Source organism: Pseudomonas sp. NPDC087358 (assembly GCF_044900785.1).
Lineage (GTDB): Bacteria > Pseudomonadota > Gammaproteobacteria > Pseudomonadales > Pseudomonadaceae > Aquipseudomonas.
Window position 1 is genome coordinate 692,118 of the sequence record NZ_JBJDOA010000001.1, and the last position, 57,671, is coordinate 749,788.

At 61.3% G+C, this 57,671-nt stretch carries 43 protein-coding genes (1 of these 43 only partly in view); 22 read left to right on the forward strand and 21 right to left on the reverse strand.

What is annotated here, in order from left to right:
• Window positions 1–145 precede the first annotated feature (145 nt).
• The 8 genes from tldD to mreB form a co-directional block, all read right to left on the reverse strand.
• Window positions 146–1,588, reverse strand: a complete 1,443-nt coding sequence (tldD, locus tag ACI2KS_RS03110) for a metalloprotease TldD (RefSeq protein ID WP_404617062.1) — start codon at window positions 1,586–1,588, stop codon at window positions 146–148.
• A 2-nt stretch (window positions 1,589–1,590) separates the two neighbouring features.
• Window positions 1,591–2,442, reverse strand: coding sequence for a carbon-nitrogen hydrolase family protein (locus ACI2KS_RS03115; RefSeq protein ID WP_404617064.1), 852 nt, complete (start codon window positions 2,440–2,442; stop codon window positions 1,591–1,593).
• A gap of 253 nt (window positions 2,443–2,695) precedes the next feature.
• Window positions 2,696–6,511 carry a YhdP family protein gene (locus ACI2KS_RS03120; protein WP_404617065.1) on the reverse strand — a complete coding sequence of 1,272 codons (3,816 nt, stop codon included), beginning with the start codon at window positions 6,509–6,511 and terminating at the stop codon, window positions 2,696–2,698.
• 211 nt (window positions 6,512–6,722) lie between these two features.
• A complete protein-coding gene (rng, locus tag ACI2KS_RS03125) occupies window positions 6,723–8,180 on the reverse strand; it encodes a ribonuclease G (protein ID WP_404617067.1) in 1,458 nt (485 codons plus the stop codon).
• Window positions 8,177–8,788, reverse strand: coding sequence for a Maf family protein (locus tag ACI2KS_RS03130; protein WP_404617069.1), 612 nt, complete (start codon window positions 8,786–8,788; stop codon window positions 8,177–8,179). The genes rng and ACI2KS_RS03130 overlap by 4 nt, the downstream gene beginning before the upstream one ends.
• 303 nt (window positions 8,789–9,091) lie before the next feature.
• Window positions 9,092–9,583, reverse strand: a complete 492-nt coding sequence (gene mreD, locus ACI2KS_RS03135) for a rod shape-determining protein MreD (RefSeq protein WP_037012599.1) — start codon at window positions 9,581–9,583, stop codon at window positions 9,092–9,094.
• Entirely contained in the window at window positions 9,583–10,716 is a 1,134-nt protein-coding gene (mreC, locus tag ACI2KS_RS03140) for a rod shape-determining protein MreC (protein WP_404617264.1), read from the reverse strand. The genes mreD and mreC overlap by 1 nt, the downstream gene beginning before the upstream one ends.
• 237 nt (window positions 10,717–10,953) lie before the next feature.
• Window positions 10,954–11,991: a rod shape-determining protein MreB gene (gene mreB / locus ACI2KS_RS03145; protein WP_020292894.1), complete on the reverse strand. Its 1,038-nt coding sequence runs from the start codon at window positions 11,989–11,991 to the stop codon at window positions 10,954–10,956.
• A 206-nt stretch (window positions 11,992–12,197) separates the two neighbouring features.
• Between mreB and gatC the strand changes: the two genes are divergently transcribed.
• The 5 genes from gatC (at window position 12,198) to ACI2KS_RS03170 (ending at window position 17,055) form a co-directional block, all read left to right on the forward strand.
• The gene (gene gatC, locus ACI2KS_RS03150) at window positions 12,198–12,485 is read left to right on the forward strand and encodes an Asp-tRNA(Asn)/Glu-tRNA(Gln) amidotransferase subunit GatC (protein WP_404617071.1); all 288 of its coding nucleotides are present in this window, start codon (window positions 12,198–12,200) and stop codon (window positions 12,483–12,485) included.
• Between the two features lie 15 nt (window positions 12,486–12,500).
• On the forward strand, window positions 12,501–13,952 hold the full coding sequence (gene gatA / locus ACI2KS_RS03155; RefSeq protein WP_404617073.1) for an Asp-tRNA(Asn)/Glu-tRNA(Gln) amidotransferase subunit GatA: 1,452 nt from the start codon (window positions 12,501–12,503) through the stop codon (window positions 13,950–13,952).
• An 11-nt stretch (window positions 13,953–13,963) separates the two neighbouring features.
• Window positions 13,964–15,409 (forward strand): Asp-tRNA(Asn)/Glu-tRNA(Gln) amidotransferase subunit GatB, encoded by a 1,446-nt coding sequence (gene gatB / locus ACI2KS_RS03160; protein WP_404617075.1) that lies wholly within the window; start codon window positions 13,964–13,966, stop codon window positions 15,407–15,409.
• A 165-nt stretch (window positions 15,410–15,574) separates the two neighbouring features.
• Window positions 15,575–15,949, forward strand: a complete 375-nt coding sequence (locus ACI2KS_RS03165; RefSeq protein WP_404617077.1) for a septal ring lytic transglycosylase RlpA family protein — start codon at window positions 15,575–15,577, stop codon at window positions 15,947–15,949.
• Between the two features lie 53 nt (window positions 15,950–16,002).
• Window positions 16,003–17,055, forward strand: a complete 1,053-nt coding sequence (locus ACI2KS_RS03170) for a calcium/sodium antiporter (protein ID WP_404617266.1) — start codon at window positions 16,003–16,005, stop codon at window positions 17,053–17,055.
• Between the two features lie 214 nt (window positions 17,056–17,269).
• Here ACI2KS_RS03170 and ACI2KS_RS03175 read toward each other — a convergent pair whose 3' ends face one another.
• From ACI2KS_RS03175 to ptsP, 5 genes are all read right to left on the reverse strand, one after another.
• Window positions 17,270–18,211 (reverse strand): AEC family transporter, encoded by a 942-nt coding sequence (locus ACI2KS_RS03175; protein ID WP_404617079.1) that lies wholly within the window; start codon window positions 18,209–18,211, stop codon window positions 17,270–17,272.
• Window positions 18,212–18,421: 210 nt separating this feature from the next.
• Window positions 18,422–19,984 (reverse strand): alkaline phosphatase D family protein, encoded by a 1,563-nt coding sequence (locus ACI2KS_RS03180; protein ID WP_404617081.1) that lies wholly within the window; start codon window positions 19,982–19,984, stop codon window positions 18,422–18,424.
• 216 nt (window positions 19,985–20,200) lie between these two features.
• Entirely contained in the window at window positions 20,201–21,943 is a 1,743-nt protein-coding gene (locus tag ACI2KS_RS03185; RefSeq protein WP_404617083.1) for a PTS fructose-like transporter subunit IIB, read from the reverse strand.
• Between the two features lie 13 nt (window positions 21,944–21,956).
• Window positions 21,957–22,898, reverse strand: a complete 942-nt coding sequence (pfkB, locus tag ACI2KS_RS03190; RefSeq protein WP_404617085.1) for a 1-phosphofructokinase — start codon at window positions 22,896–22,898, stop codon at window positions 21,957–21,959.
• Entirely contained in the window at window positions 22,899–25,760 is a 2,862-nt protein-coding gene (gene ptsP, locus ACI2KS_RS03195) for a phosphoenolpyruvate--protein phosphotransferase (RefSeq protein ID WP_404617087.1), read from the reverse strand.
• A gap of 339 nt (window positions 25,761–26,099) precedes the next feature.
• Here ptsP and cra point away from each other — a divergent pair, with 339 nt between their 5' ends.
• From cra to ACI2KS_RS03225, 6 genes are all read left to right on the forward strand, one after another.
• Window positions 26,100–27,095, forward strand: a complete 996-nt coding sequence (gene cra, locus ACI2KS_RS03200) for a catabolite repressor/activator (protein ID WP_404617089.1) — start codon at window positions 26,100–26,102, stop codon at window positions 27,093–27,095.
• Entirely contained in the window at window positions 27,092–27,877 is a 786-nt protein-coding gene (locus ACI2KS_RS03205; protein ID WP_404617267.1) for a TatD family hydrolase, read from the forward strand. Before cra ends, ACI2KS_RS03205 begins: the two co-directional genes overlap by 4 nt.
• Before the next feature lie 94 nt (window positions 27,878–27,971).
• Window positions 27,972–28,400: a low affinity iron permease family protein gene (locus ACI2KS_RS03210; protein ID WP_404617091.1), complete on the forward strand. Its 429-nt coding sequence runs from the start codon at window positions 27,972–27,974 to the stop codon at window positions 28,398–28,400.
• A 93-nt stretch (window positions 28,401–28,493) separates the two neighbouring features.
• Entirely contained in the window at window positions 28,494–28,874 is a 381-nt protein-coding gene (locus ACI2KS_RS03215; RefSeq protein ID WP_404617093.1) for a Rho termination factor N-terminal domain-containing protein, read from the forward strand.
• A 181-nt stretch (window positions 28,875–29,055) separates the two neighbouring features.
• A complete protein-coding gene (locus tag ACI2KS_RS03220; protein ID WP_404617095.1) occupies window positions 29,056–30,177 on the forward strand; it encodes a DUF3182 family protein in 1,122 nt (373 codons plus the stop codon).
• A complete protein-coding gene (locus tag ACI2KS_RS03225) occupies window positions 30,161–30,931 on the forward strand; it encodes an alpha/beta hydrolase family protein (RefSeq protein ID WP_404617097.1) in 771 nt (256 codons plus the stop codon). Before ACI2KS_RS03220 ends, ACI2KS_RS03225 begins: the two co-directional genes overlap by 17 nt.
• Window positions 30,932–31,215: 284 nt before the next feature.
• On the opposite strand, the gene garD is transcribed toward ACI2KS_RS03225, so the two are convergent.
• From garD to ACI2KS_RS03260, 7 genes are all read right to left on the reverse strand, one after another.
• Window positions 31,216–32,769: a galactarate dehydratase gene (gene garD / locus ACI2KS_RS03230; RefSeq protein WP_404617099.1), complete on the reverse strand. Its 1,554-nt coding sequence runs from the start codon at window positions 32,767–32,769 to the stop codon at window positions 31,216–31,218.
• A gap of 29 nt (window positions 32,770–32,798) precedes the next feature.
• Entirely contained in the window at window positions 32,799–34,172 is a 1,374-nt protein-coding gene (locus tag ACI2KS_RS03235; RefSeq protein WP_404617101.1) for an MFS transporter, read from the reverse strand.
• A gap of 261 nt (window positions 34,173–34,433) precedes the next feature.
• Entirely contained in the window at window positions 34,434–35,345 is a 912-nt protein-coding gene (gene kdgD, locus ACI2KS_RS03240; protein ID WP_404617103.1) for a 5-dehydro-4-deoxyglucarate dehydratase, read from the reverse strand.
• 269 nt (window positions 35,346–35,614) lie between these two features.
• Window positions 35,615–36,364 (reverse strand): FadR/GntR family transcriptional regulator, encoded by a 750-nt coding sequence (locus ACI2KS_RS03245; protein WP_404617269.1) that lies wholly within the window; start codon window positions 36,362–36,364, stop codon window positions 35,615–35,617.
• A gap of 108 nt (window positions 36,365–36,472) precedes the next feature.
• Window positions 36,473–38,209: an ABC transporter ATP-binding protein/permease gene (locus tag ACI2KS_RS03250; RefSeq protein ID WP_404617105.1), complete on the reverse strand. Its 1,737-nt coding sequence runs from the start codon at window positions 38,207–38,209 to the stop codon at window positions 36,473–36,475.
• Between the two features lie 99 nt (window positions 38,210–38,308).
• Window positions 38,309–38,869, reverse strand: a complete 561-nt coding sequence (locus ACI2KS_RS03255) for a response regulator transcription factor (RefSeq protein WP_404617107.1) — start codon at window positions 38,867–38,869, stop codon at window positions 38,309–38,311.
• Window positions 38,866–40,125, reverse strand: a complete 1,260-nt coding sequence (locus tag ACI2KS_RS03260; RefSeq protein ID WP_404617109.1) for an ATP-binding protein — start codon at window positions 40,123–40,125, stop codon at window positions 38,866–38,868. The genes ACI2KS_RS03255 and ACI2KS_RS03260 overlap by 4 nt, the downstream gene beginning before the upstream one ends.
• A 405-nt stretch (window positions 40,126–40,530) precedes the next feature.
• Between ACI2KS_RS03260 and ACI2KS_RS03265 the strand changes: the two genes are divergently transcribed.
• From ACI2KS_RS03265 to ACI2KS_RS03315, 11 genes are all read left to right on the forward strand, one after another.
• The gene (locus tag ACI2KS_RS03265) at window positions 40,531–41,247 is read left to right on the forward strand and encodes an SIMPL domain-containing protein (protein WP_404617111.1); all 717 of its coding nucleotides are present in this window, start codon (window positions 40,531–40,533) and stop codon (window positions 41,245–41,247) included.
• Between the two features lie 259 nt (window positions 41,248–41,506).
• Window positions 41,507–43,108 (forward strand): HET-C-related protein, encoded by a 1,602-nt coding sequence (locus ACI2KS_RS03270; RefSeq protein WP_404617113.1) that lies wholly within the window; start codon window positions 41,507–41,509, stop codon window positions 43,106–43,108.
• A gap of 112 nt (window positions 43,109–43,220) precedes the next feature.
• On the forward strand, window positions 43,221–44,819 hold the full coding sequence (locus ACI2KS_RS03275; protein WP_404617115.1) for an ABC transporter substrate-binding protein: 1,599 nt from the start codon (window positions 43,221–43,223) through the stop codon (window positions 44,817–44,819).
• 284 nt (window positions 44,820–45,103) lie between these two features.
• On the forward strand, window positions 45,104–46,732 hold the full coding sequence (locus tag ACI2KS_RS03280; RefSeq protein ID WP_404617117.1) for an ABC transporter substrate-binding protein: 1,629 nt from the start codon (window positions 45,104–45,106) through the stop codon (window positions 46,730–46,732).
• A 342-nt stretch (window positions 46,733–47,074) separates the two neighbouring features.
• Window positions 47,075–48,676, forward strand: a complete 1,602-nt coding sequence (locus ACI2KS_RS03285) for an ABC transporter substrate-binding protein (protein ID WP_404617119.1) — start codon at window positions 47,075–47,077, stop codon at window positions 48,674–48,676.
• Between the two features lie 155 nt (window positions 48,677–48,831).
• Window positions 48,832–50,214, forward strand: coding sequence for an OprD family porin (locus tag ACI2KS_RS03290; RefSeq protein ID WP_404617121.1), 1,383 nt, complete (start codon window positions 48,832–48,834; stop codon window positions 50,212–50,214).
• Window positions 50,215–50,298: 84 nt separating this feature from the next.
• Window positions 50,299–51,906 carry an ABC transporter substrate-binding protein gene (locus ACI2KS_RS03295; RefSeq protein WP_404617123.1) on the forward strand — a complete coding sequence of 536 codons (1,608 nt, stop codon included), beginning with the start codon at window positions 50,299–50,301 and terminating at the stop codon, window positions 51,904–51,906.
• A 73-nt stretch (window positions 51,907–51,979) separates the two neighbouring features.
• A complete protein-coding gene (locus ACI2KS_RS03300; protein ID WP_404617125.1) occupies window positions 51,980–52,990 on the forward strand; it encodes an ABC transporter permease subunit in 1,011 nt (336 codons plus the stop codon).
• An 11-nt stretch (window positions 52,991–53,001) separates the two neighbouring features.
• Window positions 53,002–53,913: an ABC transporter permease subunit gene (locus ACI2KS_RS03305; RefSeq protein ID WP_404617127.1), complete on the forward strand. Its 912-nt coding sequence runs from the start codon at window positions 53,002–53,004 to the stop codon at window positions 53,911–53,913.
• Window positions 53,914–53,923: 10 nt separating this feature from the next.
• On the forward strand, window positions 53,924–54,892 hold the full coding sequence (locus ACI2KS_RS03310; protein ID WP_404617129.1) for an ABC transporter ATP-binding protein: 969 nt from the start codon (window positions 53,924–53,926) through the stop codon (window positions 54,890–54,892).
• Window positions 54,892–55,866: a peptide ABC transporter ATP-binding protein gene (locus ACI2KS_RS03315; RefSeq protein ID WP_404617131.1), complete on the forward strand. Its 975-nt coding sequence runs from the start codon at window positions 54,892–54,894 to the stop codon at window positions 55,864–55,866. The genes ACI2KS_RS03310 and ACI2KS_RS03315 overlap by 1 nt, the downstream gene beginning before the upstream one ends.
• Window positions 55,867–56,061: 195 nt before the next feature.
• Here ACI2KS_RS03315 and ACI2KS_RS03320 read toward each other — a convergent pair whose 3' ends face one another.
• Window positions 56,062–57,671: the 3' portion of a PepSY domain-containing protein gene (locus tag ACI2KS_RS03320; RefSeq protein ID WP_404617271.1), read on the reverse strand. Its footprint extends 952 nt past the window's final position; 1,610 of the gene's 2,562 nt are visible here — the last part of the coding sequence; the start codon falls outside the window, past its right edge; its stop codon occupies window positions 56,062–56,064.

Sequence of the window (57,671 nt, forward strand, 5' to 3'; positions counted from 1 at the left end):
CTCCCGGCCCCCCTCCCGCCTGCCCCCGCCACCCCCCCCACCCCACCCCCCCCCCCCCCGCCCCCCCCCCCCCCCCCCCCCCGCCCCCCCCCCCCCCCCCCCCCCCCCCCCCCCCCCCCCCCCCCCACCCCTCAGCTTTTCAGCATCAGTTGCTGCCTGTACCGCCGACCGTGATCGCATCGATCTTCAGCGTTGGCTGACCCACGCCTACCGGCACCGATTGCCCATCCTTGCCGCACGTCCCCACTCCGCTGTCCAGCGACAGGTCGTTGCCGACCATCGACACCCGGCTCATGCACTCAGGACCGTTGCCGATCAGCGTCGCGCCCTTGACTGGGGTGGTGATCTTGCCGTCTTCGATCAAATAGGCTTCGCTGGTGGAGAACACGAACTTGCCGCTGGTGATATCGACCTGACCGCCGCCCAGGTTGGCGCAGTAGATGCCTTTCTTCACCGAAGCGATGATTTCTGCCGGATCGCTCTGACCGCCGAGCATGTAGGTATTGGTCATGCGCGGCATCGGCAGGTGCGCATAGGATTCGCGACGACCGTTACCGGTGCGCGCCACACCCATCAGGCGGGCGTTGAGTTTGTCCTGCATGTAGCCCTTGAGCACGCCGTTCTCGATCAAGGTGGTGCATTCGGTTTTGGTGCCTTCATCGTCGACACTGAGCGAACCACGACGACCGGCCAGCGTGCCGTCGTCGACGATGGTGCAGAGCTTGGAAGCGACCATTTCGCCCATGCGCCCACTGTAGGCCGAACTGCCCTTGCGGTTGAAGTCGCCCTCCAGACCGTGCCCGACCGCCTCGTGCAACAGCACGCCGGACCAGCCGGAACCGAGCACCACAGGCAGCGTGCCCGCCGGCGCCGGAATCGCTTCAAGGTTGACCAGCGCCTGACGCAACGCTTCACGGGCATAACCCATGGCGCGGTCCTCAGTGAGGAAATAACGGTAGTCGGTACGGCCACCGCCACCATGGCCACCCCGCTCGCGGCGGCCATTTTGCTCGACGATCACGCTGACATTGAAGCGCACCAGAGGTCGCACATCGGCCGCCAGCCCGCCGTCGGTGGAGGCCACCAGAATGCGTTCCCAGACGCCGGCCATGCTTACCGTAACTTGCTGGATGCGTGGGTCCAGGGCACGGGTCGCAGCATCGACACGCTTGAGTAGCTCGACCTTCTCGGCACGAGTCATGACTTCCAGCGGGTTGTCAGGCGCATACAACTGGGCCACGTCCTGGGTGGTGAAGGCCTGCACCCGGCCGTTCTGGCCGGCACGGGAGATCGACCGCGCAGCGCGGGCGGCCTGTGTGAGGGCCTCAGGGGTAATCGCATTGCTGTAGGCGAAACCGGTCTTCTCACCCGATTGCGCGCGCACCCCGACACCTTGGTCGAGGTTGAAGCTGCCTTCCTTGACGATGCCGTCTTCCAGCGCCCAGGACTCGGAAATCTGCCCCTGGAAATACAGGTCGGCGGCGTCGATCCCGGGGCCGGCAAGCTCGCCCAGCACCGATTGCAGGCTGTCGATGCTCAGGCCGCCTGGCGCCAGTAGGTGTTCACTGACAGAGGACAAGTCGCTCATATTCACTCCGGGGTGTTGGCAGGCCGCAAGGCGCCCTGCGAAAAAAATCGCCGGTGATTCGACACCGGCATCCGCGCCCGTATGGACGCTTGCTCTTGACTGTCTCGCTCGGCGAGCAGCACGGCTGCACCCTGTGCCTGCTCGGCCAGCACGCGGCCCCATGGATCTATGATCGCCGCGTGTCCAAATGTTTCCCTGGGCCCTGGGTGCACCCCACCCTGCGCGGCCGCCAGTATGTAGCACTGGGTCTCGATGGCACGTGCGCGCAGCAGGATCTCCCAGTGCGCCGCGCCGGTCACGGCGGTAAAGGCCGAGGGCACGGTAATCAATTGAGCGCCTGCTTCACGCAGCGCGGTGTACAGCTCGGGGAAGCGCAGGTCATAACACACGGTCAGCCCCAGCCGTCCTACAGGTGTATCGGCGACCACCACGTTGCTGCCGTGGGCGTAGTCATCTGATTCACGATAACGTCCGCGGGCGTCGGCAACATCCACATCGAACAGATGCAGCTTGTCGTAACGCGCTACCTGCTCCCCATGATCGTCGACCAACAGCGAACACGCGGTGACTTTGTCCTGCGGCCGGTCTTGAGGCGGCAAAGGCAATGTCCCGGCGACAATCCATAACTTGAGGTCGCGGGCGGCAAGTTTCAACCATGGCAGGATCGGGCCTTGGCCCAACGCTTCGGCACGGCCGATGGCTGCGATGTCGCGGCGGCCCATGGCGGCGAAGTTTTCCGGCAGCACCGCCAGCGCAGCGCCCGACGCCGCAGCCTGCTCTAGCAGGCCACGAGCCTGGGCCAGATTGCCCTCGACATCGCTCTGGCTGACCATCTGAATCACGGCAAAGGACATGGGCGCTCCTTGATTGATAGACCTGCACTGTACTCCAAGACACTGCGACCTGCTTCTGGCCGGAGGCCGTGGGAGGCCAGCTTGCTGCCGATCTGGCGCGAAGCGGTCGCAAAACCTGACGATCCGGTTATGTCTGACACACCGAGCCCGCCGATTTACAACTGCTGCGAAGCCGATCGCGAGCAAGCCTCGCTCCTACGCCCTCCGGGCAGACGCCGGTCCAGGCGGCTCCGCGCCTTATTGGCCAGGCAAATCACTGCGGCTTCTCGAACGGTTTATCAAAGGTGATTTTAGGCTCTTTCCACGGCCCTTCGACCTTGTATTGCACGCTGGCAAAGCGCGCCACACGATCGCCCAGCAGCTTGTCGACCAGAAACAGCGCGCCACCGATTGCCGGCGCGCCGACGATCAGTGCCGCAATCGGCAGGTTATTGGTCACCGGCAGGGTCACCAGCAGTTTGGCGTCGACCCGATCGCGCACCATATCCAGCGTGCCATTGAGCTCCAGGTTGCTCGACGGGCCGATCATGGTGATCGGGTCGCGGGTGACATACACCCCGTCACTGGCCACCAGCAGCCCCTTGACCCGGTCATAACTCAAACCCTTGCTCAGCAGGTCGGAAAAATCCAGACGCAGACGGCGGCCGATGGAATTGAAATTGAGCAGACCGAACACTCGCAACGCCTGCGCCCCGCCCTCCACTTCGACGAACTGGCCGTTCTTGAGGGTGGCATCAAGGCTGCCCGAGTAACGCTTGAGGCCGACCCAGGCCGGTGATCCCGGCCAGCGCCCATCAGCGTTCAATTCGAACGCCTGGCTGGTGACGGTGGGCGCAAAGCCCCAGGCCTGAAGCACATCGGCCAGATTTTTGCCGCTGACCTGGCCCTTGTACCAACTGGTGGTTGCACCGGGAGTGCCTTCCCAGCCGCCAGCGCCCTGCAGCAGCACGCCCTTGAGCCCCATGTTCAGGTCGGCCAACTGAATACCATTGGCGGTGGGACGGACCTTGAGCGACCAGGCGCCGACCAGTTGATCACCCTGGAACAGCTGGGTGATCTTGATGTTCATCGCCGGGATGTTGTGCGGGTCGACATCGGCCAGCGGGTCTGGCGCGTTCTCCACCACGGCTGCGTTCGGATCCGGCGCGGGCAGGCGTACATAAAGCAGGTTGATATCAGCCGGCATGGCCTTGTTGTCCGGCAAGGTGGCGGTGCCTTTTGCTTTCGAACTGTCCAGCGACAGCCCCCAACCGACGTCGCTGCGCTTGAGCTGGACGCTCACCTGATCCAGGGTCGTGCCCATGGCTGTCAGCTTGCCGATCTGCAGATCGACACCGTTGAGCAACTGTTTGGCGCTGCCACCCGGATCGTTGCCTGCATAGCGCTCGACCATCGCCTGCCACGGCGCGATGTCCAGCTCAGGCAACGAACCGCGCACCCGCAAGCCTTTGGCGTCGGGGACGATGGCCCCGCCCTGCCCGAGGAACAGCTCACCGCGCCCGTCTGCGAATTTGCCGGCCGGGGCGGCAAACGCCAGATTGGCGAGATTGCCGTAGCCCACGCCGATACGCCGCTCCGGGCCCTGCAGGTTCATACGAAAATCGGTGTCGCGGGTCTCGTCAGCGGTCTTGCCGAAGGGCGCCGGCAGATCGACTGCCACGCCCTTGAGGTTGGAATTGATCAACAACTGGCTGTCGGCACCGTTGAGCGTGATCTGCAACTGATAAGGCAGATCGCCCGACACCGGCAGCGGTTGAGTGATGCCCTGCCAGTCGGTGAGTCGCTTGGCGGCAATCTGGCTGCTGGCGGTGATGCGGGTGACCGGCGCACCCGGCTTGCCTTCGGCGAAGATCTCGGCAGCCACTGGTTTGTCGAACGCCATCGCCTTGATGTTCTTGCCGCTCAGGCCCTTGGCGTAATCAAAGCGGAAATTACCCTTGAGTTGAGTCAGGTCCAGCACCGGATCCGGCAGCCTGAGCCGGGCGTTGTCGGTGTTGAAGTCCACCGCAACCTTGGGCTCCTGGCCCTTGACCAGCGGAATGTCCAGATTGATGTGGCCCTGCAGCGGCCCCTCGGCCTGCCAGCCTGCGAAGGTCTGCGCGGTGCCAATAGGCGCCTCCTGCAGAATCTTCATGCCGTCCTGCAGGCTGCCATTGAAGTCGCCATCCACCAGCAGATGGCTGGTCTGGCCGGACGCTACGTGCGGTACGTCCACGGCGACGTTGCGCACCTGGGTGCCGAGCAGCTGCCCCTTGGTGGCACGGATGCGCACACCACTGTTCTCGACGAAAACATTGCCGTCCACACCCGTCAGCTGCGGCCAGCCCGGCTGGAAGGCAAGATCGGCGTCGCGCACCTTGAAGAACAGGCTGATCACCCGCGCCACATCCGGCGCGTCGTGGCTGATCGAGCCCTGATACTGGAAGAAGCTCTGATCGACGTGACCGCTGACAATTGCGGTGCGCAACCACTGATCCAGCGCCGGGCTGAGGACTGCCGGCAGATACTTGGAGGTGTAGCGACCATCGGCATCGACCAGTCCGACACGCAGGTCCATGTAGTCTTCCTGAGTGTGGTCCAAATGCAGGCGGATCAGGAAGTCGCTGGCGATCTTGCCTTCATCGCCCACTACCTTGATGTACGGCGCAATGAGGGTGAACACTTGATCGTCCAGCGCCCAGGTCAGACGCGCTTCGGCGTGGCGATAGTTCCACGGGTTCTTGAAGATCGGGTCCAGATGCAGCATGAAATCGTCGGTGTTCAGGCGCAGCTCGCCCTGCCCCAGATCACCGCTGATGGCGCCGCTGACGTTACCGGCGGCAGGCGCGCCGTGATAGGCATCGAAGCCGACCTTGTCCAGATTGGCGGCAAAACTGAGTTTTTTCGCGCCTTCGGCCTGTGGCCGGTAATCGAGCAGCACGTTGCGCAGGCTACCGGTGACCTTCAGATGATCGAGCACGGCCATCAGGTTATCGGGCAGCGGCGCCAGGGAGTCGAGCAGCGGTGTGACGGGCGTCAGGTCCAGCCGGTCAGCCTGAACATGCCACAGCGCCTGGCTGTCGGAGGTGGCAGCGGTCTGCTTGAGCTGAATGCGGCTTTCCCAGCGCTTTTTGGCAATGTCCATCGCCAGTGAGTCCAGGGCCAGGGTGAAGCCGTTGTCGTCACGTTCAAACCAGGCATTGAGCGCCAGATTGTCGATTTTCGACGCTTTGCGGTCGGCGTAGGCGCCTTTGAACTGCGGCGCATTGAGCCGGGCGACGGCGGTTTGCAGAGTGCCTTTGCCCCAAGTCAGCCAGAACTCGCCGCCGGCCTTGAGGTTATTGATTTTCCAGCCGCCGGTCAGGCTTTTCGGCAACCAGTGCGACCAGTCGCTTTGCGGCAGGCTCAGATACGCCTCGGCGGCGGCATCGCGCCAGGCGCTGGCTTGCATTCTGGAACGGATGTTGAGCGACAGCGGCTGACCGTCGGGCAAGGTCACGCGGGCATCCAGACGCTGATGAAAGCGCCCGGTCTGGAGGGTCAGGCTGACGTAGGTCAGGGTCAGCGGCGCCTGTTCGTAAGGCTGCAGGGTGATTTGGCTGTCAAACAGCGACAGCTGCGAGATCATCTGCATCTGGGTCAGTACCTGCTCGGGATCGAACGGCTTGTCCTCCTGCACCGGCAAGCCCTGAATCGCCCAGTGCCCGTCCTTGTCCTCCTTGAGCCCGAACTGCAGGCCGTCAAGTTCAAGCCGGGCGATACGCACCTGTCGTGCCTTGATGCTGGCCCACAGATCAGGCACCGCTCGCACATGATCAAGTCGGACCGAGGCGGTGCCCTGGCCGACCATCACGTCACGCGCTACGAAGACCGGCGCGAAACCGCTCCAGCTGCCCTCAAGACGTCCAATGCTGACCGGCATGCCCACGGCCGCCTGAGCCTTGACCTCGACGTCGGCGCGGTACTCGGCGACCATCGGCACCAATTGACGGCCCACGCTGACGTATAAGGCCACCAGCACCACGACCAGCGCGCACAGACTCAAGCCCCAACGGGTCAGGGCCGCCAGCAAACGCGTCAGAGGCTGCATGGCGCCGAGCCTCCGTGTGCTGACGCTGCCCATGGCGACCGGCTCGAGGGTGCAGGTGGTTTTACGACCGGGAGGTGCTCATTCGCCACGCATAGTTCTCTTTGAAGGGCATCCCTGCCATCGGCCCGTGGGGCTCGGTTTTTCTGATTCGGGCAACCGCGCAGTGGTCTGCACGGCGCCCTGGAGCTTACAGAGTCGCGATCAAGCACACTCAGAGCAGCACAACGTCGTATTGTTCCTGGGAATACATGGTTTCGACCTGAAAACGAATGGTCCTGCCGATGAAGGCTTCCAGCTCCGCGACGTTGCCCGACTCTTCATCGAGCAGGCGATCGACCACTTTCTGGTTGGCCAACACCCTGTAGCCCACCGCCTGATAAGCGCGGGCTTCACGCAGAATCTCGCGGAAGATCTCGTAACAGATGGTTTCCGGGGTTTTCAGTTTGCCGCGACCCTGGCAACTGCTGCATGGCTCGCACAACACCTGCTCCAGGCTTTCACGGGTGCGCTTGCGGGTCATTTGCACCAGCCCAAGCTCGGTGATGCCGATGATGTTGGTCTTGGCGTGGTCGCGCTCCAGCTGCTTCTCCAGCGTGCGCAGGACCTGCCGTTGATGTTCACCGTCTTCCATGTCGATGAAGTCGATGATGATGATCCCGCCCAGATTACGCAGGCGCATCTGCCGGGCAATGGCGGTGGCCGCTTCCAGATTGGTCTTGAAGATGGTTTCTTCGAGATTGCGATGACCGACGAAGGCGCCGGTGTTGACGTCGATGGTGGTCATCGCCTCCGCCGGGTCGATCACCAGATAGCCGCCGGACTTGAGCGGCACCTTGCGCTCCAGCGCGCGCTGGATTTCGTCCTCGACGCCATACAGGTCGAAAATCGGCCGCTCGCCTGGGTAATGCTCCAGGCGATCGGCGATTTCCGGCATCAGCTCGGCGACGAACTGAGTAGTCTTCTGAAAGGTTTCCCTGGAGTCGATGCGGATCTTCTCGATCTTCGGGCTGACCAGGTCGCGCAAGGTACGCAAGGCCAGGCCCAGGTCTTCGTAGATCACGCTGGCAGGGCTGATGGTCTTGATCTGCTCACCGATCTGGTCCCACAAGCGGCGCAGGTAGCGGATGTCCATCATGATTTCATCGGCCCCGGCGCCTTCGGCTGCGGTGCGCAGGATAAAACCGCCCTTCTCCTTGATCCCTTCCTTGGCCACGCAATCGCTGACCACCTGCTTGAGGCGCTCGCGCTCGGCTTCGTCCTCGATCTTCAGCGAGATGCCGACATGGGCGGTGCGCGGCATGTACACCAGATAGCGCGAAGGAATGGACAACTGAGTGGTCAGGCGCGCGCCCTTGCTGCCGATCGGGTCTTTGGTGACCTGCACCACCAGGCTCTGGCCTTCATGGACCAGCGAGCTGATGGTTTCCACCGCCGGGCCTTCACGCATGGAAATTTCCGAGGCGTGAATGAACGCTGCGCGATCCAGACCGATGTCGATGAATGCCGCCTGCATGCCGGGCAGCACGCGCACGACCTTGCCTTTGTAAATGTTGCCAACGATGCCGCGACGCTGGGTCCGCTCGACGTGCACCTCTTGCAGAACCCCGTTCTCAACGACGGCCACGCGCGACTCCATCGGCGTGATGTTGATCAGAATCTCTTCACTCATGGCTTGTCACCTTCCAGGCATTGCCAACAGGGTATGCCGAAACGCGCCAGCATTTCTGCGGTTTCGCACAATGGCAGGCCAACCACTGCCGAATAACTGCCGCTGAGGCTTTCGACGAACACCGCGCCCAGTCCCTGAACGCCGTAGCTTCCGGCCTTGTCGCAGGGTTCGCCACTGGCCCAGTAGGCTTGCGCTTCTTGGGGTGTGATGCTGCGAAAACGCACGCGACTGCTGACAACCCGGGTTTCACAATGCTGCTCATCGACCACGGCAACGGCGGTCAGCACTTCGTGTTCGCGGTTCGACAACGCAGCGAGCATGGCCAGGGATTCGGCCTCGTCGGCGGGTTTGCCCAGGATGCGACCGTCGAGCACTACGGCGGTGTCGGCGCCAAGCACACAGGCGGTGGGATAAGCGGGATCGTTGGCCAGCTGCAGCAGCCCGGCATCGGCCTTGCCGCGAGCAAGCCGCTCGACATAAGCAGCCGGGGACTCGCCCTGGAGCGGGGTTTCATCGATATCGGCGCTGAGGGTGGTAAACGGCACACCTATTTGCGTCAGCAGCTCACGACGGCGAGGGGAACCGGAGGCGAGAAGAAGTTGGGGCATGGGACGTCTCCGTGTCATTGATCACAAGCTTAGGCGTTGCGTTAGAACGGGTGACTCTTCCTCTGACGACAGCTGTTTGTGACGTCATGCACGCTGGCAAATCGGACACAAACCTCGCTTCTGCCCGGAGGGCGTGGGAGCAAGCTTGCTCGCGATCTGGCGCGCAGCGGCAGTGAATCCAGACACCTTGGGTGTGTCAGACACACCGCGTTTGCAGGGTTTACTGCCGCTTCCCGGCAAATCGCAGGACAAACCACGTTCCTACGGCCTGCGGCCAGAATCAAGCGCGCTCAAGCGGCGTCCTCAGTTGATCTTCAAGCGCAGGCGCAGGCCACGCAGGCCGTAGCTCACCCAGGGCCAGAGCAGCGCGCTGACCAACGCCGGCAGGACCAGCGCCAGGGTTGGCTGGCGGTTGCCGGTCAGGGCGCTGAGCCACAGCTGCACCAGCTGCGCGAGGCCGAAGATCACCAGAATCACCAGGCATTGCTGCCACATCGGGAACATGCGCAAGCGCTGCTGCAGCGACAGTACCAGGAAGGTGATCAGCGTCAGGATCAACGCATTCTGTCCCAGTAGCGTCCCATACAGCACATCTTCGGCCAGGCCCAACATCCAGGCGGTGACCATGCCGATCTTGTGCGGAAGCGCCAGGGCCCAGAATGCCAAGAGCAAGGCGAGCCAGAGCGGGCGAAAGATTTCCATGAACTGCGGAAGCGGCGAAACACTGAGCAACAGGCCGATGACGAACGTCAGCCAGACCACCCAGCCGTTTCGTGCGGGAGCGTGACGAGCCATTATTCTTCCCTCGAGCGCGGCGTCGCCGGAGCAGCAGCCGGGGTTGCCGGTTTGGCCGCTGGCGGCTTTGTCGCAGGTTTGGCGGCCGGTTTGCTCGCTGCAGGCTTGGCGGGAGCGGGCGCAGGCGACGCCGGCGCAGCGACGGCAGTGGCCGCTGGGGCGGTCGATGGGCCATGCGCCGCAGCCGGCTTGGGCACCGTCGCCGGGACCACCGGTTTGTTTGGCGTGGCCGCAGGCGTGGCGCCCGGTACAGTCGCAGACGGCACCGCGGATGGGTCCGCTGCCTGGCGGTCCAGGGATTCCTGCTGTTGCGCCGCATCGGCAGCACGCTCTTCGGGCGAACGCCCGTCGGAGAACACCAGCAACAGGTAGCGGCTACGGTTCAGCGCCGCAGTCGGCACGGCGCGAACGATCGCGAAAGGCTGTCCGGAATCGTGAATCACTTCCTTGACCGTCGCCACCGGATAACCCGCGGGGAAGCGCTGCCCCAGGCCCGAACTGACCAACAGGTCGCCTTCCTTGATGTCGGCGGTATCGGCCACATGGCGCAGCTCCAGGCGCTCCGGGTTGCCGGTGCCGCTGGCAATTGCGCGCAGGCCATTACGATTGACCTGCACCGGAATGCTGTGGGTGGTGTCGGTCAGCAGCAGCACCCGGGAGGTGTAGGGCATCAACTCGACCACCTGGCCCATCAGGCCACGCGCGTCGAGCACCGGCTGGCCCAGCACCACGCCGTCGCGCTCACCCTTGTTGATGATGATGCGATGGGTGAAGGGATTGGGGTCCATGCCGATCAGTTCCGCCACTTCGACCTTCTCGTTGACCAGCGCCGAGGAGTTGAGCAACTCGCGCAGGCGCACGTTCTGCTCGGTCAAGGCCGCCAGTTTCTGCAGGCGGCCCTGCAGCAGCAGGTTCTCGGTCTTGAGTTTTTCGTTTTCAGCGGCAAGCTCGGTGCGGCTGCCGAACTGGCTGGCGACGCCCTGATACAGACGCTCCGGCAGATCGGCAATCCAGTAGGACTGCATCAACACCAGCGACATCTGGCTGCGCACCGGCTTGAGCAGAGTGAAGCGCGCGTCGACGACCATGACGGCCACGGACAGGACGACCAGCACCAACAGACGAACGCCCAGCGACGGGCCCTTTGAGAAAAGCGGTTTAATGGGCCGCTCCTTCCAGGGATGCTTGTGTTTGGCTGTGCTTATTCATGCGACATGAAACCGGCCTGGTGCGGGTTGACGGAAATACAGCGTGTCTGATTTGTAACATCGCGCCTGCAACATTGCGACAGCACGTCAACAAATCAGACACACACGAGCAGCATCGAGCGATGCTGCCCTTCGAGCTCAACAGGGTAGCGTTCCGGCGACTTATTCGCTGGAAAGCAGGTCCATGGTGTGCTTGTCCATCATTTCCAGCGCACGGCCACCGCCACGCGCCACACAGGTCAGCGGGTCTTCGGCGACGATGACCGGCAGACCGGTCTCCTGGGCCAGCAGTTTGTCCAGGTCACGCAGCAACGCGCCACCACCGGTCAGCACCAGGCCGCGCTCGGCGATATCCGATGCCAGTTCTGGCGGAGACTGTTCCAGTGCGCTCTTGACCGCCTGAACGATGGTTGCCAGGGATTCCTGCAACGCTTCCAGCACTTCGTTGGAGTTCAGGGTGAAGGCACGTGGCACGCCTTCTGCCAGGTTACGGCCGCGTACGTCGACTTCACGCACTTCGCCGCCCGGGTAGGCCGTACCGATTTCCTGCTTGATGCGCTCTGCGGTGGATTCACCGATCAGGCTACCGTAGTTGCGGCGCACGTAAGTGATGATCGCTTCGTCGAAACGGTCGCCACCCACGCGAACGGATTCGGCGTAGACCACACCGTTGAGCGAGATCAGGGCGATTTCAGTGGTACCACCACCGATGTCGACGACCATCGACCCGCGTGCTTCTTCAACCGGCAGGCCGGCACCGATGGCAGCGGCCATGGGTTCTTCGATCAGGAATACTTCACGTGCGCCGGCACCCAGGGCCGATTCGCGAATGGCGCGACGCTCAACCTGAGTGGACTTGCACGGTACGCAGATCAGAACGCGAGGGCTTGGCTGCAGGAAGCTGTTTTCGTGAACCTTGTTGATGAAGTACTGGAGCATTTTTTCGCACACGCTGAAATCGGCGATAACGCCGTCTTTCATCGGACGAATGGCAGCGATGTTGCCCGGGGTACGACCCAGCATGCGCTTGGCTTCCATCCCGACAGCAACGACGCTCTTCTGATTTCCGTGGGTCCGAATGGCCACAACCGATGGCTCGTTCAGGACAATACCGCGCTCACGCACGTAAATAAGGGTGTTGGCAGTGCCCAGGTCGATGGAAAGATCGCTGGAAAACATGCCACGCAGTTTCTTGAACATGGGAAAGGGACCCTAGGGAACGCGTGGGTAAAAAAGTGCGGCAAACTCTAACAACGACAGGGATTTTGGGCAAGGAGCCAATATGCTAAATTGGCGGTTTTCCGAGCACTACCCTCGACGTTCGCGGCCTTATGACCGTTTAAATGGCGTAGTGTTCCGCAATCTGACGTACGGCTCATTCCGTACGCATTCCACTGGAGAACCCCATGGCGCTTGATCGCTCCGACGTGGAAAAAATCGCTCATCTGGCCCGACTGGGCCTCAATGACGCCGATATTCCGCGTACTACTGAATCATTGAACAGCATTCTCGGCCTGATCGACCAGATGCAAGCGGTCGACACTACCGCAATCGAACCCCTTGCGCATCCGCTTGAAGCCTCGCAACGCCTGCGTGAAGACGCGGTCACCGAGGTCAATCACCGCGATTCCTATCAAGCCATCGCACCAGCGGTCGAAGACGGCCTGTATCTGGTTCCGAAAGTCATCGACTAAGGGAATGTGCCTGCAATGCATCAAATGACTATGGCAGAGATCGCTCGCGGTCTGGCCGATAAAAAGTTTTCTTCCGAAGAATTGACCCGCACCCTGCTGGCGCGTATCGCCCAGCTGGACCCGCAGCTCAACAGCTTCATTTCCGTCACCGAAGACCTGGCCATCACTCAGGCCCAGGCTGCCGATGCCCGTCGCGCCGCAGGCGAAGCCGGCGCATTGCTCGGCGTCCCCCTGGCGCACAAGGATCTGTTCTGCACCAAGGGCATCCGTACCAGCTGCGCCTCGAAGATGCTCGACAACTTCAAGGCGCCGTATGACGCGACCATCGTCGCCAGGCTGGCCGCCGCCGGCACCGTGACGCTGGGCAAGACCAACATGGACGAGTTCGCCATGGGTTCGGCCAACGAATCCAGCCACTATGGCGCGGTGAAAAACCCGTGGAATCTTGAGCATGTACCCGGCGGCTCGTCCGGTGGTTCCGCTGCCGCGGTTGCCGCTCGCCTGCTGCCGGCTGCCACCGGCACCGATACCGGTGGCTCGATTCGCCAGCCTGCCGCACTGACCAACTTGACCGGCCTGAAACCGACCTACGGTCGCGTATCGCGTTGGGGCATGATTGCCTATGCGTCCAGTCTAGACCAAGCCGGCCCGATGGCGCGCACCGCCGAAGATTGCGCCTTGCTGCTGCAAGGCATGGCCGGATTCGACATCAACGATTCCACCAGCATCGACGAGCCGGTCCCCGACTACAGCGCCAGCCTCGGCCAGTCGCTGCAAGGCCTGCGCATCGGCGTACCGAAGGAATACTTCAGCGCCGGTCTCGATCCGCGCATCGCCGACCTGGTCATGGCCAGTGTCGAGGAGCTGAAAAAGCTCGGCGCGGTGGTCAAGGAAGTCAGCCTGCCAAACCTGCAGCACGCGATCCCGGCCTACTACGTGATCGCCCCGGCCGAGGCTTCTTCCAACCTGTCGCGTTTCGACGGCGTGCGCTTCGGCTACCGTTGCGAAAACCCCAAGGACCTGACCGATCTGTACAAGCGCTCCCGTGGCGAAGGTTTCGGCCCTGAGGTGCAACGCCGGATCATGGTCGGCGCCTATGCGCTGTCCGCCGGTTACTACGACGCCTACTACCTGCAAGCGCAGAAGATCCGACGCCTGATCAAGAACGATTTCATGACCGCCTTCACCGAAGTCGACGTGATCCTGGGCCCGACCACGCCGAACCCGGCCTGGAAAATCGGCGCCAAGAATGCCGACCCGATCGCCGAGTATCTGGAAGACTTCTACACCATCACCGCCAACCTGGCGGGCCTGCCGGGCCTGTCGATGCCAGCTGGTTTCGCCGACGGTCTGCCGGTGGGCGTGCAATTGCTGGCGCCGTACTTCCAGGAAGGTCGTCTGCTCAATGTTGCCCACCAGTATCAGCAAGTCACTGACTGGCATCTTCGTTCACCTGCCGGCTTCTGAGGAGAAAACACATGCAATGGGAAGTCGTCATCGGGCTGGAGATTCACACCCAGCTCACCACCCAATCGAAGATTTTCTCCGGTAGCGCCACCACGTTCGGCTCCGAGCCCAACACCCAGGCCAGCCTCGTCGACTTGGGCATGCCCGGCACGCTGCCGGTGCTGAACAAGGAAGCCGTGCGGATGGCGGTCAAGTTCGGCCTGGCGATCGACGCCGAAATCGGCCAGCACAACGTGTTCGCGCGCAAGAACTACTTCTACCCGGACCTGCCCAAGGGTTATCAGATCAGCCAGATGGAGCTGCCGATCGTCGGTAAGGGCCACCTGGACATCACCCTGGAAGACGGCACCATCAAGCGCATCGGCGTGACCCGCGCGCACCTTGAAGAAGACGCCGGCAAGAGCCTGCACGAAGACTACAGCGGTATGACCGGCATCGACCTGAACCGCGCCGGCACGCCGCTGCTGGAGATCGTTTCCGAACCGGACATGCGCTCGGCCAAGGAAGCGGTCGCCTACGTCAAGGCCATGCATGCGCTGGTGCGCTACCTGGGCATCTGCGACGGCAACATGGCCGAAGGTTCGCTGCGTTGCGACTGCAACGTGTCGATTCGCCCGGTCGGCCAGGTCGAATTCGGCACCCGCTGCGAGATCAAGAATGTCAACTCCTTCCGTTTCATCGAGAAGGCGATCAACAGCGAGATTCAGCGCCAGATCGACCTGATCGAAGACGGTGGCAAGGTCATCCAGCAGACTCGCCTGTACGACCCGAACACCAACGAAACCCGCGCCATGCGCAGCAAGGAAGAAGCCAACGACTACCGTTACTTCCCCGACCCTGATCTGCTGCCAGTGGTCATCGAGGACTCGTTCCTGGAGCAGACCCGCGCCACCCTGCCGGAATTGCCACCGCAGAAACGCGAGCGTTTCCAGTCGCAGTTCGGCCTGTCGCTGTACGACGCCAGCGTGCTGGCCTCCAGCCGCGAGCAGGCCGACTACTTCGAAAAGGTGGTCAGCATCGCGGGCGACGCCAAGCTTGCCGCCAACTGGGTCATGGTCGAGCTGGGTTCGCTGCTGAACAAGCAAGGTGTCGAGATCGACGAATCGCCGGTCAGCGCCGAGCAACTGGGCGGCATGCTGCAGCGCATCAGCGACAACACCATCTCGGGCAAGATCGCCAAGATGGTCTTCGAGGCCATGGCCAACGGTGAAGGCAGTGCCGATGAGGTCATCGAAAAACGCGGCCTCAAGCAAGTGACCGACAGCGGCGCCATCGAGTCGATTCTCGACGACGTGCTGATCGCCAATGCCGAGCAGGTTGAACAGTATCGCGCCGCCGATGAAGCCAAACGCGGCAAGATGTTCGGCTTCTTCGTCGGTCAGGCGATGAAAGCGTCCAAAGGCAAGGCCAACCCGCAGCAGGTCAACGATCTGTTGAAGCGCAAGCTGGAAGGCTGATGCACAGCGCCTGATCTGGAACTTTCGGCATCAGGACCGGCCAAATCGCGAGCAAGCTCACGCCTACAGTGAATCGCAAGACCCTGTAGGCGTGAGCTTGCTCGCGATAAGGTCACCCCAGGCAACGCAGAATTGCCGGGCCAAATTTCTCAAAGGACTGTACCCATGTGGCGGCTGTTCGGCGCTTGCGCCCTGATTTCCCTGCTGGCCGGCTGCGCCAGTGAAGGCATCATCGATCCACACGGTTACAACGCCACCGGCGGCGCCTCGTTCTATGGCTCCCGCCACCAGGGCAAGCGCACCGCCAGCGGTGAGCGCTTCAACCAGAGTTCCCTGACTGCCGCCCACCGCCAGTTGCCTTTCGGCACCCGGGTGCAAGTCACCAACCTGGACAATGATCGCAAGGTCATCGTCCGTATCAACGATCGCGGCCCGCACACGCGCGGCCGGTTGATCGACGTATCGCGTGCAGCGGCCGAACAATTGGGTATGCTGCGCAGCGGAACCGCCCAAGTACGGGTGCAAGCCCTCGACGACTGACCGATCCAAAGGTGCCCTGAATTCTCGCCCTATCGACCCTGCCACTGCCCACGCTGATCGAGCTGGTCTGCGGCCTGCTGCTGATGATCATCGGTGCCGAGCTGTCGGTGCGTGCCGCCGTGGTTTTGGCTGCCCTGTTGAAAACCCGTCCGCTGTTCCTCGGTCTGACGGTGGTCGCCTTGGGCAGCAGTGCGCCGCAAATGGCTGTCGGCTTGCAGGCGGCACTGACTGACAGCACCGACATCGCCGTAGGCAGCGTCATCGGCAGCAACATCTTCAACATTCTGGTGACCCTCGGCCTGTCAGCGCTGATTATCCCGCTGCGGGTGGCTCGGCAACTGGTGCGGGTCGACCTGCCGCTGATGATCGGCGCCACCCTGCTGGTCGCGGCACTGGCGTGGAATGGCGAGTTGAGCGGGCTGGACGGCGTGGTCTTGCTGCTGGGCATGGCGCTGTACCTGGCGGTGGTGCTGCGCCAGTTCGCCCATGGTGCGCGGCATTTTGGTGAGCCGGATGCTGCACCACGACGCAAGATCGGGCCGATCCTGGGCCGGCTGACGTTGATGTCCTGTGGCCTGGCGCTGCTGATTCTGGGCAGCCATTTATTGGTGGGCGCGGCGGTGGTGGTCGCTCAGGACCTGGGTTTGTCGGAACGGGTGATCGGCCTGACGGTGATCGCCATTGCCACCTCCCTGCCAGCATTGATGACCTCGCTGATCGCGGCGCTGCGTGGCGAGCGCGATATCGCCGTCGGCAATATCATCGGCAGCAACCTGTTCAACCTGCTGGGGGTGCTGGGGGTGACCTCGTTGATCGCCTCCGGCCCGCTGTCGATCTCACCCAACGCGCTGGACTTCGACCTGCCGGTGATGCTTGGCGTCGCCGTCCTGTGCCTGCCGCTGTTCTATTCGGGATACCGGATCACGCGGATTGAAGGCCTGCTGCTGCTGGGGTTGTACGCGGTGTACGGGCTGCACATCGTCTCGTTCACCACCGGCATGCCGCTGGCCGACCGACTGGAGCGCCTGATGATCCACTATGCGCTGCCGGTGTTGGGAGTGATGGTTTTGATCAGCACCGTCCGCGCGTGGCGCAGGCAGCATTGAAAAAACGCGCTTCTGATTCGGCCCGAACGGCGTGGGAGCCCTGCTTGCGCGCGATCTGTTGCGATGCAGCGATGGATCCATTCAACTGGGCCGTGTCAGGCAGATCACGGTCTTAGAATTTACTGCCGGTTCCCGGCAGATCGTTGGCAAGGTGGGGCGCGACCCCGGCACCTCTCACGCCCTCCGGCAGAAGCGTGATGCCCGGGTACCGCGCTTAAATCCACCCACCCCACTGCAAGATGAAAATCCCGATGTTGGTGGTCAGGGCCGCGGCCAGTGTCGTCATGACGATGATCGACGCCGCCAGCTCGTGATTACCCTCTGCGGCGCGGGCCATGACGAAGCTGGCGGACGCGGTCGGTGCGCCGAAGTACAGGAACAGGATACCCAGTTCGGCATGGCGAAAGCCCAACAGCCAAGCGCCCAGGGTGAAGATCAGCGGCAACCAGACCATCTTCATCAGGCTCGCGCTGACCGCCAGGCCACCGCTTTCGCGCAGCGATTTGAGCGACAAGGTGCCGCCGATGCACATCAGCGCCAACGGCAGGGTCATCTGAGCCAGGTAGCTGCCGGATGTATCGAGCCATTTCGGCAACCCGATGCCAAAGTAGGCAAAAGGCGTGGCTGCAACGATGCTGATGATCAGCGGGTTGGCCAACACGCTCTTGCAGATGCTCCACGGATCGGACTTGATCACCGGGCTGTAGACCGCCAGCACCACGGTTGAAAGGGTGTTGTAGAACAGGATCACCAGGGCCGCGAGAATCGCGCCCAGGGAGATCCCGTAGTCGCCGTACATACTCGCAGCCAGTGCCAGACCGATGACCCCGTTGTTGCCGCGAAACGCACCCTGGACGTAGATGCCGCGTTCGATAAACGGCACACGATAGATCGCCCAGCCCCAGACCAGCGCAAAACCGGCCAGTGTGGCAACGATGAAGTAGACCAGCACCCCCGGTTGCAGGGCCGCATGCAGGTCGGCGTGGATAATGCCCAGAAACAGCAACGCGGGCATGGTGCAGTTGAACACCAGCGAGGAGGCGGTATGGATGAAGCTGTCGTTGATCCAGCCGACACGTTTGAGCACCACCCCCAGAAACAACATGGCGAATACCGGTGCCGTGATGTTCAGGGTTTCCAGAAAGATTGCCAGCATGCACGCCAAACCCTGAGCCGTCGTTAGGTGGCTAATGATAGGCCAGCAGACGGCTAAGTGTTACCGGCAATTGCACGGTTATCGTACAACCACGGAAGAATTCGCAAAACCGGTGTAGGGGTGAGCTTGCTCGCGAGGCAGGGTGTCAGTCACCTGACCAAGCGCAGACAGATGGCTATCGCGAGCAAGCTCACTCCTACAGGGTTTAAGTCAGGCAGGGGTCACCGGCGCCAGCTTCTTCTCAAACACCGAAACCCCATCCAGATCGCGCAGGGTCACGGTCATTTCGCCGCTCTGTCCGTCGATGTTTACCTCGCCGAAGAACTGGAAGCCGGCAAACGGCGAGGTGTTCTGCGCAGGCGGGGCTTTCTGGAATACCAGTTCGGGGCCGAAAGTCTTGTCCAGCGTGTTGGGACCGTAGCTGCCGGCATTCAGCGGCCCTGCAACAAACTCCCAGAATGGATCGAAATCCTGGAACACCGCCTGGTCGGGGTGATAGTGATGCGCGGCGCAGTAGTGCACATCCGCAGTCAGCCATACGGTGTCGCGTATCTGCTGCTGGCGCAGGAAGCCGAGCAACTCGGCGACCTCCAACTCACGCCCTTTCGGCGCGCCATCGTCGGTGTTGGCGATCGCTTCCCAGCGCATCACACCGGGGCTGACTTCGCCATCCGGCACGCCCAGGCCGATCGGCATGTCGGCGGCGATGACTTTCCACTGCGCCCCCGACGCCTGCAACTCGCGCTTGAGCCAGTCCAGCTGCTCGCGTCCGAGAAACGCCGTGGTCGGCCCTGGCTGATCCGCCAGGTTGGCATCGTTGCCGTCGCGATAACTGCGCATGTCGAGCACGAACACATCGAGCATCGGCCCGTAGCTCAGCTTGCGATACACCCGCCCGCCGTTATCGGCCGATTGCAGACGCATGGGCGCGTACTCGAGAAACGCCTGACGCCCGCGCGCGGCCAGCAACTGAATGTCCTTGACCTGGTAGCGCTCATCCAGCTGTTTGCTCGGCGACCAGTTGTTGCTCACTTCGTGGTCATCCCACTGCCAGATCTGCGGCACTTGGGCGTTGAACCGGCGCAGGTTGTCGTCCATCAGGTTGTAGCGATAGGCGCCGCGATATTCGTCCAGGGTTTCGGCGACCTTGCTCTTCTCCTGCGTGGTGATATTGCGCCAGATCCGCCCACCCTCGGTGACCACTTCGGCGGGCACCGGGCCGTCGGCGTAAATGGTGTCGCCGCTGTGGATGAAGAAGTCCGGCAGGCGCAGGCGCATGGCCTCGTAGATGCGCATGCCGCCGATATCCGGATTGATTCCGAAACCCTGGCCGACGGTGTCGCCACTCCAGACAAAGCGGATGTCACGACGGGTCTGCGGTGCACTGCGCAGATGACCGAACCAGGGCTCGCTGGCGACGCCGGTCTGGGCATCTTCGAAGAACACTCGATAAAAGATCGCCTGGTCGGTGGGCAGCCCGGTCAGCTCGACGCGGGCGGTGTAGTCGGTGCGCTGGTCAGCCAGCAGCGAGATGGCGCGGCGCGGATTGCTGAACACACTGCGGGTGTCCCATTCGACCACCATGCGCGAGGGTCGGTCGCTGCGGCTCCAGACCATGGCACGATCGCCCAGCAGATCGCCGGACTGCACGCCATCGGTCATTTTCGGGCGGTCCTTGACCGAGGCGATGACCGCAGGCGCCAGGCCCGGCAAGAGTAATCCGGCGCCAGCAGCCTGGATGATGCGCCGGCGCGTCAGGTCGAACTGAGTCATGTCTGCTCCTCACAAGCGAATGCCAAAGAAAGGAACCTAACAACCGATTGTTTGCGCAATGTGACAGCGAGCCTGGAAAAAGATCATTGGCCGCCGCACATGCCCCTGTAGGCGTCAGCTTGCTTGCGATGGCGGTTGGGCGGCCGGCATCTTGCTGTCTGGCCTGACGCTATCGCGAGCAAGCTCACTCCTACAGTGGGACGTGACAGGGCTGGATCAAGCCCCCGCCGGCAGCGCATCCAGCTCCACCACCTCGGGCCGCTTCAGCAGCGCATACAACACCCCGGTCACCACACTGCCGACGACAATTGCCAGCAGGTACAACAACGCGTGGTTGATCGCATTGGGGATCAGCATCACGAACAACCCGCCATGGGGCGCCATGAGCTTGCAGCCGAAAAACATCGACAATGCCCCGGTGATCGCACCGCCGACCACACTCGCCGGAATCACCCGCAACGGGTCTTTCGCCGCGAACGGAATCGCGCCTTCCGAGATGAAGCACAGCCCCAGCACGAACGCCGCCTTGCCTGCTTCGCGCTCGCTTTGGGCGAACTTGCGACGGGCGATGACGCTGGCGATGCCCATGCCAATGGGCGGCACCATGCCGGCGGCCATCGCAGCGGCCATCGGGGCATAACTCTGAGACGCCAGCAGGCCGACCGAAAAGGCGTAGGAGGCCTTGTTGATCGGCCCACCGAGATCGACGCACATCATCGCGCCAAGCAACACCCCCAAGAGGATCGCGTTGGTGGTGCCCATGCTGTCGAGGAACTGAGTCAGCCCTTCGAGCATTCCGGCCACCGGCTTGCCCACCACGTAGATCATCACCAGCCCGGTGAACAGACTGGCCAGCAGCGGGATGATCAGAATCGGCTTGAGTGCCTCGACACTCGCCGGCAGCCTGGCATAGCGATTGATCGCCGCGGCACTGTAGCCGGCCAGGAAACCGGCGATGATGCCGCCGATGAAACCGGCCCCCAGCGTACTGGCGAGCAAGCCGCCGATCATGCCCGGCGCAAGACCCGGGCGGTCAGCGATGGAATAAGCGATGTACCCCGCCAGCAACGGCACCATCAGCTTGAATGCCGCATCACCGCCGATCTGCATCAGTGCCGCTGCGAGGGTGCCCGGCTCCTTGAACGCAGTGATGCCGAACACGAACGACAGCGCGATCAGCAGACCGCCGGCCACGACCATTGGCAGCATGAACGACACGCCCGTGAGCAGGTGTTTGTAGACGCCGGTCTTGTCCTTTTTGGCCGCAGCCTTCGAGCTGCTGAGCGCGGTTTCGACCTCGGCCTCGGCCAGGGCTTTTTTCAGGGTGGCTTCAGACTGTTTGAGGGCAATCCCGGTGCCGCAGCGATAGATGCGTTTACCTGCGAAACGCTCCGTGGCCACTTCGATGTCGGCCGCCAACAGCACCACGTCGGCCTCGGCAATCGCCTGGGCGCTGAGTGGATTGCGCGCGCCGACCGAGCCCTGGGTTTCCACCTGAAGTTCGTAGCCAAGCTTTTTGGCCGCCTGCTGGATCGCTTCGGCGGCCATGAAGGTGTGAGCCACACCGGTCGGGCAGGCCGTGACGGCGACCAGACGCGGCGCGCTGTGGGCACTGGCCACCGGTGCGGGTTCAACCTGCTGTACGGCGCTATAAACCTTTGCCAGTTCGCTGGCCGAATACATAAACCCGTCGACATCCTGCAACGCCCGGGAAGGCGTGGCTTGATACAGGCGCTTGCCGGCAAAGCGATTCAGGTCCAACGGGCCGGTGTTGACCACCAGCACCCAGTCGGCCGCTTCGATATCGGCGCTCGACAGCTGTTTTTCCGGCTGACGCGGATCGTGCACTTCGACAACCGTGCTCCAGCCCTTACGCTGCGCGGCGGCATCGAGCAAGCGGGCGCTGAGGACACTGCTGATCCTGCCGTTCGGGCATGCCGTGACAATGACTAACTTCATCACACTTCCTCTCTTATTTTTCGGTCAGGGCGCGCACGTTGACGCCGCCTTCCAGCCGTTTGAGTTGGGCGGTGTCGCTGATGCCGAAACCGATCTGAGTCACCGCCATGGCCGCGATGGCGGTCGCAGTGCGCAAGATCTGCTCCGGCTTGTGCCCGCAAAGCAGACCATGAACCATACCGGCCAACAGCGAATCCCCGGCGCCCACGGTGCTCGCCACACTGACCTTGGGCGGCAACGCCTGCAGAGCGGTGGCAGAACTGAACCAATGCACGCCTTCCGAGCCTTGGGAAATCACCACATGTTCGATGCCGCGCTGGCGCAAGGCAGCAGCGGCCTGGGCCTGTGCTGCGAGCGAAATGATCGGCGCATCCAGCGCATCGGCCAGCTCTTCGGTGTTGGGCTTGATCAGCCACGGCGAGGCCTCAAGACCTGCGCGCAAGGCTTCGCCGCTGGTGTCCAGCGCCACTTTCAGGCCCATGGCATTGAGGCGCAGCAACAGCGTTTTCAACCATTGTGCGTCCACCCCGCGAGGCAAACTGCCGGCCACCACCACCGCATCGAAGTCTTTGGCAATCTGCTCGACGCGGGCAGCCAGGGCTTGTTGCGCCTGCACGCTGACCTGCGGCCCCGGGCCATTGAGATCGGTGATGCGGCCGCTGCTTTCGGCCAGCTTGATATTGCTGCGCGTCTCGCCCGGCACTCGCACGAATTCATCAACGAAGCCGCGTCGGGCGAACAGCGATTCGAACGGCTGTTGATTGTCGACGCCGAGGAATCCGGCCACCGTCAGCGTGTGCCCAAGATCAGCCAGCACCTGGGCGACGTTAATGCCCTTGCCCGCCGCGTGGGTCAGCATCGCTTCGCTACGGTTGACCTGGCCCACCTGCAACGGCCCCAACTGCACCGTCAGGTCCAGTGCCGGGTTCATGGTCAATGTCAGAATTTTCGCCATTTACAGCCCCTCCACGAGGGCACGTACTTGCGCGGCGCTGCCCACAGCCAGCGCCGCTTGCGCCAGCTGTCTGGCGCCGATCACGTTCAAATCACGCACGCAGGCCTTGACCTCGCCAATACTGCGCGCCGCGACACTCAATTCATCCACGCCCAGGCCCACCAGTACCGGCACCGCCAGCGGATCCGCCGCCAGTTCGCCGCATACCCCGACCCATTTGCCATGGGCATGGGCGGCGCGCACGGTGATGTCGATCAGTTGCAGGACCGCCGGATGCAAGCCGTCGGCCTGGGCCGACAAGGTCGGGTGGCCACGGTCGATGGCCAGGGTGTATTGGGTCAGGTCGTTGGTGCCGACGCTGAAGAAGTCCACCTCCCTGGCCAACACCGGCGCCAGCAATGCCGCCGACGGGACCTCGATCATGATGCCCAGCTGCAGATCGGCCACCGGAATTTCCAGACGCAGGCGCTCGGTCATGTCCCGCGCCTGGCGCCACTCCTCGAGGGTGCCGACCATCGGGAACATGATGCGCAGCGGGCGGTTGTCGGCGGCACGCAGCAAGGCACGCAGCTGACTTTCCATGACATCCGGCCGCTGCAGGGTCAGACGAATGCCACGCACGCCCAGAAACGGGTTCTCTTCTTTGTCGATAGGCCAGTACGGCAAGGGTTTATCGCCGCCGACATCCAGGGTCCGTACCACCAGCGGGCGGCCCTTGAGATCATCCAGGACGCGCCGGTATTCGGCTTCCTGGGTGGCCTCGTCAGGCGCCGAACTGTGCGCCATGAACAGCAACTCGGTGCGCAGCAGACCGATGCCTTCAGCGCCCTGCTCCACCGCCGCCGGAGTCCCTGCGCTGTCGCCGATGTTGGCGAACACTTCGACCACATGGCCATCGGTGGTGATTGCCGGTTCCATGCGTCGTGCAGCGGCGGCCTTGAGGCGTTGCTCGCGGGTATCGCGCTCGAGCAGCGCGCCTTGCAGCGTGAGATCGTCAGGCGCGACGTCCAGACGCCCGCGCTGGCCATCGATCAGCAGCAAGGTGCCGGACTTGATCAGCAGCACCGCGTCACCGGCCCCGACCAGTGCCGGAATGCCCAGCGCCCGGGCAACAATGGCGCTGTGCGCCGTGGCGCCGCCACGGGCAGTGAGAATGCCGGCAACCCGTGCCGGGTCCAGCCGCGCCACATCGGACGGGCCGACCTCATCCATTACCAGAATGTACGGATCTTCCGGCTCGATCAGATCGTCAACGCCGCAAAGCTGCGCCAGCACCCGGCGACCGATATCGCGCAGGTCGGCGGCACGCTCGGCCAGCAGCGCATCCTTGAGCTGCTCCTGCTGCAGGGCAGCGGTTTCGATAACGTTGATCCACGCCGCAGCGGCGCTTTCGCCTTGCCTGAGGCGCAGGGCGACCTCATCCACCAGCTCGGGGTCATCGAGCATCTCCTGGTGGGTGATGAAAATCTCGCGGATAGCCTTGGCCGTACTGCGCTGGATCAGCCGCTCGATGTCTTGCTTCACCTGCGCCAGCGCCGAGTGCAGACGTTGCTGCTCGGCGCCATGGGACTCGCCTTGCAGCGGGTACTCGAACACCGGCAACACGTGCACATGGGCCGGCCCCATGGCGATGCCCGGCGCTGCGGGCACGGCCTGAATCTGCGCACCCGCCACGGGCGCGCTCAGCTGCTTTTTCATCACCGCTGCAAGTGGCGTCGGGGCGGCGTGGGTCGGCAACGGTTCGATTTCTTCGCCCAGTCCTTCCAGCACGGCGGCAACCAGCGCAGGCAATGCGTCGTCGGCCACACCAGGTTCGGCGATGAATTCCAGCACCTGGCCGCGACGCACGCCCAGGCTCAAGAGTTTGCTCAGGCTTTTGACCGAGACCGGATTCTCGGTGCTGTCGACGACGCGCACGCGCACATCGCCTTCGAAACGCTTGGCCAGTTGCGCGAGAATTTTTGCCGGACGCGCATGCAGGCCATGAGCATTGGCCAGCACCACCCGCTCGGACGGCCAGTCAGGCGGCACGTCGCCGCCGAGTGCCTGAAGCACGGCACGGCTGCTGGTGGCCTGGCCCAATTCGTGGCCACGGCCTTCGATCAACAGCGCGCACAACCGTTCGAGCAACGCCTGGTGGGACTCGCCCAGGCTGGCCAGACAAAACAGTCCGGTCAGCGGCTGACCCAGATGGCGCATCGGTTTGTCGGGCGTCACAAAGGCAAGTCCCGGCTTGTTGACCATTTGCTCGCTGTGCAACCACCACAGGCCATCGCCCAGCGGCAGCGGCTCGACCTGTTGCAGCACGGCGGCAAAACCGTTGTTCACACAGTCGGCGCGACGCAACAGTCGTGCACCGCGCCAGACCAGCTCTTCAAAATCATCGACTGAGGCGCCGAGGCTGATCATCTGCGCATCCAGCGCCAGTTCCTGCGGTGCGCCTTGCAGCAACTTGAGCAGCGACTCGGGATCCTTCGCCTGACGCAGCGCTTGACCCAGATCGGTTTCTCCAAGGGCGCGGGTGAGCAACTGCAACAGACGCAAATGCTCGTCGGACCTGGCCGCAATGCCAATGGCCAGATACACCATCTGGCCATCCCCCCAATCGACACCGTCGGGAAACTGCATCAGGCGCACGCCAGTGGCGAATACCTGGTCGCGGGTTTGTGGCGTACCGTGGGGGATCGCGATGCCCTGCCCCAGAAAGGTCGAACCCTGCTGCTCGCGCGCTTGCAGTCCTTGCAGGTAACCGGGGGCTACCAGTCCATCGGTTGCCAGCAGCTGGGCCAGCAGTTGCAGCGCCGCGGGTTTATCCACGGCACGTTGGCCCATGGAAATTTGCTCAACGGTCAGCTCGAGCATGCGTTTCTCCTGTGCAGCGCATGATGGCGCCTGGTTCTTGTTCTAAGACCGGTCATCATGACCGATAGCTTCAATGAAAAACGCCCGGTGCAGGCCAGACGCATTAACGGATTAACGCGATAAACAGGTGTGCTGAATCGTTTAATCTAGATGGGCGGGCACGTTACTCGATAATCTCCACGGATTGAAGCTCATCCGGTCGATTGCTGTCACAACGGTTCTGAATCAACCACTGGACGCCGGTCTGCTGTAATGATGGACATGAATCAGTGAAAATCCTCGGCGCGTTTATTTATTCAGCCGCCCCGATGACTCTCCAATCAGAAAAGGACGTTTGGCTTGAAACTCAGTGATATTGCGCGTCTGGCCGGTGTGTCCGTCACCACCGCCAGCTACGTGATCAACGGCAAGGCCGAGCAGCAGCGCATCAGCAATGCGACGGTCGAGCGTGTTCGTGCAGTGGTCGAGGCTCATGGGTTTCGGCCAAATCCGCAAGCGGCCGGGCTGCGCAGCCGGCACACCCGCACCTTGGGTTTCATTCTGCCGGACCTGGAAAACCCCAGCTATGCGCGCATTGCCAAGCAGCTTGAACAAGGCGCCCGGGCGCGAGGCTACCAGCTGCTGATCGCCAGCTCCGATGATGACCCGATCAGCGAGCTGCAATTGCTCCAGCTGTTTCGCGCCCGGCGCTGCGATGCCCTGTTTGTCGCCAGCTGCCTGCCCGCCAGCGACGACAGTTATCGCACACTGCAACAGCAAGGCACTCCCGTCATCGCTATTGACCGCGAGATGGACCCGGCGCATTTCTGCTCGGTGGTCAGTGATGACCACGATGCCAGCCAGCAATTGACCCGCAGCCTGCTGGAAACAAAACCTGCACACATCGCCCTGATTGGCGCTCGCCCGGAGCTGAGCGTCAGTAAGGCGCGTGCCAGCGGATTCGAAGACGCGCTGGGCGACTTCAAAGGGTCGGTCATTATCGAGCATGGCGAGTCTTTCAGCCGCGAATGTGGCTTGCAGATCGCCGGCCAGATGCTCGACCGTCTGGGCTACTTTCCCGATGCCCTGATCACCACCTCCTACGTGTTGCTGCAAGGCGTGTTCGACCTTCTGCAAAAGCGCGGCCTGAATCCTGACCAGTTGCACCTGGGCACCTTCGGCGATACCCAGTTGCTGGACTTCCTGCCACTGCCGGTCAACGCCATGGCCCAACAACATCAGCTGATCGCCGAGAAAGCGCTGGCCCTGGCACTGTCGGCGATCGAGCAGGATCAGTATCAACCCGGCGTGCATGCCATCGTGCGCACCTTCAAACAGCGCATTCACGAGGCCTGAGGGTGAAGCTGACAGACACCCACACACACCTGGATTTCGAGGACTTCGATGCCGATCGCCAGGCCGTGCTCAACCACTGTCAACAGCTGGGTGTCGAGCGCATGGTGGTGTTGGGGGTGTACCAGCGCAATCTGCAGCGGGTGTGGGATCTGGCCTTGAGCGAGCCTTCGGTGTACGCCGCACTGGGTCTGCATCCGATCTACCTTGACGAGCATCTGCCTGAACACCTTCAGCAATTGCGCGATCTGCTGGCGACGCTGGCGGGCCATCCCAAACTCTGTGCCGTGGGCGAAATCGGGCTCGACTACTACGTTGAATCGCTGGACCGGCAACGGCAACAGAACGTCTTCAACGCGCAACTGCAGATGGCGGCCGACTTCAACCTGCCGGTGCTGCTTCACGTGCGTCGCAGCCACGCCGACACCATCGCCACCCTCAAGCGCTTCAGGCTCAAGCGCAGCGGCATCATCCATGCCTTTGCCGGCAGCGCCGAAGAAGCCCGGGAATACATCAAGCTCGGCTTCAAGCTGGGCCTGGGCGGCGCCGCCACATGGCCGCAAGCCCTGCGCATGCATCGGGTCATTGCCCGGTTGCCGCTCGACAGTGTGGTACTGGAAACCGATTCACCGGACATGGCGCCTGCCATGTTCCCCGGCCAACGCAACAGCCCGGAGCACCTGCCGCACATCTGCTCGGCACTGGCTGCCTTGATGAAAATACCTGCCGAGCAATTGGCCCACGCCAGCACCGAGAATGCAAATGCGCTGTTCGGCTGGCGCTGAACACCGCCTCGCTTGATTTCACTTTGTAAGAAGAAATTTCAAACCGCCATTGTGGTCTCTTGCTTATCTCCCTGAAAAGCTAAGGACACCGGCAATGAAATTCTCGAAGTTTGCACAGGCCTTGTCGAAATGGTCCGGCAGCCCCCGGACCTTTCTCGTCGCAGTGGTGCTGATTTGTATCTGGGCAACCACCGGGCCGATGTTTCATTACAACGACACTTGGCAGCTGATCATCAACACTTCCACCACCATCATCACCTTTCTGATGGTGTTCCTGATTCAAAACACCCAGAACCGCGACACCGATCAGTTGCACATCAAGATCGATGAGTTGTTGCGGGTCACCAAGGACGCGCAGAACGCCGTGTTGAGCCTGGACAATCTCGATCAGAAAGAACTGCACGAGCTGCGCAAGAAATACCGGGCGATGGGCGAACAGCAAGCGCTGGACCACACCCAGCCATTTCCCGAATGTGAAGCCGACAAAGACCTCCTGGCCTCGAAGCAGTCTGCCGACCATTGATCAACATCGAAGGAACTACACGGCCTTGTGCTCTTCATAATTGATGAAACCGGCGCACGTCAGCGCAATTTGAATTGAACCGGGAGACTGAAAATGCCCACTCAAAACAAAGACAAATACACCACCGAACAGAAGCACAAAGCCGCGCATATCGAGGACAGCTACGAGTCAAAAGGGGTCTCCAAAGGCGAGGCAGGAGCTCGCGCCTGGGCTACTGTGAACAAGCAGTCCGGAGGGGGCGAGAAAAAAGGCGGCTCAGGCAGCAAAAAGTCCGCCAGCGCCAAGTCCCACGACCGCAAGGATTCGGCCAGACGCGCCGTCTCGGCCAAGCACGGTGCGCCGCGCAACACCGGGCAATCGCTGGATGAGCAGACCAAGGTTGATCTGTTGCAGCGGGCCCGCGGGCTGAATATCTCTGGCCGCTCGACCATGACCAAGGCGGAGCTGATCACCGCCATTCGCAAGGCGGCTTGATGCAGACCGCAGGCTGCTGGTATCGAAAACACAGCTGTAGCAGCACCGTTTGCCGGCGGTAGCGGACTGAAGATCGCTACTCCTGGTAGCACGGCTTGTCGGCGGTGGCGGCCTGAAGATCGCGACTCCCGGCAAGCCGGACGGCTACAAGGGCCCCTTCAACGCCTCAGGGAGTTCGCCTATGAGCGGATCACGCAGTACTGCAAAGTCGGAAGTTGTCCTGCTGGCCACCCACAAGAAACTGGCAACTCACGAAACCGTGGTTCAGCAGGCGTTAGGGGGACGCATTGCCAAGCTACTCGGCGCCACCTTCGCCGGCGCCTATGACCCCGCATTGCACAAGGGCCACGCCCTTTACTACATCCCATCGGACACCTTGATCGGCAAACAGCAAGGCGAAGCCCTGGACATTGGTAGCGTCGATGACTTTTTCGGCGGACTGATCGACCATCCATTCATGGCCACCAAGGCCATTTCCCATCCCTTGATCAAAGACGCCACCTCTCGGCCAGCGGGCTGGTCCGAACGTTTTTTCGAGGACGCTGCCGACGCTGTGCTCAGCGGTTTCAGCGTGTTCAACGAAGCTGACGCCAAGCGCGCCGGCCGGCAGTTGCTCAAGGACGGTCCAGTGCGGGTCAAGCCGGTGCTGGCCACGGCCGGTCGCGGGCAACGGGTGGTCACCAGCGAGTCTGCGCTGGACCAGGCCATCGCTGCACAGGACATGGCTCAGGTCGAGCAATGGGGCCTGGTGCTGGAAGAAGATCTGCGTGACGTCATCACCTACAGCGTCGGCCAGGTGCACGTGGCCGGGATCATGGTCAGCTACCATGGCACTCAGAGCCTGACCCAGGACAACAACGGCGAGACGGTTTACGGCGGCTCACAGCTTTGGCTGGTGCGCGGCGGCTATGATCAACTGCTTGAGCTGGATCTGGAAGACGATGTACGCCGCTCAGTGACCCAGGCCATGAACTACGAGAAGGCCGCGCTCGATTGCTTCCCGGATTTCCTTGCCTCGCGGCGCAACTACGATATTGCCCACGGCACCAATTCGCGAGGTCAGGTGTGTTCCGGGGTTCTGGAGCAGTCCTGGCGTATCGGCGGCGCGAGCCCTGCGGAGGTCGAGGCGTTGGTGGCATTTGCCGCCGATCCGAAGCTGCAACGCATCGGCGCGTCCAGCCACGAGATTTATGGCCCCACCACCCTGCCCCCGCACGCTCATGTTCTGTACGAAGGCGACGATCCTGAAGTCGGCCTAATCAGCAAATTCACACAGGTCCAGCCTTATGACTGTACGCAGTGAAACCATCGACATTAATGTCAACGATCAATACATTTCCGGGACCATTCTCACCCCGGGGGCGAGGATGCCTGGCATCCTTTTCGTCCACGGCTGGGGGGGCAGCCAGCAGCGCGATCTGGCGCGCGCCAAGAACATCACCGGCCTGGGCTGCGTGTGCCTTACCTTCGACCTGCGTGGCCACGAACGCACCCATGAAATGCGCGCCTCGGTCTCCCGCGAACACAGCATGGAAGACTTGCTCGCCGCCTACGACAGGCTGGCCAGCCATCCTGCCGTGGATAACAACGCCATCGCGATCATCGGCAGCAGCTACGGCGGCTATCTGGCGACCATCCTCAGCGGCATGCGCCCGGTGCGCTGGCTGGCCTTGCGTGTGCCAGCGCTGTATTGGGACGCCGACTGGGACATGCCCAAGCAGGCACTGGACCGCGACAAACTTGCGCACTATCGGCGTTCGGCCGTGACGGCAGCGGACAACCGTGCGCTCGCCGCCTGCAAGGAGTTCAAGGGCGACGTGTTGCTGGTGGAGTCCGAGCAGGATGATTACGTGCCGCATGCCACGCTGATGAGCTACCGCACCGCATTCGACCTTGCGCATTCGCTGACCTACCGACTATTGGACGGCGCTGATCACGGGCTCAGCAGTGACACCAGCCAGCACGCCTACACCACGTTGTTGACCAGCTGGATCAGCGAAATGGTCATAGACTCACGGCTTGTGGACTACCCCCATCACTCGGCTGCGTACTCGTAATCGCCTGCCTTGTGAAAACAGAGCCAGCGACCTGCGCAGTCCCTTGCAGAAGCCGGCTCCCACAGGCCTGCGGCCAGAATCAAAAGCATGCCGCGCATCAGAAATCGATCGCTTCTGCCCGCAGGGCGTAGGAGCAAGCTTGCTCGCGATCTGGCGCGAAGCGGCAGTAAACCCTGTGAACGGCATGCACCTGATCCACCGCGCCGTCGGATTTACCGCCGGTGCCCGGCAGCTCGCGGGGCACGCGCGCTGCTACGGGTCGGCTCGAGGCTGTTGCAGCCCGATCAGGTAATCGGGGCGGGGTTGAACAGGGTGATGTCGTTGTGCAAGCGATAGTGCTCGGTCCAGGTCTTCTTCTTGCCGCTGGCGACATCCAGATAAAAGTGGAACAGCTCCCAACCCAAGTCTTCGATGCTGGCACGACCGGTCGCGATGCGGCCGGCATCGATGTCGATCAAATCCGGCCAGCGCTGGGCCAGTTCGGTTCGGGTCGACACCTTGACCACCGGTGACATCGCCAGACCATAGGGCGTGCCGCGGCCGGTGGTGAACACATGCAGGTTCATCCCGGCCGCCAATTGCAGCGTGCCGCAGACGAAATCGCTGGCCGGAGTAGCGCAGAAGATCAGCCCTTTACGGCTCACCCGCTCGCCGGGGCCAAGCACGCCATTGATGGCGCTGTTGCCGGATTTGACGATCGATCCCAGGGACTTCTCGACAATATTCGACAGCCCGCCCTTCTTGTTGCCCGGCGTGGTATTGGCGCTGCGATCCGCCTCGCCCTTGGCCAGGTAACGGTCGTACCAGTCCATCTCGCGCACCAGCTCCTCGGCCACTTGCGTGGTTTCGGCGCGGGAGGTCAGCAAGTAGATGGCGTCACGCACTTCGGTCACTTCAGAAAACATCACCGTCGCACCGGCGCGCAACAGCAGGTCCGAGGCATACCCCAGCGCCGGGTTGGCGGTGATGCCGGAAAACGCATCGCTGCCGCCGCACTGCATGCCCAGAATCAACTCGGACGCCGGCACGGTTTCGCGCCGACGCTGGTCAAGTTTCTTCAGACGGGTTTCGGCAAGGGCCATGATCTGCTCGATCATTTCGTTGAAGCCGTGACTGGAGTCCTGCAGCCGATACAGCCAGGGCTCGCTCAGGTCCACCGAACTGTCGTCCTCGTGCATCACCTGGCCGGCCTGGAGTTTTTCGCAGCCCAGACTGATGACCAAGGCTTCGCCACCCAGATTCGGGTTACGCGCCAGATTGCGCACGGTGCGGATCGGGATGTACGCATCCTTGGCGGTGATCGCCACGCCGCAGCCATAGCTGTGGGTGATCGCCACCACATCATCGACGTTCGGGTATTTGGGCAGCAGCTCCTCGCGGATGCGTTTGACCGCAAAATCCAGCACGCCGGTGACGCATTGCACCGTGGTGGTGATCCCCAGAATATTGCGCGTGCCGACGGTGCCGTCAGCGTTGCGATAACCTTCGAAGGTAAAGCCTTCCAGCGGCTCGCCCTTGCCCGGCACGTCGGTGGACAGCGGCAAACTGTCCAGCGGCGGCGCGCTCGGCATGCGCAATTGATCTTCCTTGACCCAACTGCCCCGGGCGATCGGCTGCAGGGCATAACCGATGGTCTGCCCGTAGCGGATCACCGCCCCACCTTCGGGGATGTCCACCGTATTGACCTTGTGGCTCTGCGGCACGTTATCGATGGTCACCAGACCGTTGTCGAATTCTGTCCCCGCCGGTACGCCCTGGTCATTGACCACGACGACGACGTTATCGCGCTCATGCAAGCGGATATAACGCGGCGAGTCGGCATGTTGGATCAAGTTCATCACGGTTTTCCTCAGATTTTCACATGAGCTCAGGTTCGGGCTTGAGGGACTTCGCCGACTTCGCCCGCCTGCACATCACCCTGCGTCGGGGTGTCTTTCAATTCCACACGTTTGATCTCACCCACGATGAACACGTAGCTGATCACCGCCACCAGCGCGTTGGCGCCGACGAACACCAGGGCCCATTTGAACGAGCCGGTGGAGCTGATGATGTACCCGATCACGATCGGAGTGGTAATCGAGGCGATGTTGCCGAACATGTTGAACAGCCCGCCACTCAAACCGGCGATCTGTTTCGGCGACGCGTCGGACATCACCGCCCAACCCAATGCGCCCACGCCCTTGCCGAAGAAGGCCAGCGCCATGAAGCCCACCACCACCCATTCGACGTCTACATAATTGCAGGTGACGATAGAGGTCGACAGCAGCAAACCACCGATGATCGGCGCCTTGCGCGCGAAGGTCAGCGACTTGCCGCGACGCAGCAGGTAGTCGGAAATGATTCCGCCCAGTACGCCACCGATGAAGCCACAGATGGCCGGCAAGGAGGCGATGAAACCGGCCTTGAGGATGGTCATGCCGCGCTCCTGGACCAGATACACCGGGAACCAGGTCAGGAAGAAATAAGTGATGGCGTTGATGCAGTACTGCGCCAGATAGATGCCGAGCATCATGCGGTTGGTCAGTAACTGGCGAACATAGTCCCATTTCGGGCCGCCGCTTTTGCCTTTGCCCTGATCCTGGTCCATATCGATCATGCCGCCGTTGTTGGCGATGTGATCGAGTTCGGCCTGGTTGATTTTCGGGTGGTTGCGCGGGCTGTGGATGACTTTCAGCCAGATCAGCGAAAACACCACGCCAACGCCGCCCATGACCACGAACACGTGCTGCCAGCCGAAGGTGTAGACGATCCAGCCCATGATCGGGGCGAACAGTACGGTGGCAAAGTATTGCGCGGAGTTGAAGATCGCCGAGGCAGTGCCACGCTCGGAAGTCGGGAACCAGGCCGCGACGATGCGCGCGTTGCCAGGGAAGGACGGGGCTTCTGCCAGACCGACCAGGAAGCGCAGCATGAACAGCGCAACGATCGCGGTGGAGAGACCGAATTCACCGACATAGCCTTGCAGCACGGTGAACAGCGACCAGGTAAAGATGCTCAGGGCGTAAATCTTCTTGGAGCCGAAGCGATCGAGCAGCCAGCCGCCCGGGATCTGACCGGCGACGTAGGCCCAGCCAAAGGCGGAGAAGATATAACCGAGGGTGACGGCGTCGATGCCGAGGCTTTTCTGCAGGCTGGAGCCCGCGATGGCGATGGTGGCACGGTCGGCATAGTTGATCGTGGTCACCAGAAACAGCATGAGCAGGATCAAATAGCGGACGTGAGTCGGCTTGGTATTTTGCATGTTCGAAAACTCCCACTAATTATTTTTTTGCGCGGGTTAAACGATCTTTTATATGTGTGTGCTGCTCGCCTCTGCCCCTAAATTCAGATGCGATTGAAGCGGTGCTCTCAAGGTGTAGCCACTAGGGTGAAACTCACGCATCGGCGACCTTGCCGACGCGAAACATTAAAAACTCAAGACTGCATGAGCGATGCTGAAAAACCGCTTGTCCCGACGGCAAAAAACCGCTGATCGCTCAGCGGTTTTGCGAAAGGTCGGCTGTTATTGCTGACCCTGCTTGTCCATCAGTGCAGCGAGCATTTCGAACTCTTCTTTGGTCAGGTCGGTCAGCGGAGCGCGAACGGGACCTGCGTCGTAACCGGCGATTTTTGCGCCTGCCTTGACGATGCTTACCGCGTAGCCGGCTTTGCGGTTACGGATGTCCAGGTACGGCAGGAAGAAATCGTCGATCAGCTTGCCAACGGTCTGGTGATCGTCCTTGGCAATGGCGTGGTAGAAGTCCATCGCAAGCTTGGGCACGAAGTTGAACACCGCCGAGGAGTAAACCGGCACGCCCAGCGCCTTGTAGGCTGCGGCATAGACTTCAGCGGTTGGCAGACCACCCAGGTAGGAGAAACGATCGCCCATGCGGCGACGGATCGACACCATCAGCTCGATGTCGCCCAGACCATCCTTGTAGCCGATCAGGTTCGGGCAACGCTCGGCCAGTTGCTCGAGCAGCGCTGGCGTGAGGCGGCAGACGTTACGGTTGTAGACCACAACACCGATCTTGACCGACTTGCACACCGCTTCAACGTGGAGGGCAACGCCGTCCTGGCTGGCTTCGGTCAGGTAGTGAGGCAGCAGCAGCAGGCCTTTGGCACCCAGACGCTCGGCTTCCTGAGCCATCTCGATGGCTTGACGGGTAGGACCACCGACGCCAGCCAGAATCGGCACGGAATTTTCGCAGGTGTCGACCGCAGTCTTGATGACTTCGGAGTATTCGCTACCAGTCAGGGAGAAGAACTCACCTGTACCGCCGGCTGCGAACAGTGCAGAGGCGCCGTAAGGGGCCAGCCACTCCAGACGTTTGATGTAGCCAGCGCGGTGGAAGTCGCCTTGGGCATTAAAATCGGTTACCGGGAAGGACAGCAGACCGTGAGAGAGGATGGACTTCAGTTCTTGTGGATTCATTATTCGAACACCCTGGGGAGCAATTTTTGTGGATGAAGCACCAGTCCTGCGCTGATGTCGTATGTCATCGTACAACTAGGAATGAGAGGACTCAATAGGGGGGTGGAATTATTTATGTCGGGAAGGGATGAGCGGTGATTCGGTGGGATTTTGCAGGCCTTGTAGCAGTCCGGCTTGCCGGCGGTGACGTCCTTGCGAGCGCTACCGCCGGCAAGCCGGACTGCTACAGGTATTCGTTTTGCTGAGCTTTGGGTTCAGATCAGACAACCTCAAGCCCGCTGCGATTCTGCCTCTTCATGGGCATGGCGCAACCGCTCGCGGCTGTTGGTCAGGTGCAGACGCATCGCCGCACGGGCGGCATCGGAATCCTGGCGGGCGATGGCCTCGTAGATTTCTTCATGCTCGCGGCTCAGCCGGCCCATGTAGTGCTGCTGATCGTCGTGAGCGATGCGGGCGGAATTCAATCGGGTCCGGGGAATGATGCTGGTGCCCAGGTGATTCATGATGTCGGTGAAATAACGGTTGCCGGTGGACAGCGCAATCGCCATGTGGAACTGGAAGTCGGCGCCCACCGCGTCGCTGGCGTGGGACGCGCTTTCATTGAGTGCATCGAGCGCGGCGCGCATGTCGGCCAGTTGTTCTGGCGAGCGGCGCACCGCCGCCAGACCTGCAGACTCGACTTCGAGGCTGATGCGCAGCTCCAGAATGGCCAGCACATCACGCAGGGTGACGATCGTCGCCGGATCGACCCGAAAACCACTGGGGCTCGGCGTGTCGAGGACGAAAGTACCGATGCCGTGGCGGGTTTCCACCAGACCCGAGGCCTGCAAACGCGAAATGGCCTCGCGCACAACCGTGCGGCTGACGCCCTGCTCTTCCATGATTGCCGACTCGGTCGGCAATTTATCGCCGCGCTTGAGCTGGCCGCTGCGAATGCGCTCGGAGAGTTCGGTTACCAATTCCTGCGCAAGGCTGCGGTGCTTTCTGCGGGCGCGAGGCGGAGCACTCTGATTTTCCATATCCAACATGCATCTCTAAATACGGTGAAAGGCTAATCATAGCTCACCAGGTTGTACGATCACATAACAAACCCGGCGAGTTCGTAGGTATTTGCGGCGTTTTGTCGCCTACATCACCGTTTGCGCCTGCGGTTGCTCCAGCAGTTGCCCGCCTTCGATACGCAAGTGACGACGATGAAAGCGTTTGAGACTGCTGCGATGACCAATGCTGAGCAGCGTCACCCCCGGCAACTCGTCAAGCAGGGCCTGATAGAGCGCCGCTTCGTCCTCTTCGTCCATTGCCGAGGTGGCTTCATCGAGGTACAGCCAGTCCGGCGCGAACAGCAGCGCGCGGGCAAAAGCCACGCGTTGCTGCTCACCCGGCGAAAGCATGCGTTGCCAATGATTAGCTTCTTCAAGCCGCGAAACCAGATGGCCCAGCCGGCAGGTTTCCAGCACCTGGGCAAAGCGCTCGGCCGGATAGACTTCCGGCGCTTGTGGATAACTCAGCGCCTCGCGCAGCGTGCCGATGGGTAGATAGGGCTTCTGCGGCAGGAAGAACGCCCGTTTGGCTGGCAGTTTCACCGCGCCATGGCCTTCGTTCCACAAGCCGCCCATGGCCCGTAACAGGGTACTTTTGCCACTGCCGGAGCGGCCGCTGAGCATGACCTTTTCGCCCGCTGCAATGTCGATGTTGGCGTTGTTGAGCAACTGACGACCGCCCACCAGCGACAAGTCCAGACCTTGCAGATGCAGCGCGTTGCTGTCGTGGCTGACCTTGATGGCCGGCACCCGCGCTTCGTTTTCGTCCATGGCCTGGCGGAAGCTGAGCAGACGGTCGCAGGTTGCGCGCCAGGAGGCCAACTGCGTATACGCATCGATGAACCAGCTGAAGTTCTCCTGCACGTTGCCGAACGCCGAGTTGATCTGCATCAGCTCGCCCAGTTCGATCTTGCCGGCAAAGTAGCGCGGCGCCGCGACGACGAAGGCAAAGACGATGGCGATCTGCGAATAGCCTGCGGTGAAGAACGTCAGGCGTTTCTGCACCTTCATGATGGTCCAGAAGTTGCTCCAGACCATGCCAAAGCGCGCGCTCAGGCGCTGATTCTCGTTGGCCTCGCCGTCAGACAAGGCGATGCTCTCGGCATTCTCGCGAACCCGCACCAACGAGAAACGCATGTCGGCTTCATAGCGCTGTTGCTGGTTGCTGAGCACGATCAGGCGTTTGCCGATCAGGTGGGTCAGCCAGCTGCCAACGGCGGCATACAGCAAGGCGGCCCAGAACATGTAGCCGGGGATGGTGATGCCGAACAGTTCGATGCTGCCGGACACGCCCCACAGGATCACCGAGAACGACACCAGACTGACGACCGTGCGCAGTAGGCCAAGGCTCAGGCTCAAGGTATCGGAGGTGAAGTTGTTGAGGTCTTCGGACAAACGCTGGTCAGGGTTATCGGTGTAACCGCCCTGCTCCAGCCGGTAGTAATTCTTGCTGCTCAACCATTTGGCAAAATGCTTTTCGGTCAGCCAGCGACGCCAGCGAATGGTCAGCATTTGTGTCAGGTAAAGGCGATACACCGCGCCCAGAATGGCGATGGCGGCGATGCCGCAGAAATACAGGATCAGGTGCGTGAAGGCGCCCAGATCCTTGTTCTGCAGGGCATTGTAGAAATCCCGGTACCAGCTGTTGACCAATACGGAGATGAACACGCTGAACAGCGACAGCGCGATCACGGCAATCAGCAGGACCCAGGCCATGCCCTTTTCTTCACTGCGCCAGTACGGCGTAACCAGTTTCCAGACCCGGGAGAAGAAGCTTCCGGTCACAGCGTCATTGACCCTGGATTCATCGACATCAAAATTCATGGTGGAGGCTCAGCGGCAGGCAATTAGTGGCGTTGGCACCAATGTGCCAGACGCCACGCGAGGTCTTCCATGAAGAAATGTTTATGTGACCGTCCGTGGTTAACGACGAACCGGTCGCTTCTGCAACTTGCGCTGCAACGTCCTTCGGTGCATCCCCAAGGCACGGGCGGTCGCGGAAATGTTGCCCTCATGCTCGGTCAGCACACGCTGGATGTGCTCCCACTGCAGGCGGTCCACCGACATCGGGTTTTCCGGCACCAGGGTGTCCAGGTCGGCGTGTTCGGACAGCAGCGCTGCCAGCACGTCGTCCGCGTCAGCCGGTTTGCACAGGTAATTGCAGGCGCCGCGCTTGATCGCTTCGACCGCCGTGGCGATGCTCGAATAACCGGTCAGTATCAGGACACGCATTTCCGGGTCCAGTTCCAGCAGCTTGGGCAACAGCACCAGCCCCGAGTCGCCTTCCATCTTCAGATCGACCGCGGCGTAGTCGGGAATGTCCTGCTGCGCCACAGTCAGACCTTCCTCGGCCGAGCCTGCGGTACTCACGCGGAAACCGCGGCGGGCCATGGCGCGGGCCATCACGCGAGTGAAGGTGGCATCGTCGTCCACCAGCAACAGGTGCGGCAACTCTTCGCCTTCAACCTGGATTTCATCAGTCATGCTTCATCTCCTCGTGCGTCACGGGGCAGGCGCAGCTCGGTGAGCGTGCCGCCTTCCTCGTGAGGATAGAGTTTCACCGAGCCACCCGCGCGGGTCACGCTGGCCTTGCTCAAGAACAGGCCCAGACCGAAGCCTTTGCCCTTGGTGGTAAAAAAAGGTTTGCCGATCTGCTCGGCCACTGCCGGCGGCACGCCAGCACCGTGGTCGCGGATGCTGATGCGAATCTCTGCGGCGCTCCAGTCCAGGTTCACTTCCAGACCCTCCGGGCAGGCGTCGGCGGCATTGTTCAGCAAGTTCAGCAGCGCCTGGGTCAGGTCGGGTGGCGGCGCGACCATCGGTACATCGCCCTGCCCCAGGCGCTGGAAGCGGTAACTGGCTTCCGGGCGCATCAGGTGCCAGCGATTGAGTGCCTGATCCAGCCAGTGGGTGACGGTCTGTTCCTGAACCGCCAGGCGACGGTTGGCCTCGGCCGCACGCACCAGCTGCTGAAGCGTCTCCTTGCACAGCTTGACCTGGTCCTGCAGTACCGACAGGTCTTCCTGCAGCGCAGGGTCCTTGTGGTCTTGCTGCATCTCTTTGAGCAGCACACTCATGGTCGCCAGCGGCGTGCCCAGCTCGTGCGCGGCACCGGCGGCCTCGGTCGCCACGGCCAGCAATTGCTGATCACGTGCGCCTTCTTCACGGCGCAAGGCGCGCATGTGCTCCTGACGGCGCAATTCCTCGGCCATGCGCGCGGCGAAAAAAGTGATGACCCCGGCGGCCAGGGCAAAACTGAGCCACATGCCGTAGATCTGCATCTTCTCGCGGGCAACGGCAAAGGCTTCCAGCGGATAGAAGTTGGCCAGCATCAAGGTATAGAGCGCCAACGCGATGCCTGACAGGATCAACGAATAGCGCCACGGCAGAGTCACTGCAGCGATGGTCAGCGGCACCAGATAGTAGGAAACGAACGGGTTGGTCGAACCACCGGAGAAGTACAGCAGCGCGCTGTGGATAAACAGGTCGAATGCCAGTTGCACGGCATATTCAAGCTCGGTCACCGGCCACGAGGTGCGCAGACGAATCGCCGTCAGCAGGCACACGATGGCAGAAAACCCGAGGGTGATGTCCAGCTGCAACCAGGGCAGCGGCAACAGGTTGAACAGGTAGGCGAAGCCCACCGAGCCGGCTTGGGCGCCCAGCACCAGAATGCGGACGAACGTCAGTCGCCAGAGGTTCTGGCGGGTGGCGGAAAGCAATTGTACGGGGGCGAGCATGAGCTCTCCTGATGAGCGCTCCAGGCGAATCGGAGCGAGTATAACCAATGCGACAGCGCTTTCCTTGGAAGTGCGTCAAAGCGCCACAGCGGTGGGACATGCCAGTGATCGAGTTGACCGCTTCAATGGGTGCAACCGCTGCAGGCGCCGGCTGGCTGGCGAACACCTCCGGTATGGGCCCTTTCCCGACCTCATACCATCCTGTAGCAGCACGGCTTGCCGGCGGCAGCGATGTCACTGACATCACCGCTGACACCCCGCGTTCGCCAGCCAGCCGGCCCCTAGAATGACAAGCGATCCCACAAGGATCCCGGAACAAGATCGCGCAACCACAGTCTGATGGGCATCCGTGCGGCGGCCCACAGTGACGTGCGCCCCTGACGGCCCGCCCAACAAGGAGTTTTTATGTCCAGCCTTCGCCCCACCGCCACATTGTTCGCCCTGGGCGCCATCGCTCTGGCCAGCACCCCGGCCCTTGCGGACGATGTCCACTACAACCAGGTTTCGGTCCGCGCCGAGGTCAATCAGGAAGTCCAGCGCGATCTGATGACCGTAACCCTGTACACCGAATCGCAGAATTCCGACCCGGCGAAGCTGGCCGCCGGCATCACCGAGACACTGAACAAGGCCCTGGGTGAGGCGCGCCAGGTCAAGGAAGTGACCATCCGCCAGGGCAGCCGCAACAGCTACCCGATCTACGACGACAAGGGCCAGAAGATCACCGGCTGGCGTGAACGCGCCGAGTTGCGTCTGGAAAGCCCGGACTTTGCAGCCCTGTCCAAACTGACCGGCGAGCTGCTGGGCAGCGACATGAAAATGGGCGGCATGGACTTCTCCATCTCCGATCCGGCGCGCAAGGCCAGCGAAGACACCCTGCTCAAGAATGCCGTTACCGCGTTCAAGGCCCGTGCGCAACTGGTCACCGATGCCCTGGGCGGCAGCAGCTACAAGCTGGTCAACCTCAACCTGAACACCTCAGGCTACCCACAGCCCTATATGCGCGCACCGGTGATGATGATGAAAGCCGCGCGTGCGGACGCTGCGCCAACGCCTGAAGTCGAAGCCGGCACCAGTCAGGTCAGCGTCAGCGCAGATGGCGTGATCGAAGTCGCCCTGCCCTGATGCAGATGGCGGTGACCAAGGGTCGCCGCCGTTTCCTCCTGTTATCCCCCCGCTTTACTCGCCAATCTATGGCGGCTTCTTCGTTTGAGCGACTCCCCCTTCCTACGCCCCGCAACGTCCTGTCTGATTTGCAAGCACCGCGCAATACATAAAATCGACTCTCGTAACACCCGCTGACCTTTGCCACGGAATGGCCCGGCGCTGGACCCACCAGCCCCAGGCCCGGCGCATTTCAACCCATTCAAGGAAGAATCCGATCATGACTACGACACACTCTCAGCCCGCCGATGCAACGATCCCGCAGCACGAGCCGCTGCCTGTTCCCTTGAGATTCGAGGCCAGTAGCGCAGACGCCGAGGGCCATACCCACCAAACCATCGAATGGGTCCTCAGGGAGTTCGGCTTCAGCCGTGAAGAGGTGGACGCGGTCTACTTCGGCAACTGGCTGCGGGACTATTCCCAGGTTGTCGACCCGAAGATTACCCGCGCCCCGGACATGCCCAAGGAGTTTCCGGCGATTCTTTCCCGTCAGGCCTGGACCGACCTGGTGGATGTGCTGGCGGTCAGGAAATTCCCCGACCTGAGAATGCGCCATCCGGCCGACATGAAAGTGACCGTCGACAGACTCGGCGTCTACCGCCCGCGTGAACACATCGATAACCCGCTGGTCAGCGAACCGCCAGTGCCGGACCCGAGGATGCTCGACCCCGACTTCGAGCCCTGGGTGCTGACGCAGGATCCATCCTTGGAAACAGATCCTCAGACGTCGATGAAGCGCTACATTTCACGCTCTGTGGACTACCTGCAGCAGCAACTGCGCCAGACCATGGATCAGCGCCGCTCGCTGTCCGGCCTGCGCAGCTTCGGCGCCGCCCTGCATGTGCTCGAAGACCTGTTCGCGCACTCCAACTTCGTCGAGCTGAGTCTGATCCAGGCCGGCTACGAGGGTGTGCTGCCCTGGACGACACCCACCGAGGTCAAGTGGAAACGGGCACTGGTCACGGGCACGTTCGGCGGCAGTGATATCATTGCCAGCCTGGCGGCGCCGCTGGGCAAGATCCTGTTTTCTACCGAGGAACTGGAGTTCGAACTGACCCAACCGGGCTACCGCTCCGACCGGGACAAAGTGCTGCTGATCCTGCTGAGCGAGCACCCGGACCCGCACTTATTCAGCGCCTTCAAGGCGCTGCTGACCGCACGCGACGAGCTGATAGCACTGGCCAAGACCTTCGGCGTCGACACCCTGAAGTTTTACCGCTGGCTGATATCCACACCCGCCGCCATCCTGCTCAATGCCTATAACAGCGCCGCCCAAGGCGTGCTGAGCTGGATCGGCAACAGCGTCGACGATGCTCAGATAGCCCTGGGCAACGACCCGAACATCGATGCCTCGATCGAGCCGACGCATTCACAGCTGTCCAAGGACCACGCCGAGCACCCCTTGCATGATCTGGCGGCACAACTTGCCAGCGAAGCGGTTCGTCAGGTGGCCCAGGCCATGCTCGACTACTGGGAGGGTAAACCCGAAGCCGATCCAGTCAGCGTGGCCTCGGCCTTCTTCTGCCACCCTGCCGACGCGCACTGGCATTCAGAGCAGGTCAGCGCCTGGGCTGCCAGTCATGCAGAGGAAGTGCAGCGTGCCGGGTCGAAAACCGATCTGGACGAAACCCATCAACGGGCGGTCCAGGCGCTGCAGCAGATTCAGGATCGACTGAGGAACGAAAGCCAGGGTTACCTCGACTATGTGTTCACCAGCCAGGACGGGCAGTCTGCAGGTTTGCGCGGTGTCGCGGCCAAGGCGTTCATGGCCCTGGTATCGCAAACCTCATGGTGGAAAGCGATCCAGGACCTCGGCAAGTAATAACCCTGGAACCGGATGCACCTTGTAGAACCGACGAACGGCGCGGCATGCTCTGCGGTCTATCATCAGTCGATGAACTCCGGCAGCAATGCCGCAACCGTATGAGGTTCACATGGAGAACACCTTCAAACCCCTGTTGCTCGCTGCCGCCATTGCGCTGTGTGCGCCAACGGTGCAAGCGGCCAGCACCCTTGTCTACTGCTCCGAAGCAAGCCCGGCAGGCTTCGATCCCAGCCAGTACACCAGCGGCACCGAGTTCGATGCCTCGGCGGAAACCGTCTTCAACCGGCTGACACAGTTCAAGCGCGGCGGCACTGAAGTGGAACCGGGTCTGGCAACCCAGTGGGAGGTGTCAGCCGATGGCCTGACCTACACCTTCCATCTACGGCCGAACGTGAAGTTCCACACCACCGAGTACTTCAAGCCGACCCGCGACTTCAACGCAGACGATGTGCTGTTCACCTTCAATCGCCTGCTCAACGCCGACGACCCGTTCCGCAAGGCCTACCCTTCCGAGTCGCCCTACTTCACCGACATGGGCATGAACACCACCATCAAACAGGTGGAGAAGGTCGACGAGCAGACCGTCAAATTTCACCTGAACAACATCGATGCGGCATTCATCCAGAACCTGGCCATGAGTTTCGCCTCCATCCAGTCGGCTGAATATGCCGCCCAGCTGATCAAGGACGGCAAGGCCGGGGATATCAACCAGAAGCCGATCGGCACCGGTCCCTTCGTGTTCAAGCGCTACCAGAAGGATGCGCAGATCCGTTACGTCGGCAACAAGGACTACTGGAAACCGGACGACGTGAAGCTCGATAACCTGATCTTCTCGATAAACACCGACGCGGCCACGCGCCTGCAGAAGCTCAAGACCGGCGAGTGCCAGATCAGCGGTTATCCACGGCCGCAGGACATCGAAGAGGCGCAGAAGGACCCGAACCTCAAAGTGCTGAGCCAGGCCGGGTTCAACCTGGGCTTTCTGGCCTACAACGTCACCCATCCGCCGCTCGACCAGCTCAAGGTCCGGCAGGCGCTGGACATGGCCATCGACAAGCCGGCGATCATCAAGGCGGTGTACCAGGGCGCCGGGCAACTGGCACAAAATGCCCTGCCCCCCGCGCAATGGAGCTATGACCCGAACATAAAGGACGCCCCGTACGATCCGCAGAAGGCAAAACAACTGCTCAAGGAGGCAGGTGTGGCGCCAGGCACGCAGATCAATCTGTGGGCGATGACCGTGCAGCGCGCCTCCAATCCAAACGCACGGATGTCGGCGCAGATGATCCAGTCCGACTGGGCCAAGATCGGCATCAAGGCGAACATCGTCAGCTACGAGTGGGGCGAATACATCAAGCGCGCCAAGGCTGGCGAACACGACGTGATGATCTATGGTTGGACGGGTGACAACGGCGATCCGGACAACTGGCTCGGCGTGCTCTACAGCTGCGCAGCGGTCAAGGGCAGCAACTACGCGAAATGGTGTAACCCCGCCTACGACAAGCTGGTGACCCAGGCCAAGCTGACCAGCAATCGCGACGAGCGGGTCAAGCTGTATCAACAGGCACAGAACATCCTGAAAAACGACGTGCCGATCACCCCGATCGCCAACTCCAAGGTGTTTCAGCCCATGCGCAAGGAGGTACAGGATTTCAAACTGAGTCCGTTTGGCCTGACGCCCTTTTATGGGGTGAGCCTGGGCAAGTAGCACCAGCAAAAAGCAACAGCGCAGTAACACTTGTGACTCAAGCGGGTGCATTCGCTACGCAGCAATGCACCAAAATAGTGCCACAAAGATATCGATATGCGACACGCAAACGTTCAACCGCGTCAGAAATTATAGTTTTGCGACATTCGTGTACGTTCGTGCCACTCTTTGACACTTGATTGGCGCCAGCATCTTGCTTTGGGTATGGCGCCTGCATAAGTATCCGCGGGATCGGCTCACAAGGTCGCACCCTCAATTAAAAAATGACAACAACTGAGGCCACCATGCTCAAAAAAGCGGTCATTCCGTTTCTTCTAGGCGCAGGTTTGATCGCCAGCGCTCCCTTCGCCCAAGCAGCATCGAACCTGGTGTTCTGCTCCGAAGGCAGCCCCGCTGGTTTCGACCCAGGTCAGTACACCACAGGCACCGACTTCGACGCTTCGGCCGAGACCGTTTTCAACCGTTTGAGCCAGTTCGAACGCGGCGGCACCGCTGTTATCCCGGGCCTTGCCACCAGCTGGGACGTGTCCCCTGACGGCCTGACCTACACTTTCCACCTGCGCGACGGCGTCAAGTTCCACACCACGCCGTACTTCAAACCGACCCGTACCTTCAATGCCGACGACGTGCTGTTCACGTTCAACCGCATGATCAACAAGGACGATCCGTTCCGTAAGGCGTACCCGACCGAATTCCCGTACTTCACCGACATGGCGATGGACACCAACATCACCAAGATCGAGAAAGTCGACGATCACACTGTGAAGATGACCCTGGGTACCGTCGATGCGGCGTTCATCCAGAACCTGGCCATGAGCTTCGCTTCCATTCAGTCCGCTGAATACGCCGCTCAATTGCTCAAGGAAGGCAAGCCTGAGAACATCAACCAGCAGCCGATCGGCACTGGTCCTTTCGTGTTCAAGAGCTACCAGAAAGACTCCAACATCCGTTTCACCGGCAACAAGGACTACTGGAAGCCTGAAGACGTCAAGGTCGACAACCTGATTTTCGCCATCACCACCGACGCTTCGGTTCGCGCTCAGAAGCTCAAGAAAGGCGAATGCCAGATCACTGCTTACCCGCGTCCTGCCGACCTCGCTCCGCTGAAGGCCGATACTGCGCTGAAAATGCCTGATCAGGCAGGTTTCAACCTGGGTTACATCGCCTACAACGTGATGCCGAAAATCAAGGACGACGACAAGCCTAACCCGCTGGCCCAGCTCAAGGTTCGTCAGGCGCTGGACATGGCTGTCGACAAGAAAGCCATCATCGACGCGGTGTATCAGGGTGCCGGTCAGCTGGCGGTCAACGCCATGCCGCCGACCCAGTGGTCCTATGACACCACCATCAAGGACGCGCCGTTCAACGTCGCCAAGGCTAAGGAACTGCTCAAGGAAGCGGGCGTCAAGGAAGGCACCGAAATCACCCTGTGGGCGATGCCGGTTCAGCGTCCTTACAACCCCAACGCCAAGCTGATGGCTGAAATGCTCCAGAACGACTGGGCGAAGATCGGCATCAAGGCCAAGATCGTTTCCTACGAGTGGGGCGAGTACATCAAACGCGCCAAGAACGGCGAAAACGGCGCGATGCTGATCGGCTGGAGCGGCGACAACGGCGACCCGGATAACTGGCTGGGTACGCTGTTCGGTTGCGACGCGGTCAACGGCAACAACTTCGCCAAATGGTGTGACAAGCCATTCGACACCTTGATCCACCAGGCCAAGGAAACCACCGACCAGGCCAAGCGCACCGAGCTGTACAAACAGGCTCAGCACTTGCTCAAGGACGCAGTACCAATGACTCCAATCGCGCACTCGACTGTTTATCAGCCAATGCGCAAGGAAGTTCAGGACTTCAAGATCAGCCCATTCGGTCTGAACTCGTTCTACGGTGTGAGCGTAAGCGGTAAGTAAAATCTCCAAGTGACCGCACGGTCGCGCTACCTTCGGGTAACGCGACCGTGTCGTCATGTGCGCGATCAATAAATGAAAATGACTATCGTTAGATGAGTAACGGGCGACATAAAGACTTTGCCTACTAACGATATGCACTTTTCCTACAGACTTTGAAGCACTCACAACTATTTACTGTGCGGCCCGACGAACATAACTTCTCGAACCCCCGCACCTGGAATTTGTCGTTTTTCTGTTCGGTCGGGTAACCACCGCCGCCCCAACTCCGTTTGCGCAAACGATATGCCACGGGGTCTCTGCGGCCAGCGCGGGTTATTCACGCCTCAGACGATAAGGATTGTCATGCGTAAAAACTTTGTTGTTCCGTCATTGTTAACTGCCGGGCTATTGGCCATTACTACCGCCAGCCAAGCCGCAGGTAAAAGCCTGGTGTTCTGTTCGGAAGGCAGCCCTGCCGGCTTCGATATTGCGCAGTACACCTCTGGCACCGACAACGATGCCGCCGAGCCGATCTACAACCGCCTGGCCGAGTTCGAACGCGGCCAGACCAGCGTCGTGCCTGCTCTGGCGACCCGCTGGGAGATTTCCAGTGATGGTCTGCGCTACACATTCGAGCTGCGTGAAGGGGTGAAATTTCACAGCAACAAGCTCTTTACCCCCACCCGTGATTTCAATGCCGATGATGTGCTGTTTACTTTCAATCGCATGCTGCATAAAGACCATCCTTTTCGCATCGCCTATCCGACAGAGTTCCCTTACTTCACCAGCATGGGGCTGGACAGGAATATAAAGTCGGTCGAAAAAACCGGACCAATGACCGTTGTATTTTCGTTGAACAAGGTGGATGCGGCATTCATTCAGAATATAGCGATGAACTTCGCCTCCATTCTTTCCGCCGAATATGCTGACAAACTGATGGCATCGGGCGATGTACAGGATATAAACCAATCCCCCATTGGTACCGGACCTTTTGTTTTCCAGCGTTATCAGAAAGACTCGCAGATCCGTTATGTCGCCAACAAGCAGTTCTGGGATCCGGGCAGAGTCAAGATCGACCAGTTGATTTACGCCATCAATACCGACGCTTCGGTGCGGGTGCAAAAACTCAAGAAGAACGAGTGTCAGGTCACACTCAATCCGCGCCCGGCCGACGTCGAGTCGATCAAGGCCGATAAAAACCTCAAGGTCATCGAGAAACCCGGATTCAACCTGGGATACATCTCCTACAACGTGCGTCATGCGCCTCTGGACAAGCTTCAGGTGCGTCAGGCGCTGGACATGGCCGTTGACAAGAAAGCCATCATCGACGCGGTGTATCAGGGTGCCGGGCAACTGGCGCAAAACGCCATGCCACCGACCCAGTGGTCCTTTGATGACACCGTCAAGGACGCGCCCTACAACCCTGACAAAGCCCGGGAGTTGCTGCGCGCCGCAGGCGTCAAGGAAGGCACCGAGCTGACATTGTGGGCCATGCCGGTGCAGCGCCCTTACAACCCCAACGCAAAGCTCATGGCGCAAATGCTCCAGGCTGACTGGGCGAAGATCGGCATCAAGGCCACCATCGTCAGCTACGAATGGGGCGAGTACCTCAAGCGCAGCAAGAATGGCGAGCACGATATCTCGCTGATCGGCTGGACCGGTGATAACGGCGACCCGGACAACTGGCTCGGCACGCTCTACAGCTGCGCGTCCATCGGCGGCAACAATTACTCGATGTGGTGCGACCAGAAATACGACGCCCTGATCAAAGCGGCCGTCTCGAGCGCCGACAAGGATCAGCGCATCAGTCTGTACCAGCAGGCCCAGCACTACCTCAAGGAACAAGTGCCCATCACCCCGATCGCGCACTCGACCGTCGTTCAGCCCATGCGGGCGCAGGTCGACGGCTTCCAGGTCAGCCCCTTTGGGCGCAACAACTTCTCCGGCGTCAGCCTCACCGAATAACCCGAGCAACCTGCCAGAGGTGATCTTCATCTTTGGCACTGCTTTATCCGCAATCCGTCGGATCAAGCGCAACAAGGCCCACGAGGCCGTTCCATCAAAGCCGGCCAACCCATAAAAGCCGGCCTCTATAAAAGATGTAAACGGGAGCTTCAAACGTGAAAAAAGCCAGCACCGCTGTATTCGCCTTGTCCCTGCTCGCCATGAGCGTAGCGGCCCAGGCAGAGCCCACCAGTCAGGACTTCGTACCGACTGAACTGGCCTCAAGCAACGCCCAGAGCGAAGCCAAAGGCTTTCTGGAAGACTCGAAACTGACCGGTTCGACCAAGAACTGGTACGCCAACGAACTGCTGCGTCGTGGCGGCAACTTCAGCCGTAGCGAAAACGGCGTCGTCGTCGACCGTGACCCACGCCGTATCAACTGGGTGCAAGGCACCATCGTTGACTACAGCTCGGGTTTCACCCAGGGCACCGTAGGCTTCGCGACCGAAATGGCGGTCTACAACGCCGTGGCGCTGGACCGCGACAAAGACGACTTGATGGGCGGCGCCAACCGTACCCTGACCAAAAACAACGGCGATGCCGTGGGTCAGTGGAGCAAGCTGGGCCTGGGCAACATCAAGGCGCGCATCTCCAACACCACCCTGACCGCAGGTCGTCAGTCGCTGAACACGCCGGTACTGGCTTACATCGGCAACCGGGCGCTGCCATCGAGCTTCGAGGGTGTGAGCATTCTCAGCGAAGAATTCAACAACCTGTCGTTCCAGGCCGGTAGCTTCGACCGCGTATCGCCGCGTTCCGAGCAGAGCCTGACCAAGTTCCGCTCCGAATACACCGCCAACGCCAACATCGAATCCGATCATGTCGACATGGCCGGCGTTGACTACAAGCCGTTCAAGAGCCTGACCACCAGTTTCTATGCCTCCAACGTTCAGGATTTCTGGCACCAGTACTACTTCGCCTTCCTGCACGAGATGGGCGACACCGACGTGCTGGGCCTGAGCACCAACCTGAACTACTACAAGACCAAGGACTCGGGTCAGAAGAAGATGGGCCCGATCGACAACGACACCTACAGTCTGTCGTTGACCGCGACCCACAAGGCGCACAGCGTCAGCATCGCCTATCAGGAAGTCGAGGGTGACACCTACTTCGACTACGTCCACGACAGCAACGCCATCTTCCTGGCCAACTCCCTGCTCTCGGACTTCAACGGACCTAACGAGAAGTCGGTCCAGCTGAGCTACCTGTTGAACATGGCCGACTACGGCGTGCCAGGCCTGAAATTCAACGTCTACCAGGCGCGCGGTTTCGACATCGACGGTACCCACTACAAGGGCACCGCCTATGACGTTCGCGGCATGGACGGCGAAACCCACTACGAATATGGCATCGGCGCCTCGTACACCATGCAGTCCGGCCCGCTGAAGGCTTCGACCATGCGCGGCACGTACACCACGCACCGTGCCAGCGCCAACCAGGCTGACGGCAACATCAACGAGTTCCGTCTGGTCACAACTGTTCCGTTCAACATTTTGTAATCACGGGAACCGGTCGCTGTCTCAGGCCTGTACCGCCTGAGACACGACCCACTTATGGCTTCATCACTTGCGGAGGGCGTTTACTTGAAATCGACATTCAAACTCGCAACATTGCGCAACGCGGTCGCACTGGCGCTGTTCAGCGTGGCGGTCGGCGTATCGGCCAAACCTCTGGTGGTCTGTACCGAAGCCAGTCCGGAGGGGTTCGACACGGCCCTGTACACCACGGCAGTGACGGCTGACGCTGCGGCGGAAACCATTTTCAACCGCCTGGTGGACTTCAAGCCCGGCACCACCGACATCGAGCCGGCGCTGGCCGAGTCCTGGGAGATCAGTGAAGACGGCCTCAATTACACGTTCCACCTGCGCAAAGGCGTCAAGTTCCACACCACCGAATACTTCAAACCGACTCGCGACATGAATGCCGACGACGTGGTCTGGAGCTTCCAGCGTCAACTGGACCCCAACCACCCGTGGCACAAGCAATCGGCCGTCGGCTATCCGTACTTTGAAAGCATGGGCTTCAAGGAACTGCTGAAGAACGTCGAGAAGGTTGACGACAACACCGTCAAATTCACCCTGACCCGCCGCGAAGCACCGTTCCTGGCGGACGTGGCCATGGCCTTCGCCTCGGTCTATTCGGCCGAATACGCCGATCAGCTGCTCAAGGCCAACAAGACCGAGGAGCTGAACAGCCATCCGATCGGCACCGGCCCGTTCGTTTTCCAGCGCTATGCCAAGGATGCGCAGGTGCGCTTCAAGGCCAACGCTGACTACTTCCGGGGCAAGCCGCCGGCCGACGCACTGATTCTGGCCATCGCCACCGACAGCAACGTGCGCCTGCAGAAGCTCAAGGCCAACGAATGCCAGATCGCGCTGTACCCCAAACCTGACGACATCCCGAACATCAAGAAGGACCCGTCGCTGAAAATCGACGAGCTGCAGGCGATGACCACCGCCTATGTCGCGATGAACACCACCCACAAGTACATGAGCGATGTGCGCGTGCGCAAAGCGATTGATATCGCCTTCGACAAGGAAGCCTACGTCAACGCGCTGTTCGGCAAGGGTAACGCCAGTGTGGCGGTCAACCCGTACCCGCCTACCCTGCTGGGCTACAACAACACGCTGAAAAATCCGGCCCACGATCTGGACAAGGCACGCGCCTTGCTCAAGGAAGCCGGTGTGCCTGACGGTACCGTGCTGACCCTGTTCACCCGCAATGGCGGCGGCGCGACCAACCCGAACCCGACCATGGGGGCACAGATGATGCAAGCCGATTTGGCTAAAGTCGGCATTAAGTTAGATATTCGCGTCATGGAATGGGGCGAAATGCTCAAACGGGCGAAAAACGGCGAACACGACATGGTGTCGGCAGGCTGGGCAGGCGACAATGGCGACCCTGATAACTTCCTGACGCCGAACCTCAGTTGCGATGCCGCCAAAAACGGCGAAAACTACGCGCGCTGGTGCAATCAGAAGTTCCAGACGTTGATCGATCAGGCTCGGGAAAAAACCGACCCGGCCGAACGTGCCTCGCTCTACGAGCAGGCCCAAGTGATCTTCAATCAGGATCAGCCATGGATCAGCATGGCGCATACCAAGATGTTCACTGCAATGCGCAACAACGTAGAGGGCTATCACATTAGCCCTCTCACCACTAATAACTTCGCTACCACCCAAGTGAAGTAGAAGAAGAATCTGGCGGGCCTGATCAAAGGCCCCGCCAGTACACGCCTAAGCGGCAGATGAGGTACACGAGAAGATGTTTAGTTTTATCGCTCGCCGAGTGGGGTTGCTAATACCCACCTTCTTCGGCATCACCTTGCTGACCTTCGCACTTATTCGCCTGATTCCGGGCGACCCGGTCGAAGTCATGATGGGTGAACGCCGGGTCGATCCGCAAATGCACGCCCAAGCCATGGAACGTCTTGGCCTGAACAAACCCCTTTATGCGCAATACATCGATTACGTCGGCAAGCTCGCTCATGGCGACCTGGGCGAATCGTTGCGAACGCGTACGAGCGTGTGGAGCGAATTCACTTCGCTGTTTCCGGCAACCCTGGAACTGTCGATCGCGGCGCTGATATTCGCTGGCATCCTCGGACTTCTGGCCGGGGTCATCGCGGCCCTCAGGCGAGGGTCCCTGTTCGACCATGGAGTGATGGGTATCTCGCTTGCGGGGTACTCCATGCCGATCTTCTGGTGGGGCCTGATCCTGATCATGTTCTTCTCGGTATCGCTGGGCTGGACCCCGGTATCGGGGCGTATCGACCTTTTGTACGACATTCCCCCTAGAACCGGCTTCATGCTGATCGATACCCTGCTCAGCGATGAAGAAGGTTCGTTCATCGACGCCCTGCGTCACCTGATTCTGCCGGCCATCGTGCTGGGCACCATCCCGCTGGCGGTAATCGCCCGGATGACCCGCTCCTCGATGCTTGAAGTGCTGCGTGAAGACTATGTGCGTACCGCCCGGGCCAAAGGCCTGTCGCCGGCGCGCGTGGTGTTCGTCCACGGCCTGCGTAACGCGCTGATCCCGGTGCTGACCGTGTTCGGCCTGCAAGTGGGTACGCTGCTGGCCGGTGCGGTACTGACCGAAACGATCTTCTCCTGGCCGGGTATCGGCAAATGGCTCATCGAGGCCATTGGCGCACGTGACTACCCTGTCGTGCAGAACGGCATCCTGCTAATCGCCTGCCTGGTGATTCTGGTCAACTTCGTGGTGGACATCCTCTACGGCTTTGCCAACCCACGCATTCGTCACCAGCGCTGAGATCATTTTTTATGAGCACACCTACTCCCGTAGTAGCAGTCGATCAAAGCCTGCTCTACCCGTCCGTATACAGAGAGTTCTGGCAGCATTTCGCCAAGAACAAAGGCGCGGTGGCCGGTCTGGCCTTCATGCTGCTGATCGTTTTCTGCGCCCTTTTCGCACCGTGGGTCGCGCCCCATGACCCGAGCGAGCAGTACCGCGATTTCCTCCTGACCCCGCCGGTCTGGCTTGAAGGTGGCCAGTGGCAGTTCCTGCTGGGCACCGACGAACTGGGCCGTGACCTGCTGTCGCGTCTGATCCAGGGCTCGCGCCTGTCATTGCTGATCGGTCTGTCGTCGGTGGTGATGTCGCTGATTCCGGGGATTTTCATGGGTCTGCTGGCGGGCTTCTTTCCGAAGATCCTCGGCCCGACCATCATGCGCCTGATGGACATCATGCTGGCCCTGCCCTCGCTGCTGCTGGCGGTGGCCATTGTCGCGATTCTCGGCCCTGGCCTGATCAACACCGTGATCGCCATCGCCATCGTCTCGCTGCCTTCCTATGTGCGTCTGACCCGTGCTGCGGTCATGGGCGAACTGAACCGCGACTACGTGACCGCCGCCCGTCTGGCCGGCGCCACCCTGCCGCGCCTGATGTTCATCACCGTGCTGCCCAACTGCATGGCGCCGCTGATCGTGCAGGCCACTTTGAGCTTCTCCTCGGCCATCCTCGACGCCGCGGCACTGGGCTTCCTGGGTCTGGGTGTACAACCGCCGACGCCTGAGTGGGGCACCATGCTCGCTTCGGCCCGCGACTACATCGAACGTGCCTGGTGGGTCGTGAGCCTGCCCGGTCTGACCATTTTGCTCAGCGTGCTGGCAATCAACCTGATGGGCGACGGTCTGCGCGATGCGCTGGACCCGAAACTCAAGAACGCCGCCTGAGGACGTCCGAATGCCACTTTTAGAAATCAAGAACCTGAACGTTCGCTTCGGCGATGCCACTGCCACTCCGGTCGTCGACGGCCTGGACCTGACCGTGGACAAAGGCGAAGTACTGGCAATCGTCGGCGAATCGGGCTCGGGTAAATCCGTGACGATGATGGCGCTGATGGGCCTGATCGATCACCCCGGCATCGTCACCGCCGACTCGCTGACCTTCGACGGCAAGGACATGCTCAAGCTGAGCGCACGCCAGCGTCGGCAGATCGTCGGCAAGGACCTGTCGATGGTCTTCCAGGACCCGATGACTGCGCTGAACCCCAGTTACACCGTGGGCTTTCAGATCCAGGAGGTGCTGCGCGCACACCTGGGCATGTCGAATCGCGCGGCGCGCCAACGTGCGCTGGAACTGCTGAAAAAAGTTGAAATCCCGGGTGCCGAGCAGCGTCTGGACGCTTACCCGCATCAACTGTCCGGCGGTATGAGCCAGCGGGTGGCGATTGCCATGGCGATTGCCGGCGAGCCGAAACTGCTGATCGCCGACGAGCCGACCACGGCGCTGGACGTAACGATTCAGGCGCAGATCATGGACCTGCTGCTGGCCCTGCAGAAAGAGCAGGACATGGGCCTGGTACTCATTACTCACGACTTGGCCGTGGTGGCCGAAACCGCTCAGCGCGTCTGCGTGATGTATGCCGGTCAGGCAGTGGAAGTCGGCTACGTGCCTGGCCTGTTCGAGGTCCCGGCGCACCCATACAGCGAAGCCTTGCTGGCAGCGATTCCCGAGCACAGCATGGGCGCAGCACGCCTGTCGACCCTGCCGGGTATCGTGCCCGGCCGCTACGATCGTCCAAGCGGTTGCCTGCTGTCGCCACGTTGCCCCTACGTTCAAGAAAACTGCCGCCAGCAGCGTCCTGCGCTGGACCCTAAAGCCAACAGCCTCGCACGCTGCTTCTACCCGCTGAATCAGGAGGTGGCGTAATGAGCGAAATCGTATTGACCGCCCGTGACCTGACCCGTCACTACGATGTATCCCAGGGTCTGTTCAAGCCCCACGCCACCGTGCGCGCCCTCAACGGCGTGTCGTTCGAGCTGGAAGCCGGCAAGACCCTGGCCGTGGTCGGTGAATCCGGCTGCGGCAAATCCACTCTGGCGCGTGCCTTGACCCTGATCGAGGAACCTTCGTCGGGCTCGTTGAAAATCGCCGGGCAGGAAGTCAAAGGCGCGACCAAGGATCAACGCAAACAACTGCGCAAAGACGTGCAGATGGTGTTCCAGAGCCCCTACGCATCGCTCAACCCACGGCAGAAGATCGGTGACCAGCTGGGCGAACCGCTGCTGATCAACACCAACCTGTCGGCCGCTGAACGTCGCGAGAAAGTCCAGGCGATGATGAAGCAGGTCGGTCTGCGCCCTGAGCATTATCAGCGCTACCCGCACATGTTCTCGGGTGGTCAGCGTCAGCGTATCGCCCTGGCGCGCGCCATGATGCTGCAACCCAAAGTGCTGGTGGCGGACGAACCGACCTCTGCGCTGGACGTGTCGATTCAGGCGCAGGTGCTGAACCTGTTCATGGATTTGCAGCAGGAGTTCAATACCGGTTACGTGTTCATCTCGCACAACCTGGCGGTGGTGCGGCATGTCGCCGATACGGTGTTGGTGATGTACCTGGGGCGCCCGGCAGAAATGGGGCCCAAGGATGAGATCTACAACCGTCCGCTGCACCCGTACACCCAGGCGTTGCTGTCGGCCACGCCGACCATCCACCCGGACCCGCTGAAGCCGAAGATCAAGATTGTCGGCGAGCTACCCAACCCGCTCAACCCGCCGTCTGGCTGCGCTTTCCACAAGCGTTGCCCGTATGCGACGGAGCGCTGTGTTGCAGAAGTTCCAGAGTTGCGCCTGGTGGACAACCGTCAGGTCGCCTGCCATTACGCGGAACAGTTTGTGGTGTGATTGGCCATTAACGGGTGAATTAGAAAGGCCGTTGCGTTGAGAACGCAGCGGCCTTTTTCATGACTGGGTTTTGGGTTTTGGGTTTTGGGGCAGAGGGGGATGCGTTCTCGCAGAAGCGCAAACCACCCCTGTGGCAGCGCGGCACCGATGTATGAGGGAGCCGGCGCTGCGGCGCACTTGGGCAGTGCCGTCCCCTCAATAAACATCCCTTCGATACCGCCCCTGCTCGATCAACGCCTCTACACCCTTCTCGCCCAACAAGGCGTTCAGCGTCCCGTCGACCCCCGCCGCCATGCCTTCCAGGCTGCCACAGATATAGATCAGCGCTCCATCGGCCAACCAGCGATGCAGTTCGTCCGCCGCTTCGCGCAGGCGATCCTGAACATAGATTTTGCCGGCCTGATCGCGCGAGAACGCCAGGTCCAGACGCGCCAGGTCACCCGACGCCAACCAGGCCTGCAACTCATCAGCGCAGTGGAAATCGTGCGCCAGGTTACGCTCGCCAAACAGCAGCCAGTTGCGCTGCTCACCCTGAGCAATGCGTGCCTTGAGCAGACTGCGAAGGCCTGCCAGCCCTGTGCCGTTGCCGATCAGAATCATCGGCGCCGCCGCGTCAGGCAGATGAAAACTGCTGTTGCGCCGGATTCGCAAGCTGATCGAGGCGCCTACCGCAGCGTGCTCTGTCAGCCAGCCCGAGGCTAGGCCGAGGCTGGCGTCGGGATGCAGTTCCTGGCGCACGATCAGTTGCAGGATGCCGTCCTCGGGGATCGAGGCAATCGAATACTCGCGCATCGACAGCGGCACCAATGCATCGACCAGCGCCTGCGCATGCAGGCCCACCAGATGGCTGCGATTGGCCGGCAATTGACGACTGAGCAGCGCCTGGCCGGCGGTTTCTTTCAGGCCGTCGACATGGACCGGCGTGTCGGACGCGATGCCCAGTCCCGCCAGCAGTTGCTCAACGGCCGGTCTAGCGTTGCGCGGCATGACCTCAACCAGATCACCAGCCTTCCAGGATGACTCAGGTGCACCCCTCAGCCCCAGCAGGAACACTTTCGAACCGACACTGCCCCGATTCAGCCATTCGCGCTGGGTCAGCGTCCAGTTCTGATAGTCCGGAGTCTTCCAGGAGGCCGGGGGGGTCGACCCGGTCAGATCGCCCAGTTGCTGCTGCCAGTGATGCAGCGCGGTGCTGTCCCCACTGTCCACCTCGACCGGCGCAAACAACGTGTTGCCGCCGCGCTCTGCCAGCCAGCCGTGCAGGCGCTGGGCAAACCCGCAGAAATGCTGATACTGCCGGTCGCCCAGGGCCAGCACCGCGTAGTTGAGGTTCTCCAGCGACAGGGGCCGCCCGAGCAACTTGCGCTCGAAACCACGGGCGCTGTCAGGCGCCTGGCCATCGCCAAAGGTGCTGACTACGAACAGCGCATTGCGGCTCTGACCGAGGTCCTGCTCGGTCATGTCCGCCAGACGCTGCACACGCACTGGCAGCCCTGCCGACTGTAATTGCCCGGCGGTCTGCCAGGCCAGTTGCTCGGCATACCCACTCTGGCTGGCAAAGCCAATCAGCCACGCAGGCCCCTGACTGCCATATCCACTGGATGCTGTGGAAACTTCACCACGGGCCGTGCGAATCTCGCGCTTCTTGCGACGGCGATCCAGATACAGCAGCCATCCGGTGATGAAGAACAGCGGCATCAGCAGCGCCGCGACGGTGATCACGATGCGACCCACCAGGCCGAAGTAACTGCCGGTGTGCAGCGCGTAGTTACTGATCAGCAACTGCGAGCCCAGGCCCTTGTCGG

Coding starts and splice junctions, on each gene's coding strand:
- kdgD (WP_404617103.1), bottom strand. CDS start 35,345: ATGAATCCACAAGAACTGAAGTCCATCCTCTCTCACGGTCTGCTGTCC.
- ACI2KS_RS03305 (WP_404617127.1), top strand. CDS start 53,002: ATGAGCACACCTACTCCCGTAGTAGCAGTCGATCAAAGCCTGCTCTAC.
- ACI2KS_RS03315 (WP_404617131.1), top strand. CDS start 54,892: ATGAGCGAAATCGTATTGACCGCCCGTGACCTGACCCGTCACTACGAT.
- ACI2KS_RS03225 (WP_404617097.1), top strand. CDS start 30,161: ATGACTGTACGCAGTGAAACCATCGACATTAATGTCAACGATCAATAC.
- ACI2KS_RS03250 (WP_404617105.1), bottom strand. CDS start 38,209: ATGAATTTTGATGTCGATGAATCCAGGGTCAATGACGCTGTGACCGGA.
- pfkB (WP_404617085.1), bottom strand. CDS start 22,898: ATGGCGAAAATTCTGACATTGACCATGAACCCGGCACTGGACCTGACG.
- ACI2KS_RS03255 (WP_404617107.1), bottom strand. CDS start 38,869: ATGACTGATGAAATCCAGGTTGAAGGCGAAGAGTTGCCGCACCTGTTG.
- mreB (WP_020292894.1), bottom strand. CDS start 11,991: ATGTTCAAGAAACTGCGTGGCATGTTTTCCAGCGATCTTTCCATCGAC.
- ACI2KS_RS03210 (WP_404617091.1), top strand. CDS start 27,972: ATGAAATTCTCGAAGTTTGCACAGGCCTTGTCGAAATGGTCCGGCAGC.
- ACI2KS_RS03280 (WP_404617117.1), top strand. CDS start 45,104: ATGCTCAAAAAAGCGGTCATTCCGTTTCTTCTAGGCGCAGGTTTGATC.
- ACI2KS_RS03180 (WP_404617081.1), bottom strand. CDS start 19,984: ATGACTCAGTTCGACCTGACGCGCCGGCGCATCATCCAGGCTGCTGGC.
- ACI2KS_RS03215 (WP_404617093.1), top strand. CDS start 28,494: ATGCCCACTCAAAACAAAGACAAATACACCACCGAACAGAAGCACAAA.
- ACI2KS_RS03120 (WP_404617065.1), bottom strand. CDS start 6,511: ATGCAGCCTCTGACGCGTTTGCTGGCGGCCCTGACCCGTTGGGGCTTG.
- ACI2KS_RS03175 (WP_404617079.1), bottom strand. CDS start 18,211: ATGCTGGCAATCTTTCTGGAAACCCTGAACATCACGGCACCGGTATTC.
- ACI2KS_RS03275 (WP_404617115.1), top strand. CDS start 43,221: ATGGAGAACACCTTCAAACCCCTGTTGCTCGCTGCCGCCATTGCGCTG.
- ACI2KS_RS03165 (WP_404617077.1), top strand. CDS start 15,575: ATGTGGCGGCTGTTCGGCGCTTGCGCCCTGATTTCCCTGCTGGCCGGC.
- ACI2KS_RS03260 (WP_404617109.1), bottom strand. CDS start 40,125: ATGCTCGCCCCCGTACAATTGCTTTCCGCCACCCGCCAGAACCTCTGG.
- garD (WP_404617099.1), bottom strand. CDS start 32,769: ATGAACTTGATCCAACATGCCGACTCGCCGCGTTATATCCGCTTGCAT.
- ACI2KS_RS03245 (WP_404617269.1), bottom strand. CDS start 36,364: ATGGAAAATCAGAGTGCTCCGCCTCGCGCCCGCAGAAAGCACCGCAGC.
- gatB (WP_404617075.1), top strand. CDS start 13,964: ATGCAATGGGAAGTCGTCATCGGGCTGGAGATTCACACCCAGCTCACC.
- ACI2KS_RS03270 (WP_404617113.1), top strand. CDS start 41,507: ATGACTACGACACACTCTCAGCCCGCCGATGCAACGATCCCGCAGCAC.
- ACI2KS_RS03115 (WP_404617064.1), bottom strand. CDS start 2,442: ATGTCCTTTGCCGTGATTCAGATGGTCAGCCAGAGCGATGTCGAGGGC.
- gatC (WP_404617071.1), top strand. CDS start 12,198: ATGGCGCTTGATCGCTCCGACGTGGAAAAAATCGCTCATCTGGCCCGA.
- tldD (WP_404617062.1), bottom strand. CDS start 1,588: ATGAGCGACTTGTCCTCTGTCAGTGAACACCTACTGGCGCCAGGCGGC.
- ptsP (WP_404617087.1), bottom strand. CDS start 25,760: ATGCTCGAGCTGACCGTTGAGCAAATTTCCATGGGCCAACGTGCCGTG.
- ACI2KS_RS03265 (WP_404617111.1), top strand. CDS start 40,531: ATGTCCAGCCTTCGCCCCACCGCCACATTGTTCGCCCTGGGCGCCATC.
- ACI2KS_RS03310 (WP_404617129.1), top strand. CDS start 53,924: ATGCCACTTTTAGAAATCAAGAACCTGAACGTTCGCTTCGGCGATGCC.
- ACI2KS_RS03185 (WP_404617083.1), bottom strand. CDS start 21,943: ATGAAGTTAGTCATTGTCACGGCATGCCCGAACGGCAGGATCAGCAGT.
- ACI2KS_RS03130 (WP_404617069.1), bottom strand. CDS start 8,788: ATGCCCCAACTTCTTCTCGCCTCCGGTTCCCCTCGCCGTCGTGAGCTG.
- ACI2KS_RS03300 (WP_404617125.1), top strand. CDS start 51,980: ATGTTTAGTTTTATCGCTCGCCGAGTGGGGTTGCTAATACCCACCTTC.
- ACI2KS_RS03235 (WP_404617101.1), bottom strand. CDS start 34,172: ATGCAAAATACCAAGCCGACTCACGTCCGCTATTTGATCCTGCTCATG.
- mreD (WP_037012599.1), bottom strand. CDS start 9,583: ATGGCTCGTCACGCTCCCGCACGAAACGGCTGGGTGGTCTGGCTGACG.
- rng (WP_404617067.1), bottom strand. CDS start 8,180: ATGAGTGAAGAGATTCTGATCAACATCACGCCGATGGAGTCGCGCGTG.
- ACI2KS_RS03220 (WP_404617095.1), top strand. CDS start 29,056: ATGAGCGGATCACGCAGTACTGCAAAGTCGGAAGTTGTCCTGCTGGCC.
- gatA (WP_404617073.1), top strand. CDS start 12,501: ATGCATCAAATGACTATGGCAGAGATCGCTCGCGGTCTGGCCGATAAA.
- ACI2KS_RS03285 (WP_404617119.1), top strand. CDS start 47,075: ATGCGTAAAAACTTTGTTGTTCCGTCATTGTTAACTGCCGGGCTATTG.